This is a genomic window from Limnohabitans sp. Rim8, assembly GCF_945901735.1.
GTDB lineage: Bacteria > Pseudomonadota > Gammaproteobacteria > Burkholderiales > Burkholderiaceae_C > Limnohabitans_A.
This window is the reverse complement of sequence record NZ_CAMDLM010000003.1, coordinates 1-56,036: the sequence shown is the minus strand read 5'-3', so window position 1 is coordinate 56,036 and position 56,036 is coordinate 1. Positions and strand designations below refer to the sequence as shown.

General features: G+C 61.3%; 57 protein-coding genes (1 of these 57 running past the window's edge). 9 read left to right on the top strand and 48 right to left on the bottom strand.

From position 1 onward, the window contains the following. On the top strand, positions 1-117 hold the 3' portion of the coding sequence (locus Q0O99_RS02615; RefSeq protein WP_293748249.1) for a sodium:solute symporter family protein. 1,998 nt of this gene lie to the left of the window's left edge; 117 of the gene's 2,115 nt are visible here — the last part of the coding sequence; its start codon lies off the left edge, out of view; it ends in the stop codon at positions 115-117. 103 nt (positions 118-220) lie between these two features. Here Q0O99_RS02615 and Q0O99_RS02610 read toward each other — a convergent pair whose 3' ends face one another. After that, entirely contained in the window at positions 221-859 is a 639-nt protein-coding gene (locus tag Q0O99_RS02610) for a 2-hydroxychromene-2-carboxylate isomerase (protein ID WP_293748247.1), read from the bottom strand. Between the two features lie 171 nt (positions 860-1,030). Between Q0O99_RS02610 and Q0O99_RS02605 the strand changes: the two genes are divergently transcribed. Continuing rightward, the gene (locus tag Q0O99_RS02605; RefSeq protein WP_293748245.1) at positions 1,031-1,486 is read left to right on the top strand and encodes a universal stress protein; all 456 of its coding nucleotides are present in this window, start codon (positions 1,031-1,033) and stop codon (positions 1,484-1,486) included. 56 nt (positions 1,487-1,542) lie between these two features. Here Q0O99_RS02605 and Q0O99_RS02600 read toward each other — a convergent pair whose 3' ends face one another. Genes Q0O99_RS02600 through Q0O99_RS02550 form a run of 11 tightly spaced genes read right to left on the bottom strand, consistent with a single transcriptional unit; the run spans position 1,543 to position 11,063 of the window. Further along, complete coding sequence (locus Q0O99_RS02600) at positions 1,543-1,782, bottom strand: DUF1289 domain-containing protein (RefSeq protein WP_293748242.1); 240 nt, start codon at positions 1,780-1,782, stop codon at positions 1,543-1,545. Then, positions 1,779-2,333 carry a YbaK/EbsC family protein gene (locus Q0O99_RS02595; RefSeq protein ID WP_293748240.1) on the bottom strand — a complete coding sequence of 185 codons (555 nt, stop codon included), beginning with the start codon at positions 2,331-2,333 and terminating at the stop codon, positions 1,779-1,781. Before Q0O99_RS02595 ends, Q0O99_RS02600 begins: the two co-directional genes overlap by 4 nt. Positions 2,334-2,336: 3 nt before the next feature. Beyond that, positions 2,337-3,245, bottom strand: a complete 909-nt coding sequence (locus tag Q0O99_RS02590; RefSeq protein WP_293748238.1) for a hydroxymethylglutaryl-CoA lyase — start codon at positions 3,243-3,245, stop codon at positions 2,337-2,339. A gap of 16 nt (positions 3,246-3,261) precedes the next feature. After that, positions 3,262-4,182 (bottom strand): glyoxylate/hydroxypyruvate reductase A, encoded by a 921-nt coding sequence (locus Q0O99_RS02585; RefSeq protein WP_293748236.1) that lies wholly within the window; start codon positions 4,180-4,182, stop codon positions 3,262-3,264. Between the two features lie 12 nt (positions 4,183-4,194). After that, positions 4,195-6,201, bottom strand: a complete 2,007-nt coding sequence (locus Q0O99_RS02580; protein WP_293748234.1) for an acetyl/propionyl/methylcrotonyl-CoA carboxylase subunit alpha — start codon at positions 6,199-6,201, stop codon at positions 4,195-4,197. 1 nt (position 6,202) lies between these two features. Continuing rightward, the gene (locus Q0O99_RS02575; protein ID WP_293748232.1) at positions 6,203-7,360 is read right to left on the bottom strand and encodes a hypothetical protein; all 1,158 of its coding nucleotides are present in this window, start codon (positions 7,358-7,360) and stop codon (positions 6,203-6,205) included. Between the two features lie 10 nt (positions 7,361-7,370). Next, entirely contained in the window at positions 7,371-8,156 is a 786-nt protein-coding gene (locus Q0O99_RS02570; protein WP_293748230.1) for an enoyl-CoA hydratase/isomerase family protein, read from the bottom strand. Next, positions 8,153-8,686, bottom strand: a complete 534-nt coding sequence (locus tag Q0O99_RS02565; RefSeq protein WP_293748228.1) for a DinB family protein — start codon at positions 8,684-8,686, stop codon at positions 8,153-8,155. Before Q0O99_RS02565 ends, Q0O99_RS02570 begins: the two co-directional genes overlap by 4 nt. Then, entirely contained in the window at positions 8,674-9,075 is a 402-nt protein-coding gene (locus tag Q0O99_RS02560) for a PIN domain-containing protein (RefSeq protein WP_293748226.1), read from the bottom strand. Before Q0O99_RS02560 ends, Q0O99_RS02565 begins: the two co-directional genes overlap by 13 nt. Then, complete coding sequence (locus Q0O99_RS02555; protein ID WP_293748224.1) at positions 9,072-9,410, bottom strand: type II toxin-antitoxin system VapB family antitoxin; 339 nt, start codon at positions 9,408-9,410, stop codon at positions 9,072-9,074. The genes Q0O99_RS02560 and Q0O99_RS02555 overlap by 4 nt, the downstream gene beginning before the upstream one ends. Before the next feature lie 45 nt (positions 9,411-9,455). Beyond that, positions 9,456-11,063, bottom strand: a complete 1,608-nt coding sequence (locus Q0O99_RS02550) for a carboxyl transferase domain-containing protein (protein WP_293748222.1) — start codon at positions 11,061-11,063, stop codon at positions 9,456-9,458. 132 nt (positions 11,064-11,195) lie between these two features. On the opposite strand from Q0O99_RS02550, the gene Q0O99_RS02545 reads away from it, so the two are divergent. Further along, the gene (locus tag Q0O99_RS02545) at positions 11,196-12,239 is read left to right on the top strand and encodes an AraC family transcriptional regulator (protein WP_293748220.1); all 1,044 of its coding nucleotides are present in this window, start codon (positions 11,196-11,198) and stop codon (positions 12,237-12,239) included. A 21-nt stretch (positions 12,240-12,260) separates the two neighbouring features. Here Q0O99_RS02545 and Q0O99_RS02540 read toward each other — a convergent pair whose 3' ends face one another. The 15 genes from Q0O99_RS02540 to Q0O99_RS02475 all read right to left on the bottom strand — a co-directional run bounded on the left by Q0O99_RS02540 (position 12,261) and on the right by Q0O99_RS02475 (position 26,494). Beyond that, on the bottom strand, positions 12,261-12,908 hold the full coding sequence (locus Q0O99_RS02540; RefSeq protein ID WP_293748217.1) for an HAD family phosphatase: 648 nt from the start codon (positions 12,906-12,908) through the stop codon (positions 12,261-12,263). Positions 12,909-12,941: 33 nt separating this feature from the next. Further along, the gene (locus Q0O99_RS17500) at positions 12,942-13,145 is read right to left on the bottom strand and encodes a YchJ family metal-binding protein (protein WP_367185169.1); all 204 of its coding nucleotides are present in this window, start codon (positions 13,143-13,145) and stop codon (positions 12,942-12,944) included. After that, positions 13,060-14,547 carry an AMP-binding protein gene (locus Q0O99_RS02535; protein ID WP_293748215.1) on the bottom strand — a complete coding sequence of 496 codons (1,488 nt, stop codon included), beginning with the start codon at positions 14,545-14,547 and terminating at the stop codon, positions 13,060-13,062. Before Q0O99_RS02535 ends, Q0O99_RS17500 begins: the two co-directional genes overlap by 86 nt. A gap of 5 nt (positions 14,548-14,552) precedes the next feature. Beyond that, on the bottom strand, positions 14,553-15,380 hold the full coding sequence (locus tag Q0O99_RS02530; protein WP_293748213.1) for an enoyl-CoA hydratase-related protein: 828 nt from the start codon (positions 15,378-15,380) through the stop codon (positions 14,553-14,555). 4 nt (positions 15,381-15,384) lie between these two features. After that, entirely contained in the window at positions 15,385-16,188 is an 804-nt protein-coding gene (locus tag Q0O99_RS02525) for an ABC transporter ATP-binding protein (RefSeq protein WP_293748211.1), read from the bottom strand. Between the two features lie 15 nt (positions 16,189-16,203). Further along, complete coding sequence (locus Q0O99_RS02520; RefSeq protein WP_293748209.1) at positions 16,204-17,436, bottom strand: ABC transporter substrate-binding protein; 1,233 nt, start codon at positions 17,434-17,436, stop codon at positions 16,204-16,206. A 41-nt stretch (positions 17,437-17,477) separates the two neighbouring features. After that, on the bottom strand, positions 17,478-18,527 hold the full coding sequence (locus Q0O99_RS02515; RefSeq protein ID WP_293748207.1) for a branched-chain amino acid ABC transporter permease: 1,050 nt from the start codon (positions 18,525-18,527) through the stop codon (positions 17,478-17,480). Next, positions 18,527-19,411, bottom strand: a complete 885-nt coding sequence (locus Q0O99_RS02510) for a branched-chain amino acid ABC transporter permease (protein WP_293748205.1) — start codon at positions 19,409-19,411, stop codon at positions 18,527-18,529. Before Q0O99_RS02510 ends, Q0O99_RS02515 begins: the two co-directional genes overlap by 1 nt. 4 nt (positions 19,412-19,415) lie before the next feature. Then, positions 19,416-21,368, bottom strand: coding sequence for a long-chain fatty acid--CoA ligase (locus Q0O99_RS02505; protein WP_293748203.1), 1,953 nt, complete (start codon positions 21,366-21,368; stop codon positions 19,416-19,418). Beyond that, entirely contained in the window at positions 21,365-22,150 is a 786-nt protein-coding gene (locus tag Q0O99_RS02500) for an ABC transporter ATP-binding protein (protein WP_293748201.1), read from the bottom strand. Before Q0O99_RS02500 ends, Q0O99_RS02505 begins: the two co-directional genes overlap by 4 nt. A gap of 277 nt (positions 22,151-22,427) precedes the next feature. Then, positions 22,428-23,579: an acyl-CoA dehydrogenase family protein gene (locus Q0O99_RS02495; RefSeq protein ID WP_293748412.1), complete on the bottom strand. Its 1,152-nt coding sequence runs from the start codon at positions 23,577-23,579 to the stop codon at positions 22,428-22,430. A gap of 10 nt (positions 23,580-23,589) precedes the next feature. Then, positions 23,590-24,420, bottom strand: coding sequence for an SDR family NAD(P)-dependent oxidoreductase (locus Q0O99_RS02490; RefSeq protein WP_293748199.1), 831 nt, complete (start codon positions 24,418-24,420; stop codon positions 23,590-23,592). 23 nt (positions 24,421-24,443) lie between these two features. Then, positions 24,444-24,851, bottom strand: coding sequence for a MaoC family dehydratase (locus Q0O99_RS02485; protein ID WP_293748197.1), 408 nt, complete (start codon positions 24,849-24,851; stop codon positions 24,444-24,446). A gap of 15 nt (positions 24,852-24,866) precedes the next feature. Further along, on the bottom strand, positions 24,867-25,307 hold the full coding sequence (locus Q0O99_RS02480) for a MaoC family dehydratase N-terminal domain-containing protein (protein WP_293748196.1): 441 nt from the start codon (positions 25,305-25,307) through the stop codon (positions 24,867-24,869). Continuing rightward, a complete protein-coding gene (locus Q0O99_RS02475; RefSeq protein WP_293748194.1) occupies positions 25,304-26,494 on the bottom strand; it encodes a lipid-transfer protein in 1,191 nt (396 codons plus the stop codon). Before Q0O99_RS02475 ends, Q0O99_RS02480 begins: the two co-directional genes overlap by 4 nt. Positions 26,495-26,672: 178 nt before the next feature. Between Q0O99_RS02475 and Q0O99_RS02470 the strand changes: the two genes are divergently transcribed. Next, positions 26,673-27,641, top strand: a complete 969-nt coding sequence (locus Q0O99_RS02470; protein ID WP_293748192.1) for an AraC family transcriptional regulator — start codon at positions 26,673-26,675, stop codon at positions 27,639-27,641. A gap of 64 nt (positions 27,642-27,705) precedes the next feature. Here the strand turns inward: Q0O99_RS02470 and Q0O99_RS02465 are convergent, their stop codons facing one another. From Q0O99_RS02465 to Q0O99_RS02415, 11 genes are all read right to left on the bottom strand, one after another. After that, positions 27,706-28,098 (bottom strand): YchJ family metal-binding protein, encoded by a 393-nt coding sequence (locus Q0O99_RS02465; protein WP_293748190.1) that lies wholly within the window; start codon positions 28,096-28,098, stop codon positions 27,706-27,708. A 99-nt stretch (positions 28,099-28,197) separates the two neighbouring features. Further along, positions 28,198-28,629 carry a rhodanese-like domain-containing protein gene (locus tag Q0O99_RS02460; protein WP_293748188.1) on the bottom strand — a complete coding sequence of 144 codons (432 nt, stop codon included), beginning with the start codon at positions 28,627-28,629 and terminating at the stop codon, positions 28,198-28,200. A 47-nt stretch (positions 28,630-28,676) separates the two neighbouring features. Beyond that, positions 28,677-30,140, bottom strand: coding sequence for a TrkH family potassium uptake protein (locus Q0O99_RS02455; RefSeq protein ID WP_293748186.1), 1,464 nt, complete (start codon positions 30,138-30,140; stop codon positions 28,677-28,679). Then, positions 30,140-31,531, bottom strand: a complete 1,392-nt coding sequence (gene trkA / locus Q0O99_RS02450) for a Trk system potassium transporter TrkA (protein ID WP_293748184.1) — start codon at positions 31,529-31,531, stop codon at positions 30,140-30,142. The genes Q0O99_RS02455 and trkA overlap by 1 nt, the downstream gene beginning before the upstream one ends. 48 nt (positions 31,532-31,579) lie before the next feature. Beyond that, positions 31,580-32,707 carry an acyl-CoA dehydrogenase family protein gene (locus Q0O99_RS02445; RefSeq protein ID WP_293748182.1) on the bottom strand — a complete coding sequence of 376 codons (1,128 nt, stop codon included), beginning with the start codon at positions 32,705-32,707 and terminating at the stop codon, positions 31,580-31,582. A 20-nt stretch (positions 32,708-32,727) separates the two neighbouring features. Beyond that, positions 32,728-33,405, bottom strand: a complete 678-nt coding sequence (locus tag Q0O99_RS02440) for an SDR family oxidoreductase (protein ID WP_293748180.1) — start codon at positions 33,403-33,405, stop codon at positions 32,728-32,730. A 167-nt stretch (positions 33,406-33,572) separates the two neighbouring features. Continuing rightward, on the bottom strand, positions 33,573-34,754 hold the full coding sequence (locus Q0O99_RS02435) for an acetyl-CoA C-acyltransferase (protein ID WP_293748178.1): 1,182 nt from the start codon (positions 34,752-34,754) through the stop codon (positions 33,573-33,575). A 99-nt stretch (positions 34,755-34,853) separates the two neighbouring features. Then, positions 34,854-35,510, bottom strand: coding sequence for a carbonate dehydratase (can, locus tag Q0O99_RS02430; RefSeq protein WP_293748176.1), 657 nt, complete (start codon positions 35,508-35,510; stop codon positions 34,854-34,856). 46 nt (positions 35,511-35,556) lie between these two features. After that, entirely contained in the window at positions 35,557-36,738 is a 1,182-nt protein-coding gene (locus tag Q0O99_RS02425) for an isovaleryl-CoA dehydrogenase (protein ID WP_293748174.1), read from the bottom strand. A 99-nt stretch (positions 36,739-36,837) separates the two neighbouring features. Beyond that, positions 36,838-37,212 carry a PaaI family thioesterase gene (locus tag Q0O99_RS02420; RefSeq protein WP_293748410.1) on the bottom strand — a complete coding sequence of 125 codons (375 nt, stop codon included), beginning with the start codon at positions 37,210-37,212 and terminating at the stop codon, positions 36,838-36,840. Between the two features lie 180 nt (positions 37,213-37,392). After that, complete coding sequence (locus Q0O99_RS02415; RefSeq protein ID WP_293748172.1) at positions 37,393-37,797, bottom strand: MerR family DNA-binding transcriptional regulator; 405 nt, start codon at positions 37,795-37,797, stop codon at positions 37,393-37,395. 129 nt (positions 37,798-37,926) lie between these two features. Between Q0O99_RS02415 and Q0O99_RS02410 the strand changes: the two genes are divergently transcribed. After that, on the top strand, positions 37,927-39,078 hold the full coding sequence (locus Q0O99_RS02410) for an MBL fold metallo-hydrolase (RefSeq protein ID WP_293748170.1): 1,152 nt from the start codon (positions 37,927-37,929) through the stop codon (positions 39,076-39,078). Positions 39,079-39,260: 182 nt separating this feature from the next. Here the strand turns inward: Q0O99_RS02410 and Q0O99_RS02405 are convergent, their stop codons facing one another. The 8 genes from Q0O99_RS02405 to Q0O99_RS02370 all read right to left on the bottom strand — a co-directional run bounded on the left by Q0O99_RS02405 (position 39,261) and on the right by Q0O99_RS02370 (position 48,061). Further along, positions 39,261-40,211, bottom strand: a complete 951-nt coding sequence (locus Q0O99_RS02405; protein ID WP_293748168.1) for a M48 family metallopeptidase — start codon at positions 40,209-40,211, stop codon at positions 39,261-39,263. Positions 40,212-40,228: 17 nt separating this feature from the next. Further along, positions 40,229-40,978, bottom strand: coding sequence for a 1-acyl-sn-glycerol-3-phosphate acyltransferase (locus tag Q0O99_RS02400; RefSeq protein ID WP_293748166.1), 750 nt, complete (start codon positions 40,976-40,978; stop codon positions 40,229-40,231). Then, complete coding sequence (gmhB, locus tag Q0O99_RS02395; protein ID WP_293748164.1) at positions 40,975-41,571, bottom strand: D-glycero-beta-D-manno-heptose 1,7-bisphosphate 7-phosphatase; 597 nt, start codon at positions 41,569-41,571, stop codon at positions 40,975-40,977. Before gmhB ends, Q0O99_RS02400 begins: the two co-directional genes overlap by 4 nt. 37 nt (positions 41,572-41,608) lie before the next feature. Next, a complete protein-coding gene (gene glyS, locus Q0O99_RS02390; RefSeq protein WP_293748162.1) occupies positions 41,609-43,747 on the bottom strand; it encodes a glycine--tRNA ligase subunit beta in 2,139 nt (712 codons plus the stop codon). Positions 43,748-43,757: 10 nt separating this feature from the next. Beyond that, the gene (gene glyQ, locus Q0O99_RS02385) at positions 43,758-44,663 is read right to left on the bottom strand and encodes a glycine--tRNA ligase subunit alpha (RefSeq protein ID WP_293748408.1); all 906 of its coding nucleotides are present in this window, start codon (positions 44,661-44,663) and stop codon (positions 43,758-43,760) included. A gap of 69 nt (positions 44,664-44,732) precedes the next feature. Beyond that, positions 44,733-46,313 (bottom strand): apolipoprotein N-acyltransferase, encoded by a 1,581-nt coding sequence (gene lnt, locus Q0O99_RS02380; protein ID WP_293748160.1) that lies wholly within the window; start codon positions 46,311-46,313, stop codon positions 44,733-44,735. Continuing rightward, a complete protein-coding gene (locus Q0O99_RS02375; protein ID WP_293748158.1) occupies positions 46,310-47,236 on the bottom strand; it encodes a CBS domain-containing protein in 927 nt (308 codons plus the stop codon). Before Q0O99_RS02375 ends, lnt begins: the two co-directional genes overlap by 4 nt. Positions 47,237-47,308: 72 nt before the next feature. Continuing rightward, entirely contained in the window at positions 47,309-48,061 is a 753-nt protein-coding gene (locus Q0O99_RS02370) for a GNAT family N-acetyltransferase (protein WP_293748156.1), read from the bottom strand. A 159-nt stretch (positions 48,062-48,220) separates the two neighbouring features. Between Q0O99_RS02370 and Q0O99_RS02365 the strand changes: the two genes are divergently transcribed. Continuing rightward, positions 48,221-49,906 carry an AMP-binding protein gene (locus Q0O99_RS02365; RefSeq protein ID WP_293748154.1) on the top strand — a complete coding sequence of 562 codons (1,686 nt, stop codon included), beginning with the start codon at positions 48,221-48,223 and terminating at the stop codon, positions 49,904-49,906. Beyond that, positions 49,903-50,826 (top strand): MBL fold metallo-hydrolase, encoded by a 924-nt coding sequence (locus Q0O99_RS02360; RefSeq protein ID WP_293748152.1) that lies wholly within the window; start codon positions 49,903-49,905, stop codon positions 50,824-50,826. The genes Q0O99_RS02365 and Q0O99_RS02360 overlap by 4 nt, the downstream gene beginning before the upstream one ends. 73 nt (positions 50,827-50,899) lie before the next feature. On the opposite strand, the gene Q0O99_RS02355 is transcribed toward Q0O99_RS02360, so the two are convergent. Both Q0O99_RS02355 and Q0O99_RS02350 read right to left on the bottom strand, forming a co-directional pair. Further along, positions 50,900-52,609 carry an amidohydrolase family protein gene (locus Q0O99_RS02355; protein ID WP_293748150.1) on the bottom strand — a complete coding sequence of 570 codons (1,710 nt, stop codon included), beginning with the start codon at positions 52,607-52,609 and terminating at the stop codon, positions 50,900-50,902. Positions 52,610-52,613: 4 nt separating this feature from the next. Then, the gene (locus Q0O99_RS02350) at positions 52,614-53,588 is read right to left on the bottom strand and encodes a tripartite tricarboxylate transporter substrate binding protein (RefSeq protein ID WP_293748148.1); all 975 of its coding nucleotides are present in this window, start codon (positions 53,586-53,588) and stop codon (positions 52,614-52,616) included. Positions 53,589-54,006: 418 nt separating this feature from the next. Between Q0O99_RS02350 and Q0O99_RS02345 the strand changes: the two genes are divergently transcribed. Next, the gene (locus tag Q0O99_RS02345) at positions 54,007-54,474 is read left to right on the top strand and encodes a DUF2924 domain-containing protein (RefSeq protein ID WP_293748146.1); all 468 of its coding nucleotides are present in this window, start codon (positions 54,007-54,009) and stop codon (positions 54,472-54,474) included. Continuing rightward, complete coding sequence (locus tag Q0O99_RS02340; protein ID WP_293748144.1) at positions 54,471-55,889, top strand: recombinase family protein; 1,419 nt, start codon at positions 54,471-54,473, stop codon at positions 55,887-55,889. The genes Q0O99_RS02345 and Q0O99_RS02340 overlap by 4 nt, the downstream gene beginning before the upstream one ends. Positions 55,890-56,036: the final 147 nt, after the last annotated feature.

The window sequence follows — 56,036 nt, the reverse complement described above, 5'->3', positions numbered from 1 at the left end:
ATCATCATCGTGTCGCTGCTGACCAAAGCACCCGACCAAGAAGTTCAGGACATGGTCGAGAACGTTCGCTTCCCCAGCTTTGACGGCAAGACCTCACAAGGCACCGCTGCTCACTGACAGGTTGGTGTTGGCAAGACCTGTCTTGCCAACCTGAACCCTTCCAAAAAATAACCCGATCGCGTCATGCGATCGGGTTTTTTCTTTGGCGTGGTGGGTCAGGTCACGCGCGCCTGACGCCCACCCCGCACCGCGCCGGGGCCTGCCAATCGGGGCCGTCAAACCAGGCATCGCCCTGCAAGTAAGCGCGCAGCATGGGCAAGGCGTCTTGCCCCCAAAACAATTTGTCATCGACGCAGAAGCTGGGCACGCCAAACACGCCGAACGCCAGCGCTTCGTCGGTGTGTGCCTGCAAGGCCTGCTTGACCTCGGCGCTGGCCGCGTCCCTGGCTGGCCCAAGGTGGGCTGTCAACTGCGCCAAGCGCTGCGGGTCGGCAGCGTCTTCTCCCGCACACCAGACATGGCGAAACACCTGCTCGCACACGTAGCGGTTGGGCTGACCATCGGCATCGCACGCGGTGGCCAGTCGCAACAAACCCAGCGGGTTGAAGGGGTGCAGGGCCGGCAACTGCAAAGGCGTTCCCTGCTGCCGCGCCTGCCACAGCACCTGTCGGTACGTCCAGTCGCGTTTGGCTGGGATTTCTGCAGGGCCCAATTGCCCATGGTGCTTGAGCATGGCGGCAAACAGCACCGGCTTGTGCACCACCCGGTGGCCGATGCCCTCCAACGCCCGGGGCAGGGCGTCGAAGGCCAGCCAGGCATAAGGCGAGATGAAGTCAAGATAGAAGTGGATGGTTTTCATAAGGGCCTGCCGGTGTGGGGTGTCGCTCTCAATGCCTTGTTTTTGGCCCAAGTCTATAGGGTCAACACCAACTTGCGCGGGCCATCTTGTCCGTAGAATGAATTGGCATGAACCGGTGACCACACCGCCCACACGGGGCCAGAGTCACCCGCAGCACCTCAAGGAGACCCCATGTACAAACACATCATCCTGGCCTATGACGGTTCCATCACCGGGCAGAAGGCTTTGCTCGAACTCGAGGAGCTGGCGCACTGGGGCCAGCCCCGCCTGACCTTGGTGGCGGTGGCCCCCAACCCGCTGGATGTGGGTTCGATGGAGATGGGCTATTACGCCTCGGCCAACCAAGGGCCGCTGGAAGAAACCCTGGCTGCGCAACTGGCCCAAGGCGTGCGAACCCTGAAAGCCATGGGTTACACAGTGCAAGGCGAGGTGCTCAAGGGTGAGGTGATCCGCGAGTTGTCGGGTTTTGCAGAACGCGTGGGGGCAGACCTGATCGTGGTTGGTCACAAGCATGAGCCCAACCTGCTGCGCCGCTGGTGGAGCGGCTCCACCGCCAAATCGCTGGTGGAAGAATCACCCTGCAATGTGTTGATTGTGGTGGACCGAAGCCAGGCAGATGCACCCTGAGGGCGGCCCAAGCGCCCATTCGCTGGGCGAATGAACACCCTGCAGGCTGCTCGCGTTCAGGTCGTCCCGCTCACGCCCGTCAGGCGCTGCTGTATGCGCTGCCAGACTTGGCGCTTGGCCTCATCCGACATGCGGCTCCAGACACCGATTTCTTCAAGGGTCCGCCAACACCCTGCACACACCTCAGTCTGCGGGTCCATGACGCACACCGACAAACAAGGTGATGGCACATGGGGTTGAGGCTGGGTCAGCACCTGCGCAGCGCGCTGCGCCAGCTGCTTGATGCGCGCATTCATGGGGCCTCCTTGGGTTTGGGTGCTTGCGCAGAACTCGACTGGGCCGTGTCATGAAGGCTGCCCTGGACCACATCGGCAGGACTGGCCTGGGTCAAATCGGGCAAATCCTGCGGCCGCAAGCGAAACACGCCGTGGGGATGCCCGGCAGCGGCCCAGACTTCCTCGAAGCGCCACAGGTCTTGGTCGAGCAAGGTCACGGGGGGGTTCAGGTGCGCCACGGGGGACACGCCGCCAATCGTGAAGCCCGTGTGGGCCTTGACGAAATCGGCATCGGCGCGACCGATCTTGCCCACCAGGGCGGCGACTTTTTTCTCGTCCACACGCCGGTCGCCCGAGGTGACCACCAGCACAGCCACACCGTCTTCCTTGCGACGGAAGATCACACTCTTGGCAATCTGCCCCAGCTGCACACCCAGGCCATCTGCGGCCTCTTGCGCGGTGCGGGCTGCACCACCCAGCATGACCGGGGCATGGGGATGATGGGCATCTTGCAAAGCCCTGGCGACGCGTTGCACGCCCTCGGGCAGCACATGCAGTTCAGCGCCGCACATGGCTCAGCCCGCCCGCTTGTTGAGGATGGCCTTGGCCACATTCGAGTTGGGTTTACGGCCCAAAAAGTCGCTGATGAACGCGCCGGCGTCCACCAGCTTGTCCAGGTCAATGCCGGTGGCAATGCCCATGCCGTGCAGCATGTACACCACGTCTTCGGTGGCCACATTGCCCGTGGCCCCCTTGGCGTAAGGGCAGCCGCCCAGGCCCGCCACAGACGACTGAAAGTTCCACACCCCCATTTGCAGCGCCGCCAGCGTGTTGGCCAAAGCCTGACCGTAGGTGTCGTGAAAATGACCGCAGATGTGGTCGATGTCGAAATGCTTTTGCGTGGCTTCAATGGCTTTTTGCACCTTGAGCGGCGTGCCCGTGCCAATGGTGTCGGCCACGTCCACACGCTGCACGCCAATCTGTTTCATCAAACCTGCCAAATGGGCCACGCTGGCCGCAGGCACTTCGCCTTCGTAGGGGCAACCCACGGTGCAGCTCATGGCCCCGCGCACCGCGATGCCGGCGGCCAGTGCGGCTTGCACCACGGGCGCAAAGCGTTCCATGCTTTCTTCGATCGAGCAATTGATGTTCTTTTGGCTGAAGGCCTGGCTGGCCGCGCCAAAGACCACGATCTCATCCGGGCGTGACGCCACCGCCGCCTGGAAACCCACCATGTTGGGCGTGAGCACCGAGTAAAGCACCCCCGCTTGGCGCTGGATGCCGGCCATCACTTCGGCGTTGTCGGCCATCTGCGGCACCCACTTGGGGCTGACGAAGCTGGTGACCTCGATCTCGGTCAGGCCTGCGGCCTGCAGGCGGTGCACCAGTTCGATCTTGACCGCCGCGGGCACAGGCTGCTTTTCGTTTTGCAGGCCGTCGCGGGGGCCGACGTCGATGAGTTGAACGCGGGAAGGCATGTTCATGGGGTTCTTTGGATGTTCAATAGCCGCGCTGGTGATCCACCACGCCGTTGATCGGCTCGCCGCGCTGCAAAGCCTGGATTTTGCCCACGATTTGCGCGATGCTTTCTTCGCGCAAAGTGCGCGCCGAGGTGTGGGGCGTGACGGTGATTTTCGGGTGTTGCCAAAACACATGGCCTGCGGGCAGCGGCTCGGTGCGGAACACATCCAGCGTGGCCCCCGACAGGTGGCCGCTGTCGATCAACGCCAGCAGGTCCTCGTCGACCAGATGCTTGCCCCTGGCCACGTTGACCACGTAGCCGCCTTGTTGCAGTTGCGACAAAGTGCCTTGGTTCAGGATGTTTTCGGTCTCAGACGTGAGGGGCATCAGATTGACCAGCACGCGCGTGGCGGCCAAAAATTCGGGCAGGCCTTGCGCGCCACTGAAGCATCGGATGCCGGGCAGGTCTTTCGGGCTGCGGCTGTAGCCGTTCACCGGGAACTCAAACACCTGCAGCGCCTTGGCCACCCGCTGGCCCAACACACCCAAGCCCATCACACCCACGGCAAAGTCGGCCCGGCTTTGGGGTTTGCGGTAAGACCAGCGTCCGGTTTTCACATCGGCCTCGTACGCGTCAAGCTCTCGGAAATGCCGGATCACCGCATGGCACACGAACTCGGCCATCTGCACCGACATGCCCGCATCGTCCAGGCGCACGACCTTCAGGCTGGATGGCAGCTTCAGCTGCAGCAGGGCGTCCACGCCTGCGCCAATGTTGAACAGGGCCTGCAGGCCCGACTGCTCGTCGATGAACTGCTGGGGCGGCGCCCAAACGATGGCATGGTCAGCTTGGGGCGCGCCCGGGGCCCAGGCGAACACCTCGGCAGCAGGAAAGGCTTGTTGTACAGCTTGCACCCAAGGCTCGGGGGGCAGGCTGGCAAAGCAGATGGTGATTTTCATGGCGTGATTTTGTCAGCCCAGCTTGAGCAGCTCTGCCCCATCGGCGACTTGGTCACCCGGTGCGTAGAGCAACTCGGCCACCACGCCGTCCTTGGGCGCACTGATGGTGTGCTCCATTTTCATGGCTTCCATCACCGCCAGGGCCTGCCCCGCTTTGACTTTGTCGCCCGCCTTGACGGCAAACGACACGACCTTGCCGGGCATCGGGGCCGTGAGGCGCCCGCCTTCTTGTGCGACCTCTCCTGCGTGCGCCAACGGGTCGAGCACGGTGATGCGGGTCGCGCCCTGAGGCGTGAAAATGTGCGCAGTCTCGCCTTGCCAGTCGATCTGACTGAAACAGCGCGCACCGCCCCACTGCACCCACAGGCCTGCGCCATCAGGCGCAAAGTTCAGCATGCCAGACACCGGGATATCGCCCTCAAGAGAGAGGCTCAGCGCGCCGTCGTGCAGATAGCTCAGGCGGGCCGAGCGGGGTTGGTCTTGCCAGACAAACTCAAAGCGGCGCTGCGCCACCCCGTGCGACTGCCAGCCATCGCGGCGGCTGAACGGGTCTTGCCCCTGCAAAGCCTTGTCGGCCTGCAAGCTGTGCGCCACCACAGCAGCCACAGCGGCGGGCAAGCCCACTTTGTATTGCTTGAACAAGACCGCCGCTTCACGCTGGATGAGTGCGGTGTCGAGCTTGGCCGTGGCAAACGCATCGCTGCGCACCACGTGCCGCAAGAACTGCACATTGGTGTTCAGGCCCACGATGTGGGTTTGCGCCAGCGCCGTGTCCAAACGCGCCAGTGCTTGCTCGCGGGTGTCGCCGTGCACGATCAGCTTGGCCACCATGGAGTCGTAAAACGGGCTGATGGTGTCGCCCTCGCGCACGCCGTCGTCGATGCGAACCGTGCTTCTTTCAAAGCTGCTGGCCTGCGGCTTGCGGTACACCTGCAAGGTGCCGGTGGCGGGCAAAAAGTTGTTATCGGGGTTTTCGGCGCAAATGCGTGCCTCAATCGCATGGCCCTGGATGCGTAACTGGTCTTGGCGCAAGGGCAGCGGCTCACCACTGGCCACACGCAATTGCCACTCCACCAAGTCCAGGCCAGTGATGGCCTCGGTCACCGGGTGTTCCACCTGCAGACGGGTGTTCATCTCCATGAAGAAAAATTTCATGGATTCAGGTTGGTTATAAGCGGTTTGCTCGACGATGAATTCGACCGTGCCTGCCCCGACATAGTTCACAGCCTTGGCGGCGGCCACAGCCGCTGCGCCCATTTGGGCACGCAGGTTTTCGGTCATGCCGGGCGCCGGGGCTTCTTCCAGCACCTTTTGGTGGCGGCGCTGCACCGAGCAATCGCGCTCGAACAGATACACGCAGTTGCCCTGGGTGTCGCCAAACACCTGGATCTCGATGTGGCGCGGGCGTTGCACGTATTTCTCAATCAGCACCGCATCGCTGCCAAAGCTGTTGATGGCTTCACGTCGGCACGATGCGAGGGCTGCGGCAAAGTCTTCGGACTTGTCGACCACGCGCATGCCCTTGCCACCGCCACCGGCGCTGGCTTTGATGAGGGCGGGGTAGCCAATGCGGTCGGCTTCGCGTTGCAGCAAGGCAGGGTCCTGGTCAGCGCCGTGGTAACCGGGCACCAGTGGCACACCGGCCGATTCCATCAAGCGCTTTGACTCAGCCTTGAGGCCCATGGCCAAAATCGCCGAGGCGGGCGGGCCGATGAACAACAAACCCGCTGCGGCGCAGGCCTTGGCAAAGTCTGCGTTCTCACTCAAAAAGCCATAGCCCGGGTGCACCGCCTGTGCACCCGCTTCTTGTGCGGCTTGCAAGATGCGCTCCCAGCGCAGGTAGCTGTCTTTGGGTGCACTGCCGCCAATGTGGACCGATTCGTCACAGGCTTGTACATGCTTGGCGCCAGCGTCGGCGTCCGAATAAACGGCCACGGTCTGGATGCCCATTCGGCGGGCGGTGGCGGCCACACGGCAAGCGATTTCGCCTCGGTTGGCGATCACTATTTTCTTGAACATGTCAGTTTCTCCAAACCACTTGGTTATCTACGGCGTACAACTTGCAGGTGATGCCACGGCGTGCCTGGCAAAAGCCCAAGGCACGTCCCACGGCCCAATCGCCCGTGGCAAAGCCTGCGCCACCCGGACCTATGGCAAAGGCGCGCGGTGAGGGGCTGGCCAGAAAACGGCTGTACAGACTTTGCCGAGTCTCGGCACCTACCGGCACTTTGTCGATTTCGTCGACTTGGGCAAATCCACTCGGTGTGGGCACCGGCTGCAATGCGGGCTGGGTGTACCCGGCCTTGGCCAGAAAAGCGTCCACCCAGGGCACCCAGCGGTCCATGTCGATGCTGAACCCCGAATGACCATCCTGACCCACGGGCGCGAGTTGCCGAAACTCGGCTTGCCCACCCCCGTCCAGCCAGGCCCGGTGCCAGTCTCGCGGTGCTTGCGCACCCCAGAACAAATCGTTTTCCCAATACAGCCAGAGCATAGGGACTTGGGCCTGTGCCGCGCGTGCTTTCCAGAGTTGCCCAATTTGTACGGTCGCACAAGAACGCCCCGGACGGCCCACCGGATCGCCCCCGGTGCCGCCAGAAAAATTGACGGCCCCTTGCAAGCCTGCCGGGTTGCGCCAAACCGTGGCCACCGTGGTCAAGCCGCCCACCGATTGGCCCATGACCCACCACCGCGAAGCGTCGACAAATGGCAAGCTGCGCGCAAATTCGGCCACCGCAATCACTTGGTCTGATGCGGCGAGGCTCATCGGTTCGATGCGGGGCTGGCTGCAGCCGCCGCTGGTTTCCGGGTCAAAGCCATCGTGGGTTTCGCCATAGCCCACACGGGTGGGTACCATCACCACAAAACCCTTGCCCACAAAATAGCGGGCCTGCTGCTCATACCGAAAGCGTGTCGGTTGGGCCATTTTCTCTCGGCTGGTGGCGCGGCCATGGTTGAGCACCACCATCGGAAATGGTCCATCCCCTGCGGGCTTGAAGACCGTGACGGGGATTTGACGCTGTTCACGCCGACCGTACAGGTCCTGCACCGACACCGGAATACGGTGAACGACTTCATGCAGGTCTTTGGCAACCGGTAATTCGGCAGGGGTTTGCGCGTGTACCCACATCGCCCACCAGCAGCAAGCGAACCCGAAGAGGCGACGGAAAAGCTTCATGCCCATGCTCTCAAGACAGCAGCCAGCTGGGCTTGCGCTTTTGCAAAAAGGACTGCACGCCCTCTTTGCCTTCGCTGCTGGCGCGGATGTCGGCAATGCCCGCCACCGTCTGCGCGACCAGCGCGTCGTTGATCTCGCGCTCGGCCACGTCGTGCACCAGCTTTTTACAGGCACGCACGGCGTTGGGGCTGGCGCTCACCAAGGCTTGGGTCAGCTCGGCCACTTTGGTGTCCAGCGCGTCGGCGGCCACCACCTCGTGCACCAAACCGATGCGGTGCGCCTCAGCTGCAGTAAAGCGCTCAGCGGTTAAAAAATAGCGGTGCGCCGCCCGCGCGCCCATAGCGCGTATCACATAGGGGCTGATGGTCGCGGGGATCAGCCCCAGCTTGACTTCGCTCAGGCAATAGTTCGCCGTGTCCACGCTGACGGCCATGTCGCAGGCCGCCACCAGGCCCATGCCACCGGCATACACATCGCCCTGCACGCGGGCGATGGTGGGTTGGGGGCATTCGTAAATAGCGCGCAACATGGCGGCCAGCTCGCCCGCGTCGGCCAGGTTTTCGCCCTGGTTGTAGTCGGCCATGCGGCGCATCCAGTTCAGGTCGGCTCCGGCGCAAAAGGCGGGGCCCTCGGCGGCCAGCACCACGCAGCGCACGGCGCTGTCTTGGGTCACCGCCAAAAAAGCGTGTTTTAACTCGGCAATGACTTCATCGTTGAAGGCGTTGCGCACATCGGGGCGCGACAGCGTGATCGTGTGCACGCCGGCTTGGGTGGAAATTTTCAGGGCTGTGGTCATGCTTTGGGGGTCTGTTCTGTTTGAAGGAAATAGACCATGTCGAGTTCGGGGCAGTCGTGGCCCAGGTACGTCAGCGCCGCCGTGATCTGACCACGGTGGTGGGTGGCGTGGTTGAAGACATGCGCCAAGGTTGCCGAAAACGGCAGCGACTGGGGGGCACCCTTGCTGGTCTGGTAGTCCAGGTGACCGTCAAAGCGCTCGGCAGGCCAGCTGGCGATCAGCTGCGACCAGTTGGCAGCGCCGCCGTTGAGGGCCTGCGCCAAGCGCTCGCGGTGCGGCTCAATCTCGGCATCGAGCGCCAGCACCGGCGATGCGCCTTTGGCAAAACGCGCATACCAAAGCAAGTGCTCGGCCACCAGCATGTGGTTCAGCGTACCGTGGATGCTTTTGAAGAACAGGCCCACATCGCGTTGGTAGTCTTGGGCTGACACGCGCGAGACCGCTTCGAGCAAGCGGTGTGTGGCCCAGACGTGGTAACGCGCTAGACCGCTGAAGTGGGTATGCCAAGTCGATGTGTTCATTGTGGCCATGTGTCCAGCCCTCCCAAAGTTTTGAGCGATTCAAAATCCGCGTCGCGGTGCAGCAGCGTGTGGCCGTGGGTCATGCAGTAGCTGGCCAGCAGCACGTCGATGGGGCTGCGCACGGTGCGGCCCTGTGCCCGCAGGCGGCGGTACAGCGCTGCCGCGCTGAGCGCATTGGCTGCCCCGCCAATGTCCATCACGGTTAAATCCAACAGCAAGCTTTCTGCCATGCGACGGGCTGTGTCGTTGCGAAATCCGCGCAGCACTTCGAACACCACCAGATCGGCTGTGCCTATCGACACGTCCCCAGCTTCCAGCCAGCGCACCAGTTGCTGGCGTTGCGGTGTTGGCGCTTGATTGAAGAAGTCAATCCAGACGCTGGAGTCCACCAGAATCATGGCTTATTCCGGGCTTTTGCCATCAGTGTGGGAGGCTCGGGCTCTTGCAGCACCAATGCCTGAACGCCTGTGTAGACCTTCTCTGCCGCGTCAATGGCGCGGTCGTACAGTTGGCCTGCGACCTTCAAAGCCTGCTGTTCCTCCCGCCAGCGGGCCCATCCTTCGTCAGAGTCGTCCCACTGAAGCTGTCCTTGCATGGCCAGCAAGCCGTCATAGACTTTGCGCCGCTTGAGCATGCGCAAGCCTTCTTCCACGGCCTCTCGCTTGGTCTTGAAATCACCATAAGCCATGACGTCGGCCATGAGCTTGTCGTCGATCACGATATTGGTTCGCATGTCGAATCCCTCTCTAATGTGTATGAAATAACAAAATCATACACATCACATGCGGAAAAGTCCAAATTTCGTCTCAGGAATCGGTGCATTGAGCGATGCACTCAAGCCCAGCGCCAGCACGCGGCGGGTGTCGGCCGGGTCGATGATGCCGTCGTCCCACAGGCGGGCGGTGGCGTAGTAAGGGTGGCCCTGCACCTCATATTGCGCTTTGATGGGGGCCTTGAACGCGGCTTCTTCGTCGGCACTCCACTGGCCGCCCTTGTCCTCGATGCCGCCACGTTTGACGGTGGCCAGCACGCTGGCCGCCTGCTCGCCGCCCATGACGCTGATACGGGCGTTGGGCCACATCCACAAGAAACGTGGCGAGTAAGCGCGCCCACACATGCCGTAATTGCCAGCGCCAAAGCTGCCGCCAATGATGATGGTGAACTTGGGCACAGCGGCTGTGGCCACGGCCGTGACCATCTTCGCGCCGTTGCGGGCGATGCCTTCGTTTTCGTATTTGCGGCCGACCATGAAGCCGGTGATGTTCTGCAAAAAGACCAATGGGATTTTGCGCTGGCAGCACAGCTCGATGAAGTGCGCACCTTTGAGCGCTGACTCGCTGAACAAGATGCCGTTGTTGGCGATGATGCCCACCGGCATGCCTTCGATGCGGGCAAAACCACAGATCAAGGTGGTGCCAAAGCGCGATTTGAATTCGTCGAACTCCGAACCGTCCACGATGCGGGCGATGATTTCACGCACATCAAAGGGCTTGCGCGTGTCCGTGGGGATCACGCCATACAACTCTTGCGCATCAAACTTGGGCGGCACGGGCGCGTGCGTAGCGATGTTGGGGGCCTTTTGCGCGTTCAGGTTTTTCACCGCCTGCCGCGCCAAAGCCAGCGCATGCACGTCGTTTTGCGCTAAATGGTCGGCCACGCCCGACTGGCGCGTGTGCACATCGCCGCCTCCCAAATCTTCGGCACTCACCACTTCGCCCGTGGCAGCTTTGACCAGTGGCGGGCCGCCCAAAAAGATGGTGCCCTGGTTCTTGACGATGATGGTCTCGTCGCTCATGGCGGGCACATACGCGCCACCGGCGGTGCACGAACCCATGACCACAGCGATCTGCGCGATGCCCAGCGCGCTCATGTTGGCTTGGTTAAAAAAGATGCGGCCAAAATGGTCGCGGTCGGGGAAGACCTCGTCCTGGTTGGGCAAGTTGGCACCGCCCGAGTCCACCAAATAGATGCAGGGCAAGTGGTTTTGCTGCGCGATTTCTTGCGCGCGCAAATGCTTTTTCACCGTGAGCGGGTAATAGGTGCCGCCCTTCACCGTGGCGTCGTTGCAAACGATCATGCAGTCCACCCCGCTCACGCGGCCAATGCCCACGATCACGCCCGAGCTGGGCGCGTCGTTGTTGTACATGTTGAGCGCGGCCAACGGCGCGACTTCTAGGAAAGGCGTGCCGGGGTCGAGCAGCATTTGCACGCGGTCACGTGGCAGCAGCTTGCCGCGGGCAATGTGCTTGGCGCGGGGGGCGTCGCCGCCGCCCAAAGCCACGCGTTCCAGATGCACGCGCAAGTCATCGACCAGGGTCCGCATGGCAGCGGCATTGGCTTGAAAGTCGGCCGAACGGGGGTTCAATTGAGAGTGCAAAGCAGTCATGCGTCTTCCTTGGCTGTGGCCCCGGGCGCACGACAAACACCGCGCTTCAAGGGCAATGCCTGCCAGCTTAAGACCTGCGCCCAGTTGGGGGGTGTCAATTGGGTTGCAAATCGTGCCACAATTTCAAGACCGATGAACCCGCACTTGCCTGACCCACCTCGCCCGACCCACACCGCTCGCGCCGAGACACCCATGGCTTTTGCCAAAGCCATTGCGCAGGCCTACACCCAGCGCAGCCTGGACCCATTCCCAGCCTTGGTCGAGGCACAAATTGCGCCAGAAACCCTTGACCATCCCGATGCACGCATCACCGCGCTGCAAATGGAATGGTTGTCGGCCACCGCCATGCGGGCGCTGGACGACGAAGCCCTGGGCTGGTTCAGCCGCCGCCTGCCTTGGGGCAGCTATGGCATGCTGGTGCGCGCCTCTCTGACCGCCCCCACCTTGGGCGTGGCGCTGCAGCGCTGGTGCCGCCATCACGGTCTGCTGACCGACGACATCCACTTGCAAGTCAGCACCGAAGCGGGCGTGGCGCAACTGCAATTGCACGAACAGCGCCCATTGGGCACTCTGCAAGAATTTGCGGTGGTGTCGGTGCTGCGCAATGCTTTGGGCGTGGCCTGCTGGCTGACCGACTCGCGCATTCCACTGGTGCAAACCACCTTGCGCTTTGCCCCGCCACCGCATGCCGACAGTTACCGCGTGCTGTTTGACGGCCCCACTCAGTTCAACGCGCCCACGCACAGCCTGCAGTTCGACGCCGGTTACCTGAGCTTGCCCGTGCGCCGCGACGAAGCGGCCTTGCAACGCATGCTGCAGCGCGCCCTGCTGCTCACAGTGCGCCCCTACCGGCGGGATCGCCTGCTGGTGGAAAAAGTGCGCCAGACCCTGGCCGAACACCCCGAACACGGCCGCAACGCCGACGACCTGGCCGCCTGGCTCAACCTGTCGGCCCGCACGCTGCACCGTCAACTTAAAGATGAAGGTGCCAGCCTGCAGCAACTCAAAGACGCCGTGCGCCGCGACCTGGCCATGGACCTGCTCTTGCGCACACAACGCCCCATCAAACAGATCGCAGCCGAAGTGGGGTTTCAAAACGAGAAGAGTTTTATGCGGGCGTTCAAGGGGTGGGCAGGGGCGACGCCGGACGAGTTCCGCACCAGTCGCCAGGGCTAAGCCAAGCCCCAACCCAAGCGATCAACCCAGACGCAACTCGTGCATGCCCGTGAACACGCGAGCGGCCCCAGCTTGCAACAGCGGCGCATGCTCGGCAGGCGGTGCGGCATAAGCCCACACGGTCGCCCCAGCAGCCACCCCCGCCGTAATGCCCACCGTGGTGTCTTCCACCACCAGGCAGCGCGCCGGATCGATTTGCAAATGCGCGGCAGCGGCCAAATACACATCGGGGTGCGGTTTGCTGCGCGGCATTTCGTGACCGCTGAAGATACGGCCTTCAAAGAAATCCATCAGACCCACTTGCTTGAGCATCATCTCGACCTTGAACCGGTCTGCCCCCGAGGCTACGGCGATGCGACCCTGGCAGTAATCATTAAGGTGCGCCACTGCTTCGTACACACCCTCAATGGCGGCGATGTCTTGGGTGAGGCGTTCGTTGCGGCGTGCGTAAAACTGCTCCAGCCAAGCATCGGTCATTGCCTGACCGGTCTGCGCCTCGATCACGCTGCGCTGGCTTTTGACGGTGTGGCCCACAAAGCGCTGCATGCACTCGGCCAGCGTCATGCGCCAACCCTGCTCGTCAAACATGTCGCGCAACACGCCGCAAGTGATGGCTTCGCTGTCCACCAGCACGCCGTCACAATCGAAAAGGATGGCTTCAAAGTTCATGCGCAGGATCATACGGTCTGTCGCAGCGCGGCTTCACAGCTCATCGCCGTCCACATAAAACCAGCGCCCGTCCTCGCGCACAAAACGGCTGCGTTCGTGTTGTTGAGTAGGCGGCTTATTCAGCGCAGCATGGTTGACCCATCGGGATGGTTCATGTTGAGATTTTGGTGCTGCGCTCAAGGGGCGAAGGCAGGAAGACCAGACTTTGCGGCTTTTTGTAACGGGCGATGCGCGCATCCAGGAAATTCAGCAGTTCTGTCGCTGCAACGCTCGATCCGACTTTCAGAGCACAAACTGCGTGCACCGCCTCTCCCCACTTTTCGTCTTGCTTGCCGAAAACAAAGGCCTCGGCCACGGCAGGGTGTTCGAGTAAGACCTGCTCCACCTCGGCCGGATAGACATTTTCCCCACCCGTCTTGATGAGTTGTTTGTGCGCTGACCGCCCGGTAAACCAAAGCCAACCGTCCTCGTCGATGCGCCCAAGATCGCCTGTACGGTGCCAAGGGTCGGCTGATTTGAAAGGGCGTTGGGTCTCAGGCTCCCAATAACCCAGAAACACGGTCGGCCCCCGGACGGCGATCTCGCCTTCCAAACCTGTCCCCAAAGCCCGCCCCGTTGCGTCCTGCACACGCACTTCGGTCGGCGCCATCGGCCGACCGGCGGCACCCGGTCGCTCGCTTTGTACGCCTATGCACACCATGCTGGACACCTCGGCCTGCCCGTAGGCCGACCAAAATTTCGCATCAGGGCACAGCGTGGCCAAGCGGCCGATCACCTCAGGGGGCTCTAGCCCCATGCACACGCGCAAACTGGCCAGTGAGGCCTCACCGCCCGGGTTTTGCGTTGCCGCATCCAGCAGGGCGCCCAGCATCGGGGCAAAGGTGGCGCACACGGTGATGCGGTGGCGCGCCACGGAGACCACTGCGGCCACAGGATCGAAACGCGGCAAGATCACGCAAGCACCGCCCGCCTCCAACATGGCAAGCGCCAAGCCAATTCCGGCCGCATGGAACAACGGCAGCACACCCAACCAACGGTCGTGATCGCCCAAAGCCCAGGCACCACCCGTTTGAATGGCCGATGCGCGCAATTGCGCCTGAGACAAAACCGCGCCTCGCGCATGACCGTCCACTGCCGCCGTGTAAAGCATGATGACGCCCAGATCCGGGGCATCTTGACGCGGCACAGGCGCTTGCTGCGATTGGCCGACACAGACCCAAGACCCATTGACGGGCTCGCCCATCATTTCAATGGTCACCCCGGCCATGCCCTCTGGCCATGCCGCTGTCATCAATGCGGAACACGCTGCGTCAACAATGACCAGGGCGGGACGGGCATCACGCGCTTGCTGGGCCATTTCAGCGGACGACAGGCGAAGGTTGAGCGGCACCAGCATGGCCCCAAGCCAGGCCACCGCGCCCAACAGCACCAAGACCTCGGGCCGGTTGCCGCTCAGCAACAACACGCGATCGCCACGCCTGACCCCCGCAGCATGCAAGGCTGACGCCTGAATTTGCACGGCTTTATGCAAAGCTGCATGTGTGTCACTGCGGCCTTCGAAAATCAACGCAGGGTGATCCTGATACGAGCGGGCATTGCGATCCAGCAGATCAATGAGGGTGGGGTGGTGGTTGGACATGGCTGTCATCTGTGAGTGTGAGTGGTGCCCGCAGGATCAAGCCCCTGCTGCCCTTGGAAAGTTGCGGCTCTTTTCTGTACGAAGGCAGCGATACCCTCGTGTGCATCCGAAGTGGCCGCACAGGCCTTGAGCAATTTTTGCTCCAACAACAAGTGCTCCTGCAAGGACAAGCCAGGCCCCTGCGTCGTCAGCTTTTTGATGGCGGCCAATGAGGCTGGCGCAGACTGGCACAGTTGCCCAATCAAGTCTTGCGCCGCAGCTTCCAGCGCATGTGCAGGAAAAATTTGATCGACGGCACCGGCAGCCAAGCAACGCGTGGCATCCACGGCCTGACTGAGCATCAGCCATTGCTGCGCACGCACCACGCCAACACGCCGCGCCAGAAAATACGATGCCCCGACATCGGGGGACAAGCCTATGGCCGAATACCCAGTGCGCAGTTTCATGTTGTCGCTGGCCAGCACGAAGTCGCCACACAAGGCCAAACCAATGCCCGCACCGCCCACCGGCCCCCCCACCACGGTCACCACAGGACAGGTCGCCTGTGCCAGCTGCAAATATGCCGGAAGCAGTTGGTCCAGGATGTCATCGACAAGCTGCGGCAACTGATCGCCCGAGCTCACGAAATCCTGGATGTCGCCGCCTGCACAAAAAATCGGTCCGCGTGCCTTGATCACCACGACACGTGGTTGCGCGGCCAGCACATCAGCGATCGCCTGTGCCAACGCGGATGCCGTGGCGAAACCCAAGGCATTGTGGTGTGTTGCGCGATCGAGGACGATGCTGCCCACCAGAGGCTCCGCCGTCCATTCAATGCCGTGAAGCGTCGGCATGCCGTCAACCCAACCAACGTTTGCGTCGACGGTAGTGCTTGACATCGCGGTAGTTGCGACGTTCACCGCTGGCCTGCTTGCCCAAATAGAACTCCTGAATGTCCTCGTTGGCGCGCAATTCGGCCGCCGTGCCCTCCAGCACCACGCGGCCGTTTTCCAGGATGTAGCCGTGGTCGGCAATGTCCAGCGCGGCCTGGGCGTGCTGCTCCACAATGAGCAGAGAAACACCTTCCTGACGCAGTTTGGCAAGCAAGCCGAAAATTTCACTGACCATCATGGGTGCCAGCCCCAGTGAGGGCTCATCGATCATCAGCAGCCGGGGTTGCGCCATCATGGCGCGTCCGATCAGCAACAACTGCTGCTCCCCGCCTGAGAGGTAGCCGGAGGTGCGGGTTCTCAACTCAGCCAGGCGGGGAATCAGGCCATAAACCCGCTCCAGCCCCTGCTTCACGTCGGCCATGCGTGTCAGGCGGTGCCCGCCCACGACGAGGTTTTGCTCCGCCGTCATGTGGCGCAGCACCTTGCGCCCCTCCACCACATGGATCACCCCATCGGCCACCATCATTTCAGTAGATCGCCCTGTGACCTCTTGGCCCAACATGCGCACATTGCCAGAAGCCACACGCCCTTCCTCCACATCCAGCATGCCGGAGATGGTTTTGAGCGTGGTGCTCTTGCCGGCCCCATTGGGGCCAAGCAGCACCGTGCAGCCGCCTGCAGCCACCTCCAGCGTGATGCCTTTGAGTGACAAGATCACGTCGGCGTACAGGACCTCAACGTTGTTGAGTGCAATCAGTGGTTCAGACACAGCAGCGGCCTTGCTTTACCACTTGGCGAGCTTGGGCACGGGCACCTGCGTGGCCGTCGTGGTCAGCTTGCCACCCACCACCTGGCCGATGTTGACGCGTGGATCTCGGGTCGGAAATGGCGCTTCGACTGAGTAATCGATGTCGCCACCGCTGTAGCCGAAAAAGTCTTTGCCTGTGAAGTTGGTGTCAATCAGGGTTTTGTAAAGCAGCTCTCCGGTCAGCTTGTCACCCCCGTGCTTGCGCGCAGCCGTCTCAACGGCCCGAACCATCACCAAGGCCTGGCTCATGCCCACGGTGGTCAGCGAGTGCCAAGGTGCTTTCATGCCGTATTTGGCCACCAACATGTCATAAAACTTTTTGGTCTCGTTGTCTTCCTCGGTGGCGATCACACCCGAATGGACCTCATAGTCCCCCTCCATGGCCGCCATGCCACCGACCAGTTTTTGCAGCATGGCAGGTGAGTTGTGAATGCTGTAGGCCATGGGCACGTTCTTGCCCAAAGCCTGCATTGCCCGCTTAACCGCCACCGCCTGCTGGATGTTGGTGGGCACCAGAATGAGTTCAGCGCCCGCATTGAGGACACGGCGCAGTTGCAGGGTCACGTCCGCAGGCTGCGGTTCCACATAGACCATTTCCACCAGAGTGATCTTGGTGGGGTTGGCCTTGGCGTAGGCGTTGATGCCCTTGCCCAAATCTGCAAAGGTAGGAGAAGCTTCGGTGGTGAACATCGCCACCTTGACTGGGCGCGAGCCACCGGCTTTGGTCTTTTGGAACCACTCGACGAAGCCCGTGAATTCATGCACAAATGTGGGCCGCGTAGACATGACCCACTGGTTGGGTCGCCAGCTGAAGCCCGTGGCGGCAGAGCCCAAGATCATGGGCACCTTGTCGGTAGGCAGACGCTGCTGGATGGCGGCCACATCCGGCCCCCCCAAAGACAATCCAATCAAAGGCTTGGTGGCCAGCACACCAGGCCACAGGCTGGCCGTTTGGGCCGTGTCATAGCGCGTGTCATAGGTTTTCATCTCCAGCTTCACGCCGAGCTTGGCGCCCACTTCGGCGTTCCACCAATTCACCACGCCCTCACGCCCTGGTCCGACCATCGGCATGATCGCGGCAAATGGGCCGGAATAATCCGACAAGGCAGGCACCTGGTAAACCGTTTGCGCGGAAACCGGGGCCATGGATGCAGCAGCGATGCCCGCAACCGTTACGGCGCGTGCCGTCCAATTCATCAGTTTTTTCATGTGAGTCTCCTGTGGTGGTTAAAGAAGCCGCCCCATGACGGTCAGTACGAAAAGGGCCAGAGTCGGTAGGCCTTTTTGGTAATCTGGATGCGGTGCATCACGCCCTTGGGCTCGAAAAGAAGGAAAAGGATGATCACGGCACCCAACAAGACGTTCATGGCGGCAAAGACAAAGTCCTGCCCCAATGCGGGCACCCATTGAATAAAGCTCGGGCCCAGACTGGTCACACCCTCACGGGCCAGTTGGATCATGGCTGTGCCAATCAGCGCACCGACGATGGAGCCCAGACCGCCCACGATCATCATGGCGATCATCCAGATGGCATTGAACAGCGTGAATTGCTCGATGGACACATGCCGCAAGGCCACCACCCACAGGCCACCCGCCACACCGGCAAAAAACGCGCTCACCAGAAAAGCCCGGGCCTTGGTTGCGGCAACGGGTATGCCCATCATGCCGGCGGCCACATCATCGTCACGCACCGCTTCAAAGCTGCGCCCATGGCGCGAGCGCACGATACCAAAGGCACCCGCAGTCATGATCAGCAGCACTGCGAAGGAAAACCAGTAGATGGCGCGGTCGTTTTCGAGGGACAGACCGAACACCGAAATGGATTCCACATGCAAACCACCGGCGCCACCCAACCAGGACTGTGGCAAATTCAGCACCAGAAAGTGGAACAGGGCCTGCGCTGCGATGGTCGTGAGCGCCAGGTAAAAGCCTTTGATGCGGGCTGCCGTCAAGCCAAACATCACGCCAAACAGGGCCGCACCAGCCCCCCCGATCACCAAAGCCGCGGCCGCATCCCATCCGGCCCCCATGGCTACAGCCGCGCCGTAGGCCCCCACCCCCATGAACGCAGATTGCCCCAAGTTGATCTGCCCGGCGTAGCCGGTGCAGATTTGCAGACCCATCACGGCCACCGCCGTGATGAAGGTGGTGTAACCAATGCTGACCCATCGTTCTGATGCCCACCAGGGCGCAGTCGCCAAGGCCAGAATCAAAAACACAAGACTGGCCCATTGCGCACGCGTGCGAATCAGGGAGCGGTCGCCCGCATAGTTGGTAAAGAATACGCCAGACGGGTCCATCACACACGCTCCACATGGCGCCAGCCGAACAAGCCAGTGGGACGCACCAGCAAGATCAACAGCATGAATACAAAAGGCACGATAGATGACGCAGAGCCACCGATCGCAGGATCAATATAGGCGGCCACCAAAGCCTGAACAATGCCCACAATGGCGCCGGCCAGGATCAACCCCCCAATGGACTCCAGACCCGCCAGCAAGGCCACTGGCAGTGCAGCCAGTGCTACATCCGCCGTTTGGACGGTGATGGAGCGGCCCGTGAGCAACACAATGGCACCCGCGATGGCAATGACCGAGCCCATCATCCAGGCCAGGGTGACGGCACGCTTGACCGAGATGCCCAGCGAGATCGCTATGGTGGGCTCTTCGGCCACAGCCGTCAGGGTCAGCCCCGCACGGGTGCGGTTGAAGAACCACGACATGCCCAAAGTCACCACCAAGGTCAGCAGGGCCCCGATCACCAAATTGGAGGGGAAGATCATGTCCCCCACAATCAGGGGTGCCGGTGGCAGCAGCACAGGAAACGAACGGTCTGCAGGACCCCAGACGACGAGCACGATGCCGCGGATCAGGATCACTAGGCCAATGGTGACCATCACCATAGAGAACACCGACTCACCCACCAGCCGTTCAAAAAACAGCCGTTCGATCAGCCAGCCATAAACGATGGCGCACACAAAGGCCAGAGGAATCGCCAGCCAGGGCGAAAGGTCGGCACCGATGGTGAGGGTCCAGACCGCGTAGGCCCCCAGCATCATGAGTTCACCCTGCGCAAAGTTGAACACCTTGCTGGCCCTGTAAATGACCATGAAGCCCAGCGCCAGCAAGGCATAGATCTGGCCTTGCAGGAACCCGTTGATGAGGTAATTGAAAAAGTCAATCATGGGTTCAGTTCTCCGAAATGCGCTGTGCAGAAATGCGACCGACGGTGACATCCGCGCGCAGCACGCCAGATCGTCCATCCTGATAGCGGATCGGTATCTCGATGGCGGTCTGGGTCTGGTCTGCATACATGGCTTCAATCAAGCCGCCATAGCGCTGTTCAATGAAATCGCGCTTGAGTTTTCGGGTGCGTGTGAGTTCACCTTCGTCGGCATCGAGCTCCTTGGGCAGGTTCACAAAGTGGGTGATGTGCGCCGCCTCTGGCAAGGTCCGATTGACCTGCGCGATCTCGGACGCGACCTGAGCCAACACCTCGGGACGCTGTGACAGGTCGGTGAAGGTGGTGAAAGACACGCCCTTGCGCTCAGCCCACCGGCCAAAGACATCGCCGTCGATGTTGACCAGGGCCGTGACACGCTCGCGTGACGGATTGCCTACCACCAACACTTCACGGATGTAAGGAGAAAAGCGCAAGCGCACCTCGATGAATTGCTTAGAAAAGGTGTGCCCGCCCTGGAGGCTGCTCATGTGCTCGACACGGTCGAAATAAATCAGCTCGGTCTCTGTCGGTCCCTGCCCCACGGCATCACCGGTTTGAAACCATTCCCCGTTCATTTTTTCAGCGCTCTTTTCAGGCTTGCCCCAATAACCTGCAAACCCGGCTCCGCCGCGCAACTCCAGCCCACCAGCAGGGGCCAGACGCCACTGCATGGGCTCGCCCCATGCACTGGCCAGAAGCACCAGCTGGCCAATGGTTTCTGGATTGGCCTGTTTGCCTTGGTGCACCGTGACCAGGCCGAACTCGCTGCACCCATAGACGTTGCGCAGCATCACGCCCATGGCGGCAAACAGTCGAAAGATGTCGGGCGCAACGGCCGCACCGCCGGTGAAGGCGATCTTGGCACGCTGAAGCCCCAGCTGATCACGCAGTGGCCGCAGCACCAGGGCATCGGCCAGTGGCAACAAAACCCGCACCCACCAAGGGCGCTGGGTGGTGTCCATCTGCTCGGCCCGCGCCAAGCGGCCGATGCGCAGACCCCAGTCCACCACACGTTGCCGCCAAGGCGAGGCATCCAGCATGCGGGTATGCACCCGTGCTGCCAGGCTTTCCCACTGCCGTGGACCAAAAAACACCATCTCGCAGGCCAACTCACGAATCGCTTCTTGAATCTGGTCCGGCCGCTCAGCAAAGCTCACCTTCATCGGGCGGATCAGGCCCAGGGTGACCCCCACCCACTGCTCCGTGGCCCAGGACAGCGGAATGTAAGACAGGTATTCACAGCCTTGCGGCAACTGAACCGATTGGGCAATGAGGTCGGCGTTGTGCAGCAACGATGCGTGTGTCGTGATCACCCCTTTGGGCGCTCCGGTCGTGCCCGAGGTGTACAACAACAAGGCGATGTCCTGGCTTTGCCCCTCAGCGATGACCTGCTCAAACCAGGCCGCAGCTTCCGCATCGACCGGACGGGCCGGAGCCTTGAAAGCATCCCACCCCAAAAGGCCTTCTTGCCGATAAGTCCACAGCCCACCCGACTCCCACCACACCACGGTGTGCAGGCCAGTGTGGCGCGACATCAACGGCAGCACCTTGTCAACCTGCTCTTGGTCTTCTGCAAACACGCACACCGCCTGTGCGTCCTGCACCACATAGTCCACCTCGGTTTCGGTCGCGTCCGGGTACAAGGCAACGACCTTGGCACCGATGGCCTGCGCCGCCCATTCCGCCCAGTAAAGCTCAGGGCGGTTTTCACTCATCAACACGACGGTCTGGCCGCGCTGCACGCCACGCGCACGCAGTCCCAAGGCCAGCTCGCGCACCTCATCGCGCACATCAGCCCAGCTGAATTCTTGCCAGATGCCGTCGCGCTTGTGCCTTTGCGCCACCTCGTCGGGGCGGACGGCGGCGTTGTGCACAAGCCATTGCGGCAAGGTCTGTGGGGGCAACGGGTCTGCACTCATGCGTGCACCCCCAGATAAGCAGCAATCACCTGCTCGTCCTGCTGCACGTCAGCGGGACTGGCGTCTGCGATCTTGCGGCCAAAATTCAGCACGATCACCCTGTCAGCGATGTCCATGACCACACCCATGTCGTGCTCCACCAACACCACCGGAATCTGGCGCGACTCGCGAATGTCCAGGATGAAACGGGCCAAGTCTTCTTTTTCTTCCACGTTCATACCGGCCATGGGTTCGTCCAGCAACAACATGCGCGGCTCCATGGCGAGCGCCCGTCCCAAATCGACCCGCTTGCGCATGCCGTAACCCAGGGTGCCCACAGGGTGGTGTCGAAGGTGTTCGAGTTCAAGAAAACCCAGAATTTCTTCAGCTACGGCGCGGTGCGCCAGTTCTTCACGGTGCGCAAACGGGTAGTAGAAAAAAGCAGTGGTCAGTGAACTTTTCATGTGCATGTACCGACCCACCAGGATGTTGTCGAGCACGCTCATGTGGGGCAGCAAATGTGTACCCTGAAAAGTGCGGGCCAGGCCCGCTTGCGCCACACGGTGTACCGGCCAGCGCCCGATGTCCTGGCCCTCAAAGCGCACGTCCCCTTCGCTGGAGCGGTAAAAGCCGGACAGCACGTTCAGCAAGGAACTCTTGCCAGCGCCATTGGGACCAATCAGGGCCACCAGCTCCTGGTGTCCAATGTCGATCGAGACGTTGGCCAGCGCGGTCACGCCACCAAACTTGAGCGTGATGTCCCGGGCCTCCAGCATGGGCGAATGGCGCTGCGCTTCAGTCATGGGCCTGTGACTCCTGGCAAAGGTGTGAACCTGGGCGCGGCATGGCTGCGCGTCGCCCCCGAGGGGCTCCGGGCCAGTGTGCCAAGAGCAAGGTTGTGCGGATTCAAGGCGGCCTCATTCAGCGGCACAACGGGGGCAAAACAAGCGTCAGCTCTTTCGACCAGCGCGCACCCGTACTGTCGCGACTGACTCAGAAACAGCTTCGTGATGCAGGTTTTCAAAACAGGCCAGTGATTGAAGACACGCACACAGGCCAGAGGGGTATTCAGGCCAGCGATCATGTCCCCAGTCTCCGCGCAATCAAGTCTTTCATGATCTCGGTGGTACCGCCATAAATGCGCTGGATGCGGGCATCGGCATACAGCCGGGCAATCGGGTATTCGGCCATATAGCCATAGCCGCCAAACAGCTGAAGACACTCATCGGTCACTTTGCCTTGCTGCTCGGTGCACCACCACTTGGCCATGTAGGCTGCCTCATCGTCCAGGGTCCCGTCCAGCAAACGCTGCACACAGTCGTTGACGAAGCTGCGCACGACGTGGGCGAGCGTGGCGCACTCTGCAAGCTTGAAGCGTGTGTTCTGAAAGTCAAAGACGCTCTGGCCAAAGGCTTTGCGTTGGCGCGTGTAGTCCACCGTCAGCTCCAGCGCTTTTTCAATCACGGCAGCGGCGGGCACGGCCAACAACAGGCGCTCATAAGGCAGCTGGCTCATCAGCTGGCGAAAACCCAAACCTTCTTGCTCGCCCAAGAGCTGGTCCTGGTGGAGGCGCACAGCGTCAAAAAACAGCTCAGCCGTGTCTGAGGCATGTTGCCCCAATTTTTCGAGCCGACGGCCCACGCGGAACCCGGGGAGGTTTTCGGTTTCGAGCACCATGAGCGATACACCGCCGCTGCCCGCACCGCCGGTGCGCACGGCAACAACCAGCAAGTTGGCGGTCGCGCCGTTGGTGATGAAGGTCTTGGCACCATCGATCACATACTGATCACCTTGCTTATCCGCCTTGGTGCGCAAGGCTTTCAGATCAGAGCCACAACCTGGCTCGGTCAAGGCGATGCCCGCCAGGATTTCTCCACTGGCCAGCTTGGGCAACCAGCGTTGTTTTTGCACTTCGGTCCCATAGTCCAGGATGTAATGCGCGACGATGCTGTGCACGGCCGTGTTGGCAGGCACCTCGGCCCGCGCCAGCTCATCTTGCACCACCAACTGGTATGCCAGGTTGACGCCCGCACCGCCATAGCGCTCGGGCAACTCGGGCAGCAAAAAGCCGAGTTCGCCAAACGGACGCCAAACCTCACGCGGAATGAAGCCCTGGCGACGCCACACGTCCAGATGGGGCGCCAACTCACGTTCGATGTAGCGGCGTGCCTGATCGCGGAAAGCCTCGATATCGGCATCCATCCAGGCGTGGCGGTGCAACTGGGGCAACAGGGTCATGGCTTCAGATTCCCGTCAAGCCGCCGCTGCACATCAGCGTCTGGCCGCTGATGTAGTCGGACTCGGGAATGCACAGCAAGTACACCGCGCCAGCAGCCTCGTCGGGCGAACCCCCACGACCCAGCGGAATCATGCGTTCCATGGCGGCCATGAGGTCGGGGTTGACCCCTACCTTGATGTCGCGGCCATCGATGTTGGCGGTCGCATCACTTTCGGCGCTCACCGTCAGTCGGGTCTTGATGAAACCGTAAGCCACACAGTTGACCGTGACATTCATGCGGCCCCACTCCTTGGCCAGCGTCATCGTCATGCCCGTGATACCGGCTTTGGCCGTCGAGTAATTGGTTTGACCCGCATTGCCAAACAAACCGGCCACTGAAGAAATGTTCACCACTTTGCGCACCACGGACTGGCCTGCATCCTTTTCCTGCTTGGACAAAGCACGGATCACCGGTTGCGCGGCGCGAAGGATACGAAACGGGGCCGTCAGGTGCACGTCCATCATGGCGTACCACTGCTCGTCGGTCATCTTCTGGACCACGTTGTCCCAGGTGTAGCCCGCGTTGTTGACAATGATGTCCAGGCCCTTGAACTCACTGACCGCCGTGCCCACAAAGCGTTCGGCAAAATCAGGCGCGGTCACATTGCCCACGCAGGCGACTGCTTGTCCACCGGCCTTGCGAATTTCATCCACCACTTCCTGGGCGGGTGCTGCGTCCAGATCGTTGACGACGACGCGCGCGCCTTCAGAGGCCAGCTTGAGTGCGATTGAGCGTCCAATGCCGCGCCCGGAACCGGTGATGAGCGCGACTTTGCCTTCGAGTTTTTGGGTCATGATTTTATTTCCTTGGGTCTAGTTCAGCTCAGCGCCACAATGGCCTCGCCCACGATTTTGTTTTGTCCAAACTGGTTGGACGAGGTCAATGCGATGCGGGCACAGGCCTCGCCATCGAGCTCCATGAGCTCCACCACTTCACCCGTGCAGGTGATCGTGTTGCCCAGGTGGGTGATGCCCGCGAAACGGGCGTCGTATTGACGCAGCCGACCTTGAGGAATCCACTGCATGATGACCCGACCCAGCCAGGCCATGCCCAGCATGCCTTGCGCGAACACATCGGGCATGCCGGCACGGCGCGCAAAGTCGATGTCAATGTGGATGGGGTTGTGGTCACCAGAAGCACCGCCAAACAGCGCCAGCGTGGTGCGGTTGACAGGCCCGAGTTGCAATGCGGGCAACTGCTCGCCCACGCGAATATTGGATGACATGTGCTAGCTCTTGTTTCAATGACGGACGACCAACACCGTGCGCATTTCGGCCACGAGTTCAGCCTTCTGATTGGTCACGAGGGAATTCTTGACGACAAACTCCAGCTTGCCGTCTTTTTTGTCATAGATGTCGGTGATGGTCGACTGAACGTTGACCGTGTCACCCGCGCAGACGGGCTTGAAGTAACGGAAAGATTGTTCACCATGCAGCAGTTTGGTCAAGGGGATGTCCAGATCCATCAGAAGCTGGTCATTCGCGCCGCTGTCGAGTTCGGCAGCGAACATGAAGGTGGGCGGCGCTGGCAGGTCCGGGTAGCCTGCGGCTTGGGCTGCAGCCAGATCAAGGTAAACCGGGTCTTGTTCGCCAATGGCCTTGGCAAAAAATTGCAGGCGTGTGCGGTCTATGTACAAGCTGGATGGCTTGAGCTGGTAGCCCATGAATTTCTTGTCGATCATGCTGACATCCTTTCATACAGGGTGACCACACAGGCGCCACCTAAGCCCAGGTTGTGTTGCAGTGCAATGCGCGCCCCTTCGACCTGTCGCTTGTCGGCCTGGCCGCGCAGTTGCTGCACCAGTTCCGTGCATTGCGCCAAACCCGTCGCACCCAGTGGGTGTCCTTTGGACAGCAAGCCTCCAGAAGGGTTGGTCACGATCTGGCCGCCATAAGTGTTGTCCTCGTCTTCGACAAACTGTTGCGCACCGCCCCGCGCACAAAGTCCCAGCGCCTCGTAGGTCAGCAATTCGTTGTGTGCAAAGCAGTCGTGCAGCTCGACGACCTGAATATCCCTGGGGCCCATGCCCGCTTCTGCATAAACTTTTTCAGCGCAGGCTTTGGCCATGCTCGAACCAACCACTTCCCGCATGTCACGGGCCTCGAAGGTGACACCCGTGTCGGTGGTCATGGCCTGGGCCCGAATGCGCACGGCCGTGCTCAGGCCATGTTGGCGGGCAAAGGTTTCAGAACACACAATGGCTGCTGCTGCGCCGCAGGTGGGCGGACAGGCCATCAAACGCGTCATGACGCCGGGCCACATCACCGGCGCATTCATCACCTCCTCTTCGGTGACCACCTTGCGGAACAGGGCCAAGGGATTGTTGACCGCATGGCGGCTGGCTTTCGCGCGGATCTTGGCGAATGTAGTCATGGGTGTACCGAACTCATCCATGTGCGCCAAGCCTGCGCCGCCGAAATAACGCAGCGCCAAGGGGATTTCGCTGCGGCCGACCAAGCCCTGCGTCGCATCGTCAAAATGCTCGAAGGGGCTGGGTCTGTCGGCGAAGACGGTTCCGAGTGCGCCCGGATTCATTTGCTCAAAACCCAATGCCAGCACGCAATCAGCAGCGCCGCTCATCACAGCCTGGCGCGCCAGGAACAGCGCCGTGGAACCTGTTGAGCAGTTGTTGTTCACGTTAACGACCGGGATGCCCGTCATGCCCACTTCGTACAGTGCGCGCTGACCAGCGGTCGAGTCGCCATACACATAGCCCACGTAGGCTTGCTGCACATTGGCGTACTCCAGGCCTGCATCGCTCAAAGCCGCTTTCACTGCTTTGGCCGCCATTTGCGGGTAGGGCTCGCTGGCCCCGGGCTTGGTGAACGGCACCATGCCGACCCCCGCCACATACACATCATTTTTCATGCCCAGTCCTTTGCACGGTTTGGATCGCAAGCGGCCTTTTTTTGCACGCTTGCTTTGAACCAAATGCTAGACTCAGAGCCGTATCGTCGCGATAGCTTGTCACCTCAAGACAATGGCAAAAGACCTCAAACACATCAAACCTCGGGAAAACCCGGGGACTTACATTGCCCCCATTTTCGTGTTCGGCCTGCTTTCAGGCTTGGAGGGCATGGATGTCGATGTGGATGGCTATTTACGTCAGGCAGGGGTCGACCCCAAGGCCCTGCGAACCCCAGGTGACCCGGGGGTCACCCCCATTCAGTACGTGGCGCTTTTTTATGCCTTGATGCACGGCTTGAAAGACGAGTGCGTTGGGCTGTTCTCCCGACCTTTCAAGCCCGGCAGCTTCGCGTTGACCGCGCGGGAAGGACTGTCAGCGCCCGACCTTCGGCGTGCACTCAAGCGCATGAGTTCGGCCCTCAACCTGCTGCAAGACGACATTGTTTTTTCCTTGCAGATCAACCACCAGGAAGCGGGCTTGCACATGGCGCCTGCCAACCCGGGGCGTGATATCCCTGTGTTCGCGCAAGAAACCATGGTGCGTGTGATGTGGCGCCTTGCTGCGTGGCTCCTGAACTCACCCCTGCCGATTCGGCATTTCGATTTCGCCTATGCCGATCCCGGTCACCACGAGTTGTACCAGTTCATTTTCCCGGCAGATCGGCGTTACGACCAAATCGCATTCGGCTTCTGGTTTGACATCTCCAAGTTGGACACCCCTGTGAGCCGGGACGAACCTGCACTGCGCACCTTCCTGACAGACGCCTATACCCAGATCATTTCACCACCGCGCCACTTTGGCTTGATCGGGCAGAAAGTGCGCAACTGCCTGATGCTCAGTTACCCCCGATGGCTCACACTGGAAGAGGTTGCGGACAAACTCCACACCTCTCCGGCCAGTCTGCAACGTCACCTGACGGCTGAACACACATCCTTGCAGTGGCTCAAGGACGACCTGAGACGGGACCTGGCCATCTCCCGACTTTCGTCCTCCAAGGTCTCACTGGTTCAACTGGCCAGCGAGCTTGGCTTCAGCGACAGCCCCAGCTTTCAACGCGCATTCAAACGCTGGACAGGCCAGCCCTGCAATGCCTACAGGCGGCGTTGAACGCTCCAGCCCTTTAAGATGGACGACGTATCTATTCAAAGTGAGCGTGGTCTGGATGGCGTCTTCACAGCACATCACCCGCCACATAAAACCAGCCATCGGATTCGCGCACAAAACGGCTGCGTTCGTGTTGCCGCACCGCTTTGCCGCCCACCCGATAACGGGCGACGAATTCGACCTCGGCCGTCTCAGCACCGGTGACGTGGTGCTGCTTGATTTCCAGACCCAGCCACTTGGCCCCTGCTTCGAGCGTCAGCTCAGCGGGTCTTTGGCTGCTGTGCCAGGTGGCCAGCAGATAAGGCACATCGCCCCGCACAAAAGCGCTGTAGCGCGAGCGCATCAGGCTTTCGGCATCGGGCGCGTTCTGGTTGGCGTGGTAAGGGCCGCAACAAGTGTCCAAGCTCAGTGCTTGGCCTTTGCCAGTGGTGCGGCCGCAGGGGCAGGGTGTCAATTTCATGGCCTCTTTTGTAGGTCGGTGGCTTTAGCCCCGACGAATCTGAGTGGTCCACCATGTCGGGGCTAAAGCCGCCGACCTACGAAAATCAAGCATCGAGCATCAAGCGCCTTTTCGCGCTGCGCTTTCGGCCTTGTGTTGTTCCATGGTAACCATGGGCGCCGCGGCTTTTTTCCAGGCGGTGAATCCGCCGTCGATGTGGGCCACGTTGGTCATGCCCATGTCTTGCAGGGTTTTGGCGGCCAGGGCGCTGCGCCAGCCTGCGCCGCAAAACAAGATGAATTGCTTGTCCTCGTCGGCGAACACGGGTTTGAAGTAGGGCGAAGCGGGGTCTACCCAAAACTCGAGCATGCCGCGCGGGGCCAGCAAAGCGCCGGGCACAGTGCCTTCGCGCTCCAGCTCACGCGGGTCGCGGATGTCAACGATCTGCACGTTCGGGTCGCTCATGCGAGCGCAAACGGTTTCGACGCTGTGCGTCGTGACCTGGGCCATGGCTTCGTCCACGAGCGCCTGAAATCCTTTGGTGATGGGCATGTCTGTCTCCTTGTGTGTATTGAATAGCGTCGCTTGGGGCATCGCGTTTATTTTCGCCAAAAGTGCGAGCTGAACAAGACCAGCACCGACAGCAACTCCAGGCGGCCCAGCAGCATGGCAAAGGTCAAGACGCCCAGCTGGAAGGGGTTGAGGCCGCCATAGTTGCCCGAAGGCCCCACTTCACCCAGCCCCGGGCCAATGTTGTTGACGGTGGCGATCACCGCCGAAAATGCGGTCACGATGTCCATGCCACTGAGCAAGAGCAACATGCTCAGACCCATGGTGGCACCGCCATAAATGAGCATGAAGCCCAGCACCGCCGTCATGACCGACATGGGCATGACCCCACCCCCCAGCGTGACCGGGTTGATGACGCGCGGGTGGATGATGCGCACCAGCTCGCGGCGCGCCTGCTTGACCAGCAAAATCATGCGCACCATCTTGATGCCGCCCCCGGTGGAGCCCGCACACGAGACAAAGCAGCCCAAAAACATCAGCAAGACCGGCGCAAACACGGGCCACAGCGCATAGTCGGTGGCCGCGTAGCCGGTGGTGGTGGCCAGTGACACGACATGGAAAGCGCTCACGCGCAGGGCATGGGCCCAGTCGTTGTACACGCCATGGGCCATCAACAAACCTGTGAGCAGCACAGTGGCCAAGAGCAACACCGCAAAGTAGGTGCGGATTTCATGGTCGTTGGTCACAGGCTTGAGCGACAGGGTGCGCAGCACCACGAAGTAGCGCACAAAGCTGATGCCTGCCAGCGTCATGAAGACGATGGCCACGCCTTCAATCACGGGCGAATTGAAATGCGCAAAGCTGGCATCGTACGAAGAAAATCCGCCCAGGCCCATGGTTGTGCACATGTGCATGAAGGCATCGGCCCAGCTCATGCCCGCCCAGCGGTAAGCCAACAGGCAAGCGCCCGAAAAGACAAAGTACACGCCCCACAGGCCACGCGCGGTCTCAGAAATGCGCGGCGTGAATTTGGTGTCTTTCATGGGGCCGGGGGTTTCGGTCTTGTACAACTGCACGCCGCCCAAGCCCAGCATGGGCAACACCGCCACCACCAGCAGCATGATGCCCAGACCACCGATGAGTTGTAAAAAACAGCGCCAGATGTTCGCCGACACAGGTAAATACTCCAGCCCCGTCAAGGCCGTGGCGCCGGTGGCCGTGAGCGCGCTCATGGCTTCAAAATAAGCCTTGAACCAGGAGATGTCGGGCACCAAAAACATGAGAGGCAGTGCCGAGTATGCAGGCAAAAACAGCCACACCATGTTGACCAGCAAGAAGCCGTCTTTGGTCTTTAATTCGCGCCGATGCTGCTGAGTGATGGCCGCCAGCACCAAGCCACTAACGACTGTCAAACCAAAACCGGCCAGCCAGATCCACTGCAGGTCATGGTGGTCTTCAAACCAGGCCCAGATGCCCGGTACCAAAAAGGTGACCGAGAAGGCGAGCAGGATGCGCGCCATCACCGCCAAAACGGGGAAGAAGGTTTTGAGCATCAGCCAAAGAAGGTCGCGCCGACCTGAAAGAGTTTTTCCACCGCACGCACATCGCTCTTGTTCGGAATGAACAAGATGATGTGGTCATCGGCTTCGATCCGGGTGTCGTGGTGCGGCATCAGCACTTCGGATTTTTTGCCCTCGCCGCGCACGATGGCCCCCATGCTGACCCCTTTGGGCAGCTTGATTTCTTCGACGCGCCGTCCCACCAATTTGGAGGTTTTGATGTCGCCGCGTGCAATCCCCTCCAGGGCTTCGGCTGCGCCCCGGCGCAGGCTGTGCACCGCCGCCACATCGCCCCGTCGCAAATGCGCCAGCAACTCGCCGATGACGGTTTGCGCAGGCGAAATCGCGATGTCGATCGTGCTGCCTTGCATCATGTCGGCATAAGCGCGGCGGTTGATCAGGGCCATCACGCGGCCTGCGCCCATGCGCTTGGCCAGCATGGCCGACATGATGTTGTCCTCGTCGTCGCTGGTCAAGGCCAGAAACAGGTCCATCTCGCCCACATTTTCTTCGTGCAGCAGATCTTCGTCAGCGCCGTCGCCATTTAGGATCAAGGTGCTTGATGGCAACTGACTGGCCAAGTATTCGCAGCGCTTTTTGTCACGCTCGATCAGCTTCACGTCGTACTGACTGGCCAAAATGCGCGCCAAACGCAGACCGACTTTACCGCCCCCGGCCAACATCAAGCGCTGCACGGGCTTGTCGGTTTTGTGGATGCCCGCCAGCACAATGCGGATCTTGCTGGTATCGGCCAACACAAACACCTCGTCGCCGGGCAGAATGCGCGTCTCGGGCGTGGCTTCGATCTGGGTGTCTTGGCGGTACAGGGCCACCACGCGCATCTCGGCATGCGGCAGACGGTCGCGAAACTCGGCAATGGTGTGGTTGACCAGCAAGCTGTCGGCCGCTGCGCGCACCACGATCAGGCTGACGCGGCCCTCGGCAAACTCCAACACCTGCAAGGCCTCAGGGTACTGGATGAGCTGCTCGATGTAGCGCATCACCGATTCTTCGGGGCAGATCACATGGTCGACCGCAAAACCGGATTTACCCAACAACTCGTCGCCCTCGTTGAACTCGGGCGAGCGCAAACGGGCAATGGTGGTGGGGATGTTGAAAACGTCGTGGGCGATCTTGCAGACCACCAGATTCGATTCGTCGGCCGCCGCGCAGGCGATGATCATGTCGGCGTCCTTGGCCCCCGCCTCGCGCAACACCGAGGGCTGGATGCCGTTGCCCACCACACCACGCAAGTCCAAGCGCTCTTCCAGCAGCCTCAGACGAGCCGGGTCCTGGTCGATGACGGTGATGTCGTTTTGCTCGGAAACCAGGCTTTCAGCGACGCTTTCGCCCACACGGCCCGCGCCCAGGATGATGATGTTCATGGGGCGGAATGATACGTGAGCCGTGGCTCAAAAGCGCTATTTTCGCGATCAAAGCCCGCGCTGGATGATGATTTTCTGCACGTCGCTGGTGCCTTCGTAGATCTGGCACACCCGCACATCGCGGTAAATGCGCTCGACTGGGAAGTCGCTCACATAGCCGTAACCACCCAGGGTCTGGATGGCGGCGGAGCACACCATTTCGGCCGCTTCGCTGGCAAACAGTTTGGCCATGGCGGCTTCTTTGAGGCAGGGGCGGCCCGCATCGCGCAAGCTGGCCGCGTGCCAAATCAGCTGGCGCGCGGCTTCGAGTTGGGTGGCGCAGTCCGCCAAACGAAAGCCCACCGCCTGGTGGTTGAAGATGGCGGTGCCAAAGCTTTCGCGCTGCTTGGCGTAGTCGATCGCCACATCGAGTGCGCTCCGGGCCATGCCCAGGCTTTGCGCGGCGATGCCGATGCGCCCGCCCTCCAAAGACGACAGGGCGATTTTGTAGCCTTCCCCTTCCTGGCCGATCAGGTTTTCGGCAGGGATGCGGCAGTTGTCAAAGTTGATCTGCGCGGTATCACTGCTGTGCTGGCCCAACTTGTCTTCCAGGCGCGCCACCATGTAGCCCGGCGTGCGGGTGGGCACGATGAAGGCGCTCAGGCCTTTTTTGCCCGCGCCCTTGTCGGTCACCGCGATCACGATGGCCACGTCGCCGTTTTGGCCGCTGGTGATGAACTGCTTGACGCCGTTGATGACGTAGCCGTCGCCGTCTTTCATGGCGGTGGTCCGCAGGGCCGAAGCATCCGAGCCCACATGCGGCTCGGTCAGGCAAAACGCGCCCAGCATCTGGCCTTGGGCCAGTGGCATGAGCCACTGCGCTTTTTGCGCGGCGTTGCCGTACATCATCAAAATGGCGTTGACCGGGCAGTTGGTCACGCTGATCACGGTGCTGGTGCCGCCGTCACCGGCCGCGATCTCTTCGAGCACCAGCGCCAGCGTCACATAGTCCAGGCCCGCGCCGCCCAACTCTTCGGGCACGCAAATGCCGTAAGCCCCTAGCGCGGCCAGGCCCTTGTGCACTTCTTTGGGGAAGTGGTGCTTTTTGTCCCACTCGGCGGCATGGGGCCACAGTTCGCGCTGCGCAAAATCGCGCACAGCTTCGCGGATCATTTCCTGGTCGGGGGTCAGCAGCATGGGGCTCTTTCTTTATCGGGTCACCAAGGCAGGGCTTGGCCGTCGTGGTTCAAAAATGCGCCACGCTGTGTCGGGTCGCGTTGTTCCTGGATGCGGTTCAGCGTTTGGCGCAAGCTGCTCGCGCTTTGTTCGGGCGTCAGGGGTGCGGCCGCGCCACCCATGTCGGTCTGCACCCAGCCGGGGTGAATGGCCAGAACGGTCACATCAGGCTGCTCGGCTTGCGTGCAGCGCACCACCATGTTGAGGGCGGCCTTGCTCACGCGGTAGAGCGCGGCGTTGCCGCTTGTGGTGTCTTGCAGGCTTCCCATGACGGAGCTGATGCAGGCGATCACGCCTTTTGTTTCTTGCACCATGGGCACGATCTGCGGGATGACCTGCATCGCACCCATCACGTTGGTGTGCATCACGGCGTCAAAGCTGTCGCGGGTGGGCGGGGTGCTGGCACTGGCGCGGTCCATCGCTCCTGCCACGTAAATGGCCAGATCGATTTTTTCGCCGTCAAGCTGCCAAGACAGCCCCGAGTTGCTGGCCGGATTGGCCACATCGAGGCGCAGGGTTTGTGCGCCCAGCGCCTTCAGGCCTGCGATGCCTTCGTCCGAACGGGCGGTGGCGATCACACGCCAGCCGTCGGTCAGGTATTGGCGGGCCAGTTCAAAACCGATGCCGCGCGATGCGCCGATGAGGAGGACAGTTTTCATATTTCTGAGTCTCGTAGGTCGGTGGCTTTAGCCCCAACGTGAAACACTTGCAAGCGGATGTCGGATCTGCTGTTTTCTGTAGGTCGGCGGCTTGTGCCCCGACATGGGGACGTGGGGCAGCAAGCCCTGTCGGACCTGAAGGCCCGACCTACCAGGAAGAAACGGCATCACACGAGTTCCAGCGCCACGGCCGTGCCTTCGCCGCCGCCGATGCACAAGGTGGCCAGGCCTTTTTTCAGGCCTCGGGCTATGAGTGCATGGATCAGCGTGACCATGATGCGCGCACCGGACGCGCCGATGGGGTGGCCCAGCGCACACGCACCACCATTCACGTTGACTTTGTCGTGCGACACGCCCAGCTCTTTCATCAGCGCCATGGGCACCACCGCAAAGGCTTCGTTGACTTCCCACAGATCGACGTCTTGCACCGTCCAGCCGGCTTTGGCCAAGGCCTTTTGCGTTGCGCCCACGGGGGCGGTGGCAAACCACTCGGGCTCTTGCGCGTGGGTAGCGTGGCTAACGATGCGGGCCAAGGGCTTGCAGCCAAGCTTGGCGGCGGTGCTCTCGCGCATGAGCACCATGGCGGCCGCGCCGTCGTTGATGGACGAACTGCTGGCGGCAGTGATGGTGCCGTCTTTCTTGAAGGCGGGCTTCAAGCCGCTGATTTTGTCGAGCTTGACTTTGCCGGGGCCTTCGTCGATCGACACCACGCGTTCGCCGCTGCGGTCTTTCACCGTGACGGGCGCGATCTCGGCCGCAAAAGCACCCGACTCGGTGGCGGCCTTGGCGCGCTGCACGCTGGTGGTGGCAAAGTGGTCTTGCTCAGCGCGGGTGAAGCTGTATTTGGCGGCGCAGTCTTCGCCAAAGGTGCCCATGCTGCGACCGGCTTCGTAGGCGTCTTCCAGGCCGTCGAGCATCATGTGGTCGTAAATCTTGTCGTGGCCCATGCGGTAGCCACCACGGCCCTTGAGCAGAAGAAAAGGCGCGTTGGTCATGCTCTCCATGCCACCGGCCACCAACACGTCGTGAGTGCCCGCCACCAGCATGTCGTGCGCGAACATGGCCGCGCGCATGCCCGAGCCGCACATTTTGGACAAGGTGACCGCGCCCGCGCTCTGGGGCAAACCGCCCTTGAAGCCCGCTTGGCGCGCTGGCGCCTGGCCCTGGCCTGCCATCAGGCAGTTGCCAAACAGCACTTCGGTGACCAGCTCAGGACGGATGCCTGCAAGCGCCACGGCGGCTTTGATGGCTGCGCCACCCAGGTCGTGGGCGGCCAGTGCGGAAAAGTCGCCCTGGAAGCTGCCCATGGGGGTGCGCGCTGCGCTAACGATGACGATGGGATCGGACATGGTTTTCTCCAGAAAATTCAAAAGGAAATCTACTTTGGACCTTGGATTCAGCGAAAGAAATCAAGCCAAAGAGCTACAAGGGCCAGTCAGTGCCAAGCTTCACAGGCCGCCGCGCGGATAACGTTTGAAGGCGCTGCGGAACACGTCCACCACCTCGTGGCTGCCACTCATGCTGACACCCAAGTCCTTGGCCAGACCATCCTTGAGGCCGTAGCACCAGCCGTGCACGCTGAGCTTTTGCCCACGCGACCAGGCGTCTTGCACCACATTGGTCAGGGCCACGTTGCCCACTTGCTCGATCACGTTCATCTCGCACAGGGCGTCTTCTTGCTCGGGCACGGTCAGATGGTCCAGGCGACGGCGATGGCGCACCTTGACATCGTGCACATGGCGCAGCCAGTTGTCGGCCAGGCCCACGCGCATGCCCCGCAGCGTGGCCAGCACGCCGCCGCACCCGTAATGCCCAACCACCATGATGTGCTCGACCTTGAGCGCATCCACAGCGTACTGAATGACCGACAAAGCGTTCAGATCAGAGTGCACCACCACATTGGCCACGTTGCGGTGCACAAACACCTCGCCCGGGTCCAAGCCGGTGATTTGGTTGGCGGGCACGCGGCTGTCGGAGCAACCGATCCACAAGTACTTGGGGTTTTGCTGGTTGGCCAAGCGTGAGAAAAAAGCCGGGTCATCGCGCACCATGCGTGCCGACCATTCGCGGTTGTTGTCCAGAAGGTGTTGCAGTGAAGTGGTCATGGTGAGATTGTCGCTGGACTGGCCTGGCGCTGAATGACGAACCGCTTCAGCAGGTTTCGGCAAACAGCTCGCGGCCGATCAGCATGCGGCGGATCTCTGAAGTGCCCGCGCCGATTTCGTACAGCTTGGCATCGCGCCACAAGCGGCCCAGCGGGTATTCATTGATGTAGCCGTTGCCGCCAAAAATCTGCACGCCCTCACCCGCCATCCAAGTGGCTTTTTCGGCGGTCCACAAAATGACGCTGGCGCAGTCCTTGCGCACCTGGCGCACATGCTCCACACCCAACAAATCAAGGTTTTTAGCCACGGTGTAGGCGAAACTGCGACCCGCTTGCAACACGGTGTACATGTCGGCCACTTTGCCTTGGATCAGCTGAAACTCGCCAATGCTCTGGCCAAACTGCTTGCGATCGTGGATGTAAGGGATCACGTTGTCCATGACAGCCTGCATGATGCCCAGCGGGCCACCCGTAAGGACAGCGCGCTCGTAGTCCAGGCCGCTCATCAGCACCTTGGCGCCGTTGTTCAGGCCACCCAAAATGTTCTCGGCGGGCACTTCCACGTTGTTGAACACCAGCTCACCCGTGTGGCTGCCACGCATGCCCAGCTTGTCGAGTTTTTGCGCGATGGAAAAACCTTTCATGCCTTTTTCGATCAAAAAGGCCGTCACGCCGCGTGCGCCCAATTCGGGCTCGCTCTTGGCGTAGACCACCAGGGTATCGGCATCGGGGCCATTGGTGATCCACATCTTGGAGCCGTTGAGCAGGTAGTAGCCGCCCTTTTCCTCCGCCTTGAGCTTCATGCTCAGCACGTCCGAGCCCGCACCGGGCTCTGACATGGCCAAGGCGCCCACATGCTCGCCGCTGATCAACTTGGGCAGGTACTTGGCGCGCTGCTCGGGCGTGCCGTTGCGCTTGATCTGGTTCACGCACAGGTTGGAGTGCGCGCCATAGCTCAAGCCCACGCTGGCCGAGGCGCGTGAGATTTCTTCCATCGCGATCATGTGCGCCAAATAGCCCATGTTCGCGCCGCCGTACTCTTCGCCCACGGTGATGCCCAGCACGCCCAGGTCACCCATCTTGCGCCACAGGTCCATTGGAAACTGGTCGCTGCGGTCGATCTCGGCAGCACGGGGGGCGATTTCGGCTTGGGCAAAGTCCCGTACGGCGTCGCGCAGGGCGTCGATGTCTTCACCGAGTTGAAAGTTCAGGCCGGGCAGGTTGTTCATGGGTTCTCCGTTGGGGGGTGAGCGTTGGGCGTTGGGCGTTGGGCGTTCAGGGTTGAATTTTCACGCTGAACGCTGAACGCTCAACACAAAACGCGCAAGTCAGTAAGTTTTAGGCACAGGCACCAGCGTCGACTGCATCACTGCGCAGTCCGAGCGTTGGCCGGTGTCGTCGATGTGCACCACCTCGGCCGTGGTCACGATGATGCGTTTGCCCGCCTTGGTGACGCGACCGGTGGCGCGAATTTCTCCGCCTTGAAAGTTGGAAAGAAAGTTGATCTTGTATTCCACGGTGGTGACTTCCATGCCCTCTGGCGAGACGGTCAGTGCAGCGTAACCGGCGGCAATGTCCGCCAGAGCGCCAATGGCGCCACCATGGTAGCCGCCTTGTTGCTGCGTGACCTTGTCGCTGTAGGGCACCGCCAGTTCAACCTGCCCGACCGTGGCCGACAACAGGCGCACACCCAAGTGGTTCATCATGCCCTGACGGGCCAGGCTCTGGGCAACACGCTCGTGGGGGGTCAGGGCTAAGGTCACATCGCATCCGGTGGTGAAAGTCAAGCTGAACTGTAATTGACGTTTACGTCAACGTCAACCAATAGCCGATGCCCAGCATGCCGGCAACATGGGGGTTCGGCACGGCCCAAACCGCGGGGATCAGCTGGCTGGAACGGCCTTGTTGGCCTTGTTCAGCAAATTGCGGGTCTCTTTTTCGTGGGTTTTGACTTCGTCCAGCGTCGCCTCCAGGTCGGCCAGCTGCGACTCCAGCTGTTGGCGGTGTTCGGCCAGCACCACGAGGAATTTTTTGAGCTGCGGCACCGTATCGCGAGGGCTGTCGTACATGTCGATCAGTCCCTTGGCTTCGTTGAGCGACAGGCCCAGCCGCTTGGCGCGCAAGGTGAGTTTCAAACGGGTACGGTCGCGGGCCGAATACACCCGATTGCGCCCCCCCGGGCCGGAACGCTCGGGTTCGAGCAAGCCCATGTCTTCGTAAAAACGAATGGCGCGGGTGGTCAGGTCAAATTCTTGGGCCAGATCGCTGATCGTGTAAGTGTTCGCCATGGCGTGGGGTCCTCACCGTCTTGCGCAAGGGGGACAGCCCTGCGAAAAGCCGCCTCCTAGAATAACGATTCATATTTGACGTTAACGTTAACGTCAATGGTCCAAATGCTAACCGAAACCCTCTGACGCATGTCCACCTTGCCCACTGACCGTGCCCTGGCAACGCCGCAAGCCTGCGTCACCCCACCCCCATTGCATTACCCCTTGGGTGAGCAACTGCCCTCTTCCGGCTCAACTGTGGAGGTGGCCCCAGGTGTTTTCTGGCTGCGCATGGGCCTGCCTTTTGCCCTCAACCACATCAACCTGTGGCTGCTGCGTGACCGCCTGCCCCATCCCACGCAAGCCGGCGTGATGCAAGAAGGCTGGACGGCGGTGGACTGCGGCATCGACAACCCTGCCACCCGAGAGGCCTGGCAGCAGATCGAAACGCAGACGCTGCAAGGCTTGCCGATACTTCGCGTGTTGGTGACCCACATGCACCCAGACCACATGGGCCTGGCCCATTGGTTGTGCGAGCGCTGGCAAGCCCCTTTGTGGATGAGCACCAGCGAATACCAGTCGGCGTTGCTCGCCTGCAGCGGGCTGTCCAATTTTGGCGGGGCCCCTACGGTGGCTTTTTTCACAGCGCATGGCTGGAACAAGCCTGACGAACTGACACAGGTGCAGGCCCGGGTCGGCTATTACCCCAGCATGGTGCCGAAAATTCCCCACGCTTATGTGCGCTTGATGGAAGGTGCGCGTGTGCGCATTGGCGACCGCTTCTGGCAGTGCATCAGCGGCTATGGCCACTCGCCTGAACACATGGCTTTGCTCGATGCACAGGATCAACTGCTGATCAGCGGCGACATGCTGCTGCCGTCCATTTCCACCAATGTCAGTGTGTACGCCATGGAGCCTGAAGGCAACCCACTGCGGTGGTTCCTGGACTCGCTGGACAAGATGGCGCAGCTGCCGGATGCCACCTTGGTGCTGCCCTCGCACGGACGGCCATTTCGGGGCGCTGCCGCGCGCATCGCACAACTGCAATCGCACCACGCCGAGCGCTTGGCCGAGTTGCTGAGCGCCTGCACAGTGCAAGCGCACTGCGCCCACGAACTGCTGCCCGTGCTCTTCAAACGCCCCCTGGACGTGCACCAAACCACCTTCGCCCTGGGCGAAGCCGTGGCTCACTTGAACCTGTTGTGGCTGTCCGGTCAAATGCAGCGCGAACGCGGGGCCGATGGTGTGCTGCGGTTCAGCACCAGCCCATCGGGCGTTGACGGTCCGATGTATCTCCCGTAGGTCGGGCCGTCACGGTTCGATGCATCCCCGGTCGGGCTTTCACGGTCCGATGCATCCTCGTAGGTCGGGCCTTGATGGTCCGACATTTGTTCGCCTCGCGAAGCGACATGTTCAAACGGCAGGGGTCCGCGCACATCTCGTCGGAGCTAAAGGCACCGACCTCCGGGGTCACGCTGATCGCCTCAATCTTCTTTAAGGTCCAACGGTGCCTGGCGCAGGGCTTTGCGACGCTCTGCGTAGTCGGGCATGACCTCGCCCACGGTTTCCCAAAAGCGGGGGCTGTGGTTCATCTCGCGCAGGTGCGCCAGTTCGTGCACCACCACGTAGTCGATCTGGCTGATGGGCAAGTGGATGAGCCGCCAATTCAGGCGGATGTGACCATCGACGCGGGCGCTGCCCCAGCGCGTGCTGGCGCTGGACAGGCTGAGCTTTTGCCAACGCACGCCCAACAGGGGTGCAAAGTGGTGCAGGCGCTCTTCAAACAAGGGCTTGGCCTGCTTTTTGAGCCAAGCCTGCGCAGCATCGCGCACCTGGGTCACCGAGGCACCGGGCGGCACCGTCACGGGCAGCACCTGCTCGGGTGCCAAGTCTTGTCCACGCACGCGCCCCACACCGCGCTCGAGCACACACAGCTGCACGGTACGTCCCAAAAACGGCACCTCGGCCCCGTGCTGCCACTCGATGGCTTTTTGAAACTGCTCGGTCTGCCGCTCTTTGAATTGCTGCAACTTGGCCACAATCCAGGCGCCTTTTTCCTGCACCGCGGCATCCACCTCGCGCAAAGTCACCCAGTTGGGCGCACGCACCACCAAACCATCGGCCCCCACCAAAAAGCCAATGCTCTTGCGGCGCGAGCGTTCAAAACGGTAAGACACCGTGACGCCCTGCAGCTGGGCGTGGCGGTTGGCGGCGGGGTGGGTGAAGCCCAAACAACGGTCCTCTGGCTGAGCCAAAGGCGTTTCTTGATCCCCTGTGCTGGGGACTGACGCAGAAGGCGAAGAAGGTGAAGCAGGTCCAGATGAAACATCCGGCACACGCGCATCTGCTGTGGGGGCGACCGAGGCGGACGGTGCGGGCTGCACCGGGTCACCCCCGGTGAAAAAGTCCAGCACAAACTGCAAAGGCGCGCGCATGCTTCGCCCAGCCTTGGTCATTGCCCGGAGGCAATGGGGTAAGCCTCGGGGTCAAGGCGGTGCATTTCAGATTCGATCCAGGACTCGACCTCTTGCATCAACTCGTCGGCACTGCGGCCTTCGCTCGGAATGGCGCGGCCGATCGAGATGTCCACCACCCCGGGCTTTTTGACGAAGGCCCGTGTCGGCCAGCAACGCGCCGAGGTGACGGCGATCGGGATGACCGGCACACCGGCTGCAATGGCCAGGCGCGCACCGCCGCTTTTGTACTCGCCCTTTTGGCCCCGCGCAATGCGTGTGCCTTCGGGGAACATGATCACCCACACCCCCTCGGCCATCAGCCTGCGGCCTTGCTGGACCACTTTGGCAAAGGCACGCGAGCGCTGCTTGCGGTCAATGTGGATCATGTCCATGCGCGCCATGGCCCAGCCAAAGAATGGCACATGCAGCAACTCTTTTTTGAACACATAGGCCAGCGGGTGCGGCATGATCGCGGGCATCACAAAGGTCTCCCAGGTCGACTGGTGCTTGACCAATAAGACGGCTGGGTCCTTGGTGCCGGTGGGCAGGTTCTCCATGCCCTGGATGCGGTTTTCGATGCCCAAAATCCAGGTGCCGCTGTTCACCGCCAGGCGCAACCAGCCCGCGCAAATCCAGTACAGCCGCGTGCTGCTGACAAAGTAAGAGATAAACACCACGAACAGGGCCCAAGGGATGACGGTGATGGCCATCCATAACACATGGACCAGAGAGCGGATGAAGTTCATGTGGGCGTTGTTGTCAAAGCTAAGCGCGAGCCCGATCCCGAGCCCAGCAAATGATCGACACAGGCGGCCAGATCGGCATGCACCTGTGTGCCGACCGGAAAACCTGGCGGCAAAGCTTGCCCCAGCCATTCGGGATGGCGCCCGCTCAGCAACAGGTGCGGCACGCAACCCACCACCTCGGCCACCTGCATGTCGCTCAGGCTGTTGCCAATGCAGGGCACACCGGTCAGGTCCACGCCATAGCGTTCGGCAATTTGCAAGAAAAGACCTGGCCAGGGTTTGCGGCAACCACAGCCCTCATCGGCCGCATGCGGGCAATAGAAAAAGGCATCGATGCGCCCGCCCACCACCGCCAGTTTTTTAATCAGGTGGCTGTGCACGGCATTGAAGGCGGCCATGTCAAACAGGCCCCGACCCAGGCCCGACTCGTTGGTCGCCAGCACCACATGAAAACCCGCGTGGTTCAGGCGGCTGATCGCCTCCAGCGCGCCGGGCAAGGGCTCCCACTCGTCTGGCGATTTGACGAACTCGTCCCCCATGCGGTTGATGGTGCCGTCGCGGTCCAGAATGACGAGTTTCAAGTGGGTGTTCATGCGCGCTTGGGGAAGGCAACTTGCTCGGGTCGGTCGATCAAGCCGCCAGACGCGACAAGTCGGCCACGCGGTTCATGGCCACATGCAGCGACTTGAGCAAGCCCTGACGGTTCAGGCGCAGGTCCATGGCTTCGGCGTTGACCATGACGTCGTCAAAGAAGGCATCCACCGGGGCGCGCAGCGCGGCCAGGGTTTGCAAGCTGGCGGTGTAGTCGCCTGCTTTGAATTGCGCCTCGGATTCGGGCAGCAGCCTTTGCATCACGGCATACAGGCCTTTTTCGGCGTCTTCTTGCAGCAGCGCGGGGTTGACGTGGGCGTCCACCTCACCGGCTTTCTTCAGGATGTTGCCGATGCGCTTGTTGGCCGCAGCCAAAGCGGGGGCTTCAGGCAAGGCAGCGAAAGCGCGCACAGCCTGAAGACGAGTGGGAATGGATGACCACTGGCCCAGCTTTTGCGCGAAAATGGCGGCATCAACTTCAGCGATTGAAAACCCGGCCTCACGAAAGTAACCGCGAAGTCGTTCGACCAAAAACTCGTCCAACTCGACGCTCTTGTCTTGGACCACAGCAGCCGGAAAGGCGGTGAGGGCTTGACGGGTCAGCTCGAAAAAATTGAGCTTCAAGCGGGCTTCGACCAACATCCGCACCACGCCCAATGCATGACGACGCAGCGCAAACGGGTCTTTGTCGCCCGTGGGCACGTTGCCAATACCGAACATGCCGACCAGGGTTTCGAGTTTGTCGGCCAGCGCCACGACCAGGCCCACGTGGTTGCGCGGCAACTCGTCGCCTGCAAAACGCGGCTTGTAATGGTCTTCAATGGCCTCGGCCACTTCGGTGGAAAGGCCATCGTGTCGAGCGTAGTAGCCGCCCATGATGCCCTGCAGCTCGGGGAACTCGCCCACCATGTCGGTCAGCAAATCGGTCTTGGCCAAACGTGCGGCCTGCTCGGCTTGTTTGGCCAGCAGATCACCGCCCACTTGCTGGCCAATCGCCTTGGCAATCGCGCAGACACGCGCCATGCGCTCACCTTGCGTGCCCAGCTTGTTGTGGTAGACCACCTTGGACAGGCCTTCAACGCGCGACTCGAGCGTCTTTTTGCGGTCTTGGTCAAAGAAGAACTTGGCATCGGCCAGGCGCGGCCGCACCACGCGCTCGTTGCCGCCGATCACCAAAGAAGCGTCGTCGGGCGTGATGTTGCTCACCACCAAAAACCGGTTCGTCAGCTTGCCCGAGGCATCGATCAACGGAAAATATTTCTGGTTGGCCTTCATCGTGAGGATCAGGCACTCTTGCGGCACGCCCAAGAACTCCTGCTCAAATTGGCAAATCAACACATTGGGCCGCTCCACCAGCGCCGTCACTTCGTCGAGCAGGGCCTCGTCCTCAATCGGCTGGCAACCGCCACCGACTTTGGCCGCAGCGGCTTGCAACTGGCGCACGATTTCGGCGCGGCGCTCGGCAAAACTGGCGATGACCGAGCCGTCGCGTTTCAAAGCCTCGGCGTATTGATCGGCATGTGCCAACACCACGGGCGAAACCTTGGCCTCAAAGCGGTGGCCTTGGGTGCTGTTGCCCGCGGTCAAGCCCAGCGCTTTGACCGGCACCACGGTGCTGCCGTGCAGCGCGATCAGGCTGTGCGCGGGGCGCACAAAGTTCACGCTGCTCCAGCCGGGCAACTCACAGTCGGTTTCCAACTGGTACTGCATAACTTTGGGAATCGGCAGCTTGACCAGCGCTTCTTCCAAAGCGTTTTGCAGGCCTGCTTGCAGCGAAGCGCCTTTGACGATGCTGTCGTAAAACAGGGCTTCGGCTTTGCCATCGGGCGCACGCTTGAGGGCGGCCACGGCCGCAACCGGGTCGCTCACGTCAGCACCCAGGGCTTGCAGTTTTTTCAGCAGCGCGGGCGTGGCGTTGCCAGCCGCATCCAGGCCCACGGCCAGGGGCATCAGTTTTTGCTGCACGGCCTTGTCGGCACCTTGTGCCAGTACACCGGTCACATGCGCAGCGAGGCGGCGGGGCGAGGCAAAAGCCGTCACCACCGCGTCGGCCGCAGCCAGGCCCTGGGCCTTGAGTTGTTCAGCCAGCACGGCCGAAAAAGCTGCGCCAAGTTTGTTCAGCGCCTTCGGGGGCAGCTCTTCCACAAACAGTTCCACCAGCAAATTTTGTGTCGTCATGTCGTGATCCTCAGGCGGCTTTCTTGGGCATTTGGGCAACCCATTCACGCGGGGCCATCGGGAAGTCCAGACGTTCGCGGCTCTCGTAATAACTCTGCGCCACGCTGCGGGCCAGGTTGCGGATGCGGCCGATGTAGGCGGCGCGCTCGGTGACGCTGATCGCGCCACGCGCGTCCAGCAAGTTGAAGGTGTGCGCGGCCTTGAGCACTTGCTCGTAGGCGGGCAGCGCGAGCTGCTGAACGATCAGGTTCTGGGCTTGTTTTTCGTGGGCACTGAAAGCGGTGAACAAGAAGTCGGCGTCCGAGTGCTCAAAGTTGTAGGCCGACTGCTCTTGCTCGTTTTGCAAATACACGTCGCCATAACTCAGGGTTTCGGTCCACTTCAGGTTGTAGACGTTGTCCACGCCCTGCAAATACATGGCCAAGCGCTCCAGCCCATAGGTGATCTCGCCGGTGATCGGCTTGCAGTCGATGCCGCCCACTTGCTGAAAGTAGGTGAACTGCGTGACTTCCATGCCGTTCAGCCACACCTCCCAGCCCAGACCCCAAGCGCCGAGTGTGGGGTTTTCCCAATCGTCTTCGACGAATCGGATGTCGTTTTTCTTGAGGTCAAAACCCAGCGCTTCCAAGCTGCCCAAATACAACTCCAGGATGTTGCTGGGCGCGGGCTTCAAGACCACTTGGTATTGGTAGTAATGCTGCAGGCGGTTGGGGTTTTCGCCGTAGCGGCCATCTTTGGGGCGGCGGCTGGGTTGCACGTAGGCGGCTTTCCATGGCTCGGGGCCGATGGCCCGCAAGAATGTGGCGGTGTGGCTGGTGCCCGCGCCGACTTCCATGTCGTAGGGCTGAAGCAAGGCGCAGCCCTGGGCATCCCAGTACTGCTGCAATTTGAGAATGATCTGCTGGAAGGTCAACATGGCCGAAGCGGAGCCAGCAGCGAGCTGGCCTGAGTTGGATGGGCGCAAGCTTTGCGCGAACCCTTGATTTTACGGCCTTTGCCGCTTCCAAAAAGCCCAAGCCACGACCACACAGCACAGCGCCCACAGCGGCGCCAAACCCCAGGCGCTGGCCCAGCGGGCAAAGGGCGTGAGGCCATCACGCCCTTCAAAAGTGCCCGTCAGACTGCCCCGGGTAAAGCGTGGCAACTGGTCGGTCACGCGTCCGGTGTGGTCAATGATGGCTGTAGCCCCGGTGTTGGTGGCGCGCAGCATGGGGCGGCCCAGCTCGATGGCCCGCAGGCGCGAGATGTTCAGATGCTGGTCCACCGCCAGGGTGTCGCCAAACCAGGCGATGTTGCTCACATTCACCAAGGCCGTTGGCGCGCTGGCCGGGTCCTTGAAGCGGATGGCCAGCTCTTCGCCAAACAGGTCTTCGTAACAAACGTTGGGAGCCAAGCGCTGGCCCTGCCAGGCCAGTGATGGCTGGTCCCATCCACCCGATTTGAAATCGCCCAAAGGAATGTTCATCATGCGGATGAACCAGACAAAACCCGGCGGCATGAACTCGCCAAAAGGCACCAGGTGCGACTTGTCATAGCGGTAAGGGGCAGCGCCCTCAGGCCCCAATGCCACCACCGAATTGGTGTAGCCCTCGTTCAGGCTGCCCAAGGGCAGGCCCACCAAGGCCACAGGTCGGCCCGGCTGGGCGAAATGCGCCTGCAAACCAGACCAGTACCCGTCTGGCAAATGGTGCGGCAGCAGGGGAATGGCGGTCTCAGGGGCCACCACCAAGGCTTGCTGGCTGGCGCGCAACTGGGCGTCGTACCACTGCAGCGCATCGCGCACGCCACTGGCAGCCTGGAACTTGTCGGTCTGCGAAATATTGGCCTGCAGCAATTGCACCTGCCCCAGACCTGCAGAGGTGGTGAACACCGGTCCGAAAGCCTGCAAAGCCCATGCCGAGAGCCCCACACCCAGCAAGGGCCTGAGCGCCCCCAGGCGCCAGCCCGTCAACGCCAGACGCATCGCCAGCCAAGCCGCGATGGCCCCCATGCCGTACACGCCGACCCATGGCGCGAAGGCCACCAAGGCGCTGTCGACATGCGCGTACCCACCGGCCCCCCAAGGAAAACCGGTGAGCCAGCGCCCGCGCATGAGTTCGGCCAAAGTCCACAAAGCGGCAAAAAGGACGCTGGCCAAGCCAGGCCGTCCCGTCCCCAAGCCCCGCGCCAGACTCACCCACAGGGCCGAAGCAGCGGCGTAATACAGCGCCAGCGCCGCTGCCAACGTCAAAACGGCCAGCACCGCCAAAGGCGCAGGCAAACCGCCCACCTGGTGCATGGACACATACAGCCACCAAAAACACCCTACCAGCCAGGCCGTGGCAAACACGCCGCCAAACCAAGCCGCCTTCTTGAGGGTATGGGCCCCACGGCCTTGCGTGAAGGGTCCGCGGGCTTGGTGTGCCATGCGGGCCAAGCCCGTCGCCAAGAGGGTCAAACTCACAATCTGCAACCAACCCAAGGCATGACCACTGCCCGGCCAGGCCATGGACGCGGCCTGCGCAGCACCTGCCAATGCAGGCCAAACAGTCTGCCAACCCCGCTCGCGTGGCTGCCCATCGCTCATTCGGCGGGCCCCAGTGCAGTCGCGTTGCTTGCGCTGCCGGGCTGGTCGCTGCCCACCGCGGGCAAGGGAAACACCTTGAACCAGCGCACCGCACCCGCGCGCGTGTGCAAGACGACAAAACGCAACCCCGCCAGCTCGAAGCTTTCGCCGCGGTGCGGCACATGGCCCATCTCGTGGGCGATCAGCCCGCCCAGGGTGTCGAAATCGTGCTCGTCTTCGGCCTGCCGCGCCTGCCTCAAATCCACGCCAAAAGCCTCGTCCACACGCTCGATGGCGGTGTCGCCGCTGACCCTGAAGCTGCGGTCGGGCAAGCCAAAAATATCGCCCGCATCTTCGGCAATGTCGAATTCGTCCTCGATCTCGCCCACAATTTGCTCGAGCACATCTTCGATGGTGATCAGCCCGGCTGTTCGCCCGTACTCGTCGATCACGATGGCCAAGTGGTTGCGGTTGTCTCGGAATTGCCGCAACAGATCGTTCAGGCCCTTGCTCTCGGGGACAAACACCGCAGGGCGCAACAAGGCGCGAATGTTCAACTCGGGCGCACGCTGCAATTTGAGCAGGTCTTTGGCCAACAAGATGCCGATGATGTTGTCGCGCTCACCCTCGTAGACCGGAAAGCGCGAATGCCCGGTGTCGATCACCTGGTGCAGCAACTCGTCCACGGGGTCTTCGATGTTGAGCAAGTCCATGCGTGGCGCGGCCAACATCGCATCGCTTGCGGTCATGTCGGCCATGCGGATCACACCCTCGATCATCAAGCGGCTCTCGGTGTTGATGATCTGGTTGTCCTCGGCCTCGGCCAAGGTCTCGATCAGTTCGTCGGTCGAGTCGGGTCCAGGGTGAATGAACTCCGCGAGTTTTTGCAGGAAACTCCGCTTGTCTTCGCGCTCGGCGTGGCGCGCGGGGTGAGGGTCAGACACGGTCTAGGCTTGCAGGACATGCTGTAGTGAACGAACTGCAAGGATAGCGGATTTGGATGAACAACGGCCCAATCAAGGCCCGCGCGTGCTGTGGCGTGCATCGCGCACGCCCTGGCGGACCTGTTGCACCGTGTCCAGCCACTGGCGAAACTGGTGGGCCTGCATTTTGAGTTGGTAGTCCAACTCCGCCATTTGCTCTTGCATCAGCCCGTTGAGCTGGCTGTCCAGGGTGGCATCTGGCATGGACAGGTAAGCCTCGCTTTCGCTGCCATCGCGCTGCACCACGGCACCGGCATGGCGTGCGATCTTGAGCATGGCCACGTTCTCGCTCAGCGCATGGATGAACAACAGGTTCACCCCCTGGTTGCGGGCGTGCATCACCGCATGCGCAAACAGCTTGGCCCCCAGGCCTTTGCCACGCTGGTGCGGTGACACCGTGACACCAAACTCAGCGCAGGTGGCCCATTGCGGGTCGACCGAATAGGCCAGGTGCGCCATCGCCACCAACTCGAGGCGGCGGTTGAAGACCCCGAAAATCTCGTCTCGCTCAAAATTCAGGCCCTGCACATAACGCTCAATTTGTTCGTCGGTGGCGGCATAGCCAAAGCGCAGGTAGCGGTCTGCGCTGGGCAGGGCCCGCAAGTGGCGCGCGATGCGTGGCTTGTGACGCGGCGACAGCGTGCGAATCGGCACCCAGCTGGCACTCTTTCGGGCCACCCCTGTCGGCGCCAACGGCACCGCATCGGCTACGCCGAACCCACTTCGCCACAGCTGTCGAAGCATGGAAGTGAGTTTTTTAGTACGCGAATCAGAGGGGGTGCTCATGTTAAAACCTAGGGTTAACCCCATTGTGCGCCCTTTTGCCTGGCCCCGGCTCACACGGGTTTTGTCGCCTGTGAGACCGCCAAGACCTCCTCTCAGGAATTGCCCTGTGTCGGCCCCGGCGGGAGCTGGTGACAATGCAAGCCTACAGGAGAACAGCGCATGGACCGTATCTGGCTCAAGAATTACCCGCCCGGTGTGCCCCACGACATCGACACCACCCAATACAAAAGCCTGACCGACTTGCTCGAGCGGTCATTCCGAGAGCATGGCAACAGCCCCTTTTCGGTCTGCATGAACCGCTGGATGAGCTACAAACAGCTGGACGAGTTGTCCACCGCCCTGGGGGCTTGGCTGCAAAACAAGGGCCTGGAGCCCGGCAGCCGGGTGGCCATCATGCTGCCCAACTTGCCCCAGTTTGCCGTGACCATGGCCGCCATTTTGCGGGCGGGCTACACCTGCGTGAACGTCAACCCTCTTTACACAGCGCGTGAGCTGGAGCACCAACTCAAGGACTCTGGGGCCACGGGCATCGTGATTCTGGAAAACTTCGCAGCCACCTTGCAGGACGTGATCGAGCGCACCGCTGTGCAGCATGTGGTGCTGGCGTCGATTGGTGATTTGCTGGGCCCCATCAATGGTCGCTGGTTGAGCTTTGCCGTGCGGCACCTGGCCAAAATGGTCCCCCCGTTCGAGCTGCCCCTGAGCGGCGGGCGCACCGTCACCCCGTTCAACAAAGCCATCGCCCAAGGCCGCGGCCTGAACCTGCGCCCCACAGCGCAGAGCATGGACGACACCGCTTTTTTGCAATACACGGGCGGCACCACCGGTTTGTCCAAAGGCGCTGTGCTGACCCACCGCAACGTGGTGGCGGCCATCTTGCAGGCCGAAGGCTGGTTTTCGCCGGCCTTGGCCGACATCCCCGATTTGCGCCAGGTGAACAACGTGGCCGCGCTGCCTCTGTACCACATCTTCGCGCTGACCCTGTGCCTGTTGGCCATGCGACAAGGCTCCTTCCTCACGCTGGTGCCCAACCCACGAGATTTCGCCAAGTTCATCGACGTGCTCAAGCAGCGCCCCTTCCATGTGCTGCCCGGGGTGAACACGTTGTTCAACGCCATGATGCATCACCCGATGTTCAAGACCATCGATTTTTCCTCGCTCAAGCTGACCCAGGCGGGTGGCATGGCTGCGTCCGAAGGCACGGCCCGCCACTGGCAAGCCGCCACGGGCAGCGCCATGATCGAGGGCTGGGGCATGAGTGAGACCTGCGCCATCGGCACCAACAACCCGGTCACGCAAAAGACCTTCAGCGGCAACATTGGCCTGCCGCTGCCGGGCATCGACGTCGCCATCAAGGACGACGAGGGCCAAAGCCTGCCCCTGGGCAGCTCGGGCGAAATTTGCATTCGCGGCCCCAACGTCATGACCGGGTACTTCAACCAGCCCGAAGAAAATGCCAAGACTTTCACGGCGGACGGTTTCATGCGCACCGGCGACATCGGCATCATGGACGAGCAAGGCTACAGCCGCATCGTGGACCGCAAAAAGGACATGATCATCGTCAGCGGCTTCAACGTCTTCCCCAGCGAGCTGGAAAATGTCATCTCGACCTGCCCTGGCGTGGTCGAATGTGCGGCCGTGGGCATCCCCGACAGCATGCAAGGCGAAACCATCAAGGTGTTTGTGGTGCGCAACGACCCGATGCTGACCGAAGAGGCCGTGTCGCGTTTTTGTCTAGACAAGCTCACCGGTTACAAACGGCCCAAGTACATTGAGTTTCGCGACGAGCTGCCCAAATCCAACGTGGGCAAAATCCTGCGCCGCGACCTGCGCAGCGCCAAATGACCCCACCGAGCGCCCTGCCCCCTGGCGTGCACGTGTTCGAGCGCGGCTGGTTATCGGCCAACAACGTGCTGATGCTGGACGCGCACAGCGCCACCTTGGTCGACAGCGGCTACGTCACCCACCAAGCCCAAACCCTGGCCCTGGTCCAGCACGCCCTGCAAGGCCGCACGCTGGACCAGCTGGCCAACACCCATCTGCACAGCGACCACTGCGGCGGCAACCGCGCCCTGCAAGCGCAGTACCCGGCCCTGAAAACCTGGATACCGCCGGGCTTGGCGCAAGCCGTGCAGCATTGGCGCGAAGACGAGCTGAGTTACCAACCCACAGGGCAAAACTGCCCCGCGTTTGCCTTCACCGGCTTGCTGCAACCGGGCCACACCCACCGCTGGGCCGACATGGACTGGCAAGTGCACGCGGCCCCCGGGCACGACCCGCACTCGGTCATCTTGTTCGCCCCCGAACACCGTTTGCTGATGTCGGCCGATGCGCTCTGGCAAAACGGTTTTGGCGTGGTGTTTCCAGAGCTGGTGGGCATCGACGCCTTTGACGAAGTGGCCCAAACCCTGGACCTGATCGAGCGGCTCGACCCCGCCACCATCATCCCGGGCCACGGCGCCGTGTTCACCGAAGTGGCCCCCGCGCTGGCGCTGGCCCGCAGCAAGCTCGAAGGTTTTGCGCACAACCCCGAGCGGCACGCACGCTATGGCACCAAGGTCCTGCTCAAGTTCAAACTGCTGGAGTGGGGCCAAATTTCCAAAGCCGAATTCAGCGCCTGGGCCATGAACGTGTCTTACATGCGCGAACTTCACCAGCGCTTTGGCCAAGGCCACAGCCTGAACACCTGGCTGGACATGATACTGGCCGAGCTGGCGCGCAGCGGGGCCATGCAAGAGCTCGATGGGGTCTTGCACGACGCCTGAACCCCAAAAAAACCCACAGCCTCTGACGAAACTGTGGGGTGACGGTGGTGGACTGTTTTGGGCTCAGGCCAACTCAGACCACAGAATGGGACCGCTGCCGCAGCAACTTGCCTGCCGCATGCGCCTGCGACCCCAAGCGCTGACCGTTGACAAAAACCGCTTCAACGCCGATGGCCCGGCTGATCAACCGGTCTTGTCCTGCAGGCAGGTCATAGACACGCTCCAGAGGGCCGGCACCGACACGATCAGGGTCGAAGACCACCAGATCGGCAGGCAGTCCCAAGCCCACCCGCCCACGGTCATGCAAGCCAAATACATCGGCCGGGTGCGAGGTCAGACGCCGCACCGCCTCTTCCAGACTCAAAGCACCGAGTTCACGAACCCAATGGCCCAGCAAGTAAGTGGGATGGCATGCGTCGCACAACTGGCTCATGTGCGCGCCGCCGTCGCCCAGACCCAGCACCACATGGTCGTCGGCCAATATCTCGCCGACTTCACTTTCATCAAAATTGAGCAGGGCAATTCGCCAGCGCATTTGCAAATCACTGGCCAAGGCCAGATCCAGCATCAGGTCGACCGGGTCCACCTGCCGCTCCTGCGCCAGATCGACCAGCTTGCGCTCGAGCAGGCTGGCATCGTTCGTCCCAGAAATCACCATCTCACGGAAAGATGACCTTCGCGTGTCGCCTTCAGCCTCTTTGCCGGCAAACCAAGCGTCGTCCGGCCCGCGACCGGCGACCTGTCGCTTCAGCCGGGCACGAAACGCCGGATCTGCGTAGACCGCACGCCGCTGCGCCTCGTCGTCCGCCAGGCGCACCGACTCGAAGGAGGCCCAGGTGTCAAACACCACGGGTGAGCGAAAGTCAAACTCAAACTGTATCGGCCGACAAGCGCCTTGGGCGTGAATAGGCAGGCCCTTCAATCGTTGCTGTGCGGCGCGTTCGAGCTGCAGACGGTGCGAGCCCGGTCCCAGCGAGCCAGCCAGCAGCGAAGTCCACACCACGGGCCGGCCGCTGACTGCGTAGAGCTGTTCATAGGCCCCCCAGAGTGGCTCGCGCCCGACGTTGTAATGGATCAATCCGTGGCCGGACTCGCCGACCGCGCGTGCGAGCTCCAGCATTTCTTCGAAGTCGGCCAGACGACTCGGCACGGGTCTGCCCGCATAGCCCACATGGACCTTGGAGACCGAAGTAGCAAAGCCAACGGCGCCAACGTCCATGGCCTGGCGAACCAGTGTTTTCATCTGGGCCACCTCTGTTGCGCTGGCCGCACGCGTCGTGGCCTCGTCCCCCATCACCCACAGCCGCACCGGCGTGTGCCCGACCATCACCGCCACATTGATGCCCAGCGCAGTGCGCTCGAGCAAGTCCATGTAGTCAGGAAAGGTCTGGAATGGCCAAGGACTGCCCAGCCCCTCCTCCAGCGCCGATAAGCTCATGCCCTCGACACGCTCCAGCGTGCGCAAGATCAGGTCACGGTGCTCGGGGCGGGTCGGCGCCACGCCAAAACCGCAGTTGCCCATCACGACGGTGGTCACCCCGTGCCAGGGTGAGACCGTCAGCTCGGGGTCCCACAGGACCTGGGCGTCATAGTGGGTGTGGATGTCCACAAAGCCCGGTGCCACCACCAAGCCCTGCGCATCGAACGTCTGGTGCGCCGCACCGAGCCCGTCCCCAAGCGCGACGACACGGCCGTCCTTGATGCCCACATCGCTTCGGTGCCGCGGTTTGCCGGTGCCGTCAATCAGCATCCCGCCGGTGATTTTCAGGTCGAAGTCAGGCATGGTTTCACTCCACCTTCACGCCCGTAAATTCGATCATTCGGCGCCAGTAATCGAGATCGCCGCGCTGTCGCTCGGCCAGTGCGTCGGGGCTGCTGCCGATGGGGTCGAAGCCCAGGGTCTTCCAACGCTCCATCGATTCAGGATGTCGCAAAGCCTTGTTGATTTCTGCTGACAACCGCTCAGCGACAGGACGCGGCGTGCGGGCCGGCGCAAAAACGCCATACCAGCCCTCGATCACAAAGTCTTTGAACCCGGCTTCCACCATGGTCGGCAGGTCGGGGGCCGCCGGTGAGCGCTTGGCGCAAGTCTGGGCCAATGCACGCACCTTACCGGAGCGCGCCAAAGGCAAGGACGAAGGCAAGTTGTCAAACATGAAACTCAGGCGACCCGCAAGTAGATCCGGCATGGCAGCACCGCTGCCTTTGTAGGGCACATGGATGGCTTTGACGTTGCTGTTTCGCAGCAGCAGCTCAGCAGCCACATGCTGTGAACTGCCCGCAGCGGCCGTACCGTAACTGGCTGCACCGCCCTGCCGCGCCATCCAGTCCACCAGCTCACGCACATTGGTGGCCGGAACGCTCGGCGGCACGACCAGCGCCAGGCAGGCGGTGCCGACCAGCGTCAAGGGTTGGAAGTCCCGAATCGGGTCGAAGGCCATGTTGGGAAAAAAGATCAGGTTCGACGCGTGCGTGCTTTGTGTGCCAAAGACGAGCGTGTAACCGTCTGGCGCGGCACGGGCTACGAACTCCGAGCCAATGGCTCCCGATGCGCCCGCACGGTTTTCCACCACCACGCTCTGCCCCAGTGATTCAGCCAAACGTGCAGACAGCACCCGGGAGATCGAGTCGGTTGGCCCACCAGGGGCGAAGGGAACCACCCACTTGAGCGGTCGGTTGGGCCAGTCGGACTGCGCATTGGCACCAAAAGCCGCCGCCATCATGGCAACAGCGGCAAGAGCGGATCTCATGAAAATGGACATCAGGCGATTTCCTTTAGGGCTGGACAGGGTGACAGGGGGAGCATTCGAGTGTGAATGGCCACAGTGATACTACAGCTTTTATCAATTTTGAAGCAGCGCCAGTTCCCCCTCACACCCATAAATGACGGTGGGTTGGGCTGCGTGGAAGGCTGTGAGGGTTGAGCGGAGGGTGGTTTTTTGAAACGCAGACTTTTTTCCATCCGCGTGTCGCTCACTCTCTAAATACTTGGGGGAGTGCTGTGGCTGCGTCATTCAGCAAGCCTCACAGCGTGTAGCAAGTAGGAGCAGCGTTGGGCGAGCGTGTATTACGCTGAAAACCAAAAGAAAAACCCCACAGCCTCTTGCGAAACTGTGGGGTGTATCTGGTGGGCCAGAAGAGCGTGAATGCAAACACCGATCACTAACAAGGAGTTTGCATATGACGACACACGCACAACCATCAAAAACCATCTCGGTCGCAGCACAGGTCGGGCAGCTGGCACACCTGTCAATGCGCGAAATCTGGGCTCTATGGGATGAGCACTTTGACGAGAGACCGCAGCACCATCATCGGACTTGGCTTGAGTCCCGCCTGGCATACAAGATTCAAGAAAAAGCATTCGGATCTCTCAAGCCAACGACGCGAAGAAAGCTGGAGGAAATCGGCGAAACAGGGCTACTGCCCAAGCGCATGCAAGGTGATGCAGATCGCTTGCTGCCTGGCACGATGCTCACCCGCTTTTATGACGACCAGGAGCATAAAGTCGTTGTGCGTGGCGTGCGCGATTTTGAATATCGGGGGCAGCGCTTTAAAAGCCTGTCGGCGATTGCACGCCTGATCGCGGGTTGCCCTTGGTCGGGACCTGCCTTCTTCGGATTGAAGTCCAACAAGAAGGAGGCTGCATGAGAACCGCACGAACAACAAACGCCGCTACCCCATCATTCATCTCAAAAAAGCGATGCGCCATCTACACGCGTAAGTCGACTGAAGAGGGGCTGGATCAGGAGTACAACAGCCTTGAGGCTCAACGTGATGCGGGCCTATCGTTTGTGAGCAGCCAACGTCATGAAGGCTGGCTGGCGCTGGATGACACATATGACGACGGAGGATTTTCCGGCGGCAACATTGATCGACCAGGGCTCAAGCGTTTGATGCAAGACATCGAAGCCAAGCGTATCGACGTGGTGGTGGTCTACAAGATCGACCGCCTCACGCGTAGCCTGCCAGACTTCGCCAAGCTGGTGGAAGTGTTCGATCGCAACAACGTCTCGTTTGTCTCGGTCACGCAGCAGTTCAACACGACCACATCAATGGGGCGCTTGACACTCAACATTCTGCTGTCTTTTGCTCAGTTTGAGCGAGAGGTCACGGGCGAGCGCATCAGGGACAAGATTGCCGCCAGCAAAGCCAAGGGCATGTGGATGGGCGGAACGCCTCCACTCGGGTATGACGTCGTTGATCGAAAACTGGTCATCAACGAACGTGAGGCTAATCTGGTGCGAGACATATTCAGCCGGTACGCAGAGCACGGTTCGGCAGCGCGATTGGTTCGTGAACTGGATATCGAAGGTCACACCACCAAGTCATGGGTGACCCAGTCGGGTCAGCACCGAGAGGGGCGACCCATCGATCAGCAGTACCTGTTTTCCCTTCTGCGCAATCGCATCTACCTTGGGGAAATCAGTCACAAGGGCGAGTTCTATCCCGCGCAGCACGAGCCCATTGTGTCGTCGGAACTATGGGATCGAGTGCATGCATTTGTGAACCGACGCAAGCAAGGGCCGAGAGAGCGCAAGGAGGACTACCCAGCGCTATTGGGTGGGTTGCTGTTTGCGCCAGACGGGCAACGCATGATCCATCACTACACCAAGAAAAAGAATGGTCGGATGTATCGGTACTACGTGCCGTACTTGGAAAGGCGGCGCTCAGCTGGTGCAACGCAAGACGGGAAAACCAAGAGCCTGGGGGCTTTGCCTGCGGCGGAAATTGAAGGTGCAGTACTCAACGAGATCGAGCTGGCGCTCATGGAACCAGAGCCATTGATTGGTGTCTGGCGCTCATGCTTGCGCCACAGCGCAGGAGCAGATCTACAAGAAGAGCAGGTGGTGGTGTCCATGCGACGCATCGCGGATGTGTGGAAACAACTCTTCCCGGCTGAGCAGCAACGCGTTGCACAACTACTTATTGAGCGCGTGAACTTCAGGGATGGCAGCCTGGACATCCATTGGCGTGAGGATGGCTGGATCGGTCTGGATCCTGAGATCGTGGCCCACCCCTATGTGGAGGAAGCCAAGGAATATGCGAAGGAGGTGATGGCATGACAACAGAGGCTTATCAAGGCAACCCCAGGTTGCGCAGCGTGCGAATCGATGTCGACGGCAAGAGTTGTCAGTTCATGACCGACAGTCAAAGAGTGACGATGATCCCTCTCAAAATCCGGCGCAAGCAAAACAGAAAGCTGCTTACGC

Coding starts and splice junctions, on each gene's coding strand:
- Q0O99_RS02610 (WP_293748247.1), bottom strand. CDS start 859: ATGAAAACCATCCACTTCTATCTTGACTTCATCTCGCCTTATGCCTGG.
- Q0O99_RS02605 (WP_293748245.1), top strand. CDS start 1,031: ATGTACAAACACATCATCCTGGCCTATGACGGTTCCATCACCGGGCAG.
- Q0O99_RS02600 (WP_293748242.1), bottom strand. CDS start 1,782: ATGAATGCGCGCATCAAGCAGCTGGCGCAGCGCGCTGCGCAGGTGCTG.
- Q0O99_RS02595 (WP_293748240.1), bottom strand. CDS start 2,333: ATGTGCGGCGCTGAACTGCATGTGCTGCCCGAGGGCGTGCAACGCGTC.
- Q0O99_RS02590 (WP_293748238.1), bottom strand. CDS start 3,245: ATGAACATGCCTTCCCGCGTTCAACTCATCGACGTCGGCCCCCGCGAC.
- Q0O99_RS02585 (WP_293748236.1), bottom strand. CDS start 4,182: ATGAAAATCACCATCTGCTTTGCCAGCCTGCCCCCCGAGCCTTGGGTG.
- Q0O99_RS02580 (WP_293748234.1), bottom strand. CDS start 6,201: ATGTTCAAGAAAATAGTGATCGCCAACCGAGGCGAAATCGCTTGCCGT.
- Q0O99_RS02575 (WP_293748232.1), bottom strand. CDS start 7,360: ATGAAGCTTTTCCGTCGCCTCTTCGGGTTCGCTTGCTGCTGGTGGGCG.
- Q0O99_RS02570 (WP_293748230.1), bottom strand. CDS start 8,156: ATGACCACAGCCCTGAAAATTTCCACCCAAGCCGGCGTGCACACGATC.
- Q0O99_RS02565 (WP_293748228.1), bottom strand. CDS start 8,686: ATGGCCACAATGAACACATCGACTTGGCATACCCACTTCAGCGGTCTA.
- Q0O99_RS02560 (WP_293748226.1), bottom strand. CDS start 9,075: ATGATTCTGGTGGACTCCAGCGTCTGGATTGACTTCTTCAATCAAGCG.
- Q0O99_RS02555 (WP_293748224.1), bottom strand. CDS start 9,410: ATGCGAACCAATATCGTGATCGACGACAAGCTCATGGCCGACGTCATG.
- Q0O99_RS02550 (WP_293748222.1), bottom strand. CDS start 11,063: ATGACTGCTTTGCACTCTCAATTGAACCCCCGTTCGGCCGACTTTCAA.
- Q0O99_RS02545 (WP_293748220.1), top strand. CDS start 11,196: ATGAACCCGCACTTGCCTGACCCACCTCGCCCGACCCACACCGCTCGC.
- Q0O99_RS02540 (WP_293748217.1), bottom strand. CDS start 12,908: ATGAACTTTGAAGCCATCCTTTTCGATTGTGACGGCGTGCTGGTGGAC.
- Q0O99_RS17500 (WP_367185169.1), bottom strand. CDS start 13,145: ATGCGCGCATCGCCCGTTACAAAAAGCCGCAAAGTCTGGTCTTCCTGC.
- Q0O99_RS02535 (WP_293748215.1), bottom strand. CDS start 14,547: ATGTCCAACCACCACCCCACCCTCATTGATCTGCTGGATCGCAATGCC.
- Q0O99_RS02530 (WP_293748213.1), bottom strand. CDS start 15,380: ATGCCGACGCTTCACGGCATTGAATGGACGGCGGAGCCTCTGGTGGGC.
- Q0O99_RS02520 (WP_293748209.1), bottom strand. CDS start 17,436: ATGAAAAAACTGATGAATTGGACGGCACGCGCCGTAACGGTTGCGGGC.
- Q0O99_RS02515 (WP_293748207.1), bottom strand. CDS start 18,527: ATGGACCCGTCTGGCGTATTCTTTACCAACTATGCGGGCGACCGCTCC.
- Q0O99_RS02510 (WP_293748205.1), bottom strand. CDS start 19,411: ATGATTGACTTTTTCAATTACCTCATCAACGGGTTCCTGCAAGGCCAG.
- Q0O99_RS02505 (WP_293748203.1), bottom strand. CDS start 21,368: ATGAGTGCAGACCCGTTGCCCCCACAGACCTTGCCGCAATGGCTTGTG.
- Q0O99_RS02500 (WP_293748201.1), bottom strand. CDS start 22,150: ATGACTGAAGCGCAGCGCCATTCGCCCATGCTGGAGGCCCGGGACATC.
- Q0O99_RS02490 (WP_293748199.1), bottom strand. CDS start 24,420: ATGACCCAAAAACTCGAAGGCAAAGTCGCGCTCATCACCGGTTCCGGG.
- Q0O99_RS02485 (WP_293748197.1), bottom strand. CDS start 24,851: ATGTCATCCAATATTCGCGTGGGCGAGCAGTTGCCCGCATTGCAACTC.
- Q0O99_RS02480 (WP_293748196.1), bottom strand. CDS start 25,307: ATGATCGACAAGAAATTCATGGGCTACCAGCTCAAGCCATCCAGCTTG.
- Q0O99_RS02475 (WP_293748194.1), bottom strand. CDS start 26,494: ATGAAAAATGATGTGTATGTGGCGGGGGTCGGCATGGTGCCGTTCACC.
- Q0O99_RS02465 (WP_293748190.1), bottom strand. CDS start 28,098: ATGAAATTGACACCCTGCCCCTGCGGCCGCACCACTGGCAAAGGCCAA.
- Q0O99_RS02460 (WP_293748188.1), bottom strand. CDS start 28,629: ATGCCCATCACCAAAGGATTTCAGGCGCTCGTGGACGAAGCCATGGCC.
- Q0O99_RS02455 (WP_293748186.1), bottom strand. CDS start 30,140: ATGCTCAAAACCTTCTTCCCCGTTTTGGCGGTGATGGCGCGCATCCTG.
- trkA (WP_293748184.1), bottom strand. CDS start 31,531: ATGAACATCATCATCCTGGGCGCGGGCCGTGTGGGCGAAAGCGTCGCT.
- Q0O99_RS02445 (WP_293748182.1), bottom strand. CDS start 32,707: ATGCTGCTGACCCCCGACCAGGAAATGATCCGCGAAGCTGTGCGCGAT.
- Q0O99_RS02440 (WP_293748180.1), bottom strand. CDS start 33,405: ATGAAAACTGTCCTCCTCATCGGCGCATCGCGCGGCATCGGTTTTGAA.
- Q0O99_RS02435 (WP_293748178.1), bottom strand. CDS start 34,754: ATGTCCGATCCCATCGTCATCGTTAGCGCAGCGCGCACCCCCATGGGC.
- can (WP_293748176.1), bottom strand. CDS start 35,510: ATGACCACTTCACTGCAACACCTTCTGGACAACAACCGCGAATGGTCG.
- Q0O99_RS02425 (WP_293748174.1), bottom strand. CDS start 36,738: ATGAACAACCTGCCCGGCCTGAACTTTCAACTCGGTGAAGACATCGAC.
- Q0O99_RS02420 (WP_293748410.1), bottom strand. CDS start 37,212: ATGAACCACTTGGGTGTGCGCCTGTTGTCGGCCACGGTCGGGCAGGTT.
- Q0O99_RS02415 (WP_293748172.1), bottom strand. CDS start 37,797: ATGGCGAACACTTACACGATCAGCGATCTGGCCCAAGAATTTGACCTG.
- Q0O99_RS02410 (WP_293748170.1), top strand. CDS start 37,927: ATGTCCACCTTGCCCACTGACCGTGCCCTGGCAACGCCGCAAGCCTGC.
- Q0O99_RS02405 (WP_293748168.1), bottom strand. CDS start 40,211: ATGCGCGCGCCTTTGCAGTTTGTGCTGGACTTTTTCACCGGGGGTGAC.
- Q0O99_RS02400 (WP_293748166.1), bottom strand. CDS start 40,978: ATGAACTTCATCCGCTCTCTGGTCCATGTGTTATGGATGGCCATCACC.
- gmhB (WP_293748164.1), bottom strand. CDS start 41,571: ATGAACACCCACTTGAAACTCGTCATTCTGGACCGCGACGGCACCATC.
- glyS (WP_293748162.1), bottom strand. CDS start 43,747: ATGACGACACAAAATTTGCTGGTGGAACTGTTTGTGGAAGAGCTGCCC.
- glyQ (WP_293748408.1), bottom strand. CDS start 44,663: ATGTTGACCTTCCAGCAGATCATTCTCAAATTGCAGCAGTACTGGGAT.
- lnt (WP_293748160.1), bottom strand. CDS start 46,313: ATGAGCGATGGGCAGCCACGCGAGCGGGGTTGGCAGACTGTTTGGCCT.
- Q0O99_RS02370 (WP_293748156.1), bottom strand. CDS start 48,061: ATGAGCACCCCCTCTGATTCGCGTACTAAAAAACTCACTTCCATGCTT.
- Q0O99_RS02365 (WP_293748154.1), top strand. CDS start 48,221: ATGGACCGTATCTGGCTCAAGAATTACCCGCCCGGTGTGCCCCACGAC.
- Q0O99_RS02360 (WP_293748152.1), top strand. CDS start 49,903: ATGACCCCACCGAGCGCCCTGCCCCCTGGCGTGCACGTGTTCGAGCGC.
- Q0O99_RS02355 (WP_293748150.1), bottom strand. CDS start 52,609: ATGCCTGACTTCGACCTGAAAATCACCGGCGGGATGCTGATTGACGGC.
- Q0O99_RS02350 (WP_293748148.1), bottom strand. CDS start 53,588: ATGTCCATTTTCATGAGATCCGCTCTTGCCGCTGTTGCCATGATGGCG.
- Q0O99_RS02345 (WP_293748146.1), top strand. CDS start 54,007: ATGACGACACACGCACAACCATCAAAAACCATCTCGGTCGCAGCACAG.
- Q0O99_RS02340 (WP_293748144.1), top strand. CDS start 54,471: ATGAGAACCGCACGAACAACAAACGCCGCTACCCCATCATTCATCTCA.